Origin of the sequence: Niallia taxi (genome assembly GCF_032818155.1) — a bacterium.
GTDB classification, from domain to species: Bacteria; Bacillota; Bacilli; order Bacillales; family Cytobacillaceae; genus Niallia; species Niallia taxi_A.
In genome coordinates, this window is record NZ_CP102589.1 from 2,551,828 (window position 1) to 2,609,498 (window position 57,671).

Here is a 57,671-nt window from a genome sequence, read left to right on the forward strand (position 1 = left end):
ATGGGGAGAGTTTCTTTCTTTCTGCAATATACTTTGTAAACCAGCCAAGGAAAAAAGAACCTGCAATATTTATTGCTAAGGTATGATAAGGAAAAGCGCCCTGCCCTAAACTGCATAAAAATCTGGCAATACTTCCGATAACCCCGCCGATGCCAATATAAAAATAAATCAATGCGCTTCCCCTTCTTTCCATGTAAAAAGGAGAAAACATTTTCTGCTTTCTCCCAGCCATTCTTATAGATCTTGAAAATAATCCTTATAAAATCCGCCGACTTTTCCAGAATTATCAACAATGAAATAAAATTCTTCTGTTTCATTTTTAACTTCATATGTTTCGCCGACTGTCAGCACTCTATTAACAATATACTTGCTGGCATCTGTATGTATGCACTTCACTTTTTTAACTGTATTCTTGTCATTCCATATTTCATGTATCAATGGTTAAAGCCCCTTTCACTTATATACTACTTTAGTATATAGCCAGGATGCCCTTTAACGCAACCTATCCTTGCCTCATGACACTAAATTTCTTTCGTTATGCATATGCAAAAAAATGCTGCTTCGTTCAAAGGTATACCACTGCCCTGTCGAAGCCTGTTGAAATGTTATATAGCACTGTTTATTAATCCAGTCCATTCTTTTGAATTCCATTGCCGTATATGTTTTTTCTTTGTCATTAATAGTATAAAGTTGATTTTTCGCCTGTATATTCATCATATGACCTTCTTTCTATGATGTCTTCTGATAAATATATACCACTGGCGAATTGTCCTTTAAACATACATAAGCCTATATTTTTTCATTTATTCCGGTTTTTCTTAAAAAACGTTACCCAATCATGGCCTTCAATTTCGTACAGTAGCATCTCTTCCTTATTGCAAACATAGGTAAATGCTTTAGTGGAATTGTCGTTATCATCATACACATCGACCTCCACCCGCACATATAAGCTGTTAGGATCATCAGGTGTATAATCCTCAAACTCATCCAGCAGATAAAGTTCAGCTTGAGGGACTTCAAATACTTCCCCGCGCACCTTCTCACTCCCCCGATTCAATGCTAGGAAGGGATAGCCTGCACCTGCATCGTATATTTTGCCATATACCCACACATCTTCTTGCATACAGGGATAGTTTTTCATCATATAATGATTGATTTGCTGCTTTCTTAAAGTTCCATAAACAAAGACTAGCACATTCAATAGTGGCACAGCTCCTTTTTCGGTTATCCAGTTATCAGCTTTATCGTATAGCTTCTGTGTCTTGGTCCATCAAACTCGCAAAAATAAATGCCCTGCCATGTACCTAAAGATAATTTCCCGTTATTAATTATAACCATCTCAGAGGCACCAACTGTACTTGCTTTCATATGTGCGGCTGTGTTTCCTTCCATATGCCTGTCCTTATCCAAGCTCCATGGGTACACTTCGTCAAAACGGCGAATCATATCTGTGACAACATCGGGATCAGCATTTTCATTTATCGTTATTCCTGCTGTTGTGTGGGGGCAATACACGATTGCAAAACCTTCTGTTATTTTTGTTTCTGTAACAGCAGCCTGAATCTCGTCTGTTATTTCATAAAACATTGTATGTTCACTAGTTTTTAAGCGCTTGTGTATTAGCATAATCACTGTGCTCCTCTCACCATTTTTATGGTCTTTATTATTTATTTAACCGATTTTTATTAACTATAACATGACATCGTTACAATTTTTAAAAATACCAGTTAAAATTATCCAACACTACCTTTTTACTTTTCATAGCATGAGCTTTGCGTTAGTATGGACATTGTAAGAATATTCAATCCATTTATTTAAGGAGGATGCAAAATGAAAATTATGAGCAATGAACAGCTGATTTTTTCTTATCGAGATGCATTGAAAGCCGGAAATGAAGAGGAATGGATAATTATGCTGAAACAGGAAATGGACAAGCGTGGTCTCAATCCGAGTATTGGGACTGAATAGAACAAAAAAAGAGGATGCTAATTGCTTAGCATCCTCTTTCTATTAAGCCTCAAAAAGTAATGATTCAGGATCTTCTAATAATGCTTTAACTCTTGCCAGGAAGGTTACCGCTTCCTTGCCGTCAATGATACGATGATCATAGGAAAGAGCTAAATACATCATTGGCCTGTTTTCCATTTTCTCATTGTCAATGGCAACAGGACGCATTTGGATTTTATGCATACCTAGTATTCCGACTTGAGGACCGTTCAAGATAGGTGTGGACAATAGCGAACCGAACACACCGCCATTAGTAATAGTAAATGTTCCTCCTTGCAAATCTGATAAGGACAATTTATTATTACGCGCTTTATCTGCAAACGTCATAATATCACTTTCTATTTCGGCAAAATTCTTACGATCCGCATCACGAAGAACTGGTACAACCAAACCATCATCTGTAGAAACAGCTATGCCAATATCATAGAATTTTTTAAGGACAATTTCGTCTCCCTGTATTTCAGCGTTTAACAGCGGTGCTTTCTTCAAGCAAGCAACAACTGCTTTAGTAAAGAATGACATGAATCCAAGCTTCACATCATTTTCTTTATGAAATTGATCCTTGCGTTTATTTCTTAGTTTCATAATATTGCTCATATCCACCTCGTTAAAGGTTGTAAGCATTGCAGTGTTTTGCTGCACTTCTACAAGCCTTGAGGCAATTGTTTGTCTTCTGCGCGTCATTCTAACACGCTCTGTCGGCTTGCCTGGATTTGCTTCTGCCGCTTGAGGCTGTTTATTTCCCGTCTCTTTTGGTGCAGAGGGTGCAGGCTGTTCTTTTCTTTTGTCATGCTCTATTACATCATGGGCACGCAATCTTCCTAACGGATCATTCGATAAAACCTGCGATAAATCAATCCCTTTTTCTCTTGCTAGCTTTCTTGCAGATGGGGAAGCGATTGGATATCCTTTTGCTTCCGGCTTAATCGGACTTGGTTCCTCTTTTGCAGGAGGAGCTTCCGTTACTACAGGCGCTTCTTGGACAGGCGCTTTAGGCGGTGTTTCTGCTTGCTTAGTATTGGCACCACCCTCAGAAACGATAGCGATAATTTCTCCAACCTGAACTGTATCACCTTCATTAGCCTTCAGTTCCTGTAAAATACCACTTTCTTCAGAAATGATTTCAACGTTTACCTTGTCTGTTTCCAGTTCTACTATATAGTCACCTTTTTCTACATATTCACCTGTCTTTTTCAGCCATTGTGCTACGGTACCTTCTGTAATTGATTCTGCTAGTTCTGGTATTTTAATCTCACCCATCTTAAAAATCCCCCTCTATTCAATCCATGTCAATGCTTTATTAATGATTCTTGCTTGATTTTTGCGATGAACAATTGGGTCCCCTTCTGCAGGACTTGATCTTCTGCGTCGTCCGATATAATCGAATGTGACAGTTTCAGGTAGCAGCTTCTCCACTCTTGGCTCCATGAAGCTCCATGCACCCATATTTTGAGGCTCCTCTTGCACCCATCTAATTTCTTGTAAATTAGGATATTTTATTAAAATTTCTTTCAATTTATTCGCTGGGAACGGATAAAGTTCCTCGATACGTACACTATGCACCCAATCAGAATCCTCCAGCTGCATAATTCCTTGATGAAGGTCGATTGCTATCTTTCCAGTTGACAGCAAAATTCGTTTCACAGCCTGTGGATTTTTGCCAGTAAGCTCTTCCTCTACTACTGGTTGAAACGTGTCGTTGCTGAATGCACTTACACTTGATGCCACATCTGCATTTCTTAACAAGCTTTTCGGTGTCATGATTACTAGTGGTCTTACTTCCTCTTTATTTAAGATGGCTGCCTGTCTGCGCAAAATATGAAAATATTGTGCAGATGATGTTAAATTGGCAACAGTCCAGTTATTTTCCGCAGCAGAGGTCAAAAATCTTTCCAGTCGTCCGCTCGAATGCTCTGGTCCTTGGCCTTCATAAGCATGTGGAAGCAACATTACTAACCCGGACTTTTGTCCCCATTTTGCTCTTCCAGCTGAAATGAATTGATCAAATATAACTTGTGCAGCATTAGCAAAATCGCCGAATTGTGCTTCCCAAAGAACGAGTGTTTCAGGAGCAAACACATTATAGCCATATTCAAAACCAAGAACGGCACCTTCTGACAGCGGACTGTTATGTACCGCAAAGGACGCTTGTGCAGTTGACAACAAATGAAGCGGTGAGTAAACCTTATCTGATTCATTATCATGAAGCACAATATTTCTATGTGCAAAGGTTCCTCGTTCTGAGTCCTGGCCAGACAAGCGAATTGGCGTGCCGTCCTGCAGGATGCTCGCATAAGCTAAGGTCTCAGCCAACCCCCAATCAATCTTCCCTTCTTCTATCGCTTTTTCACGTCGTTTTAAGATTTTACTTAGTTTGTCAAATACACGGAAGTTATCAGGAAACGAAATTAATTCTGAATTAATTTCCTTCAGTCGCTTTTCTGAAATAGTTGTATCAATCATAGGCAAATCTCTTTCAACCGAATTTGGAGGAAGTGCTTCTTCGTCCATTTCTTCCTTTGTAGGCACTTTATCATACGCTTGCTTTAATTTAGCAATAACGTCCTTTTTTAAGCCTTGGAATTCAGTTTCAGACAATACACCTTGTTCCTGTAAAACGTTAAAGTAGCTCGCCGTAATAGTAGGATGTTCTTTGATTATTTTGTACATCAATGGATTTGTAGTCATCGGCTCATCCATTTCATTATGTCCATATCTTCTATAGCCGATTAAATCAATCAAGAAATCCTTGTTAAAGGCAGCTCTGTACTCACATGCCAGCTTTGCAGCCTTTATTACCGCTTCCGGATCGTCTGCATTTACATGAATGATTGGAATTTCAAAACCTTTGGCAAGGTCACTTGCATATCTTGTCGATCTTGAGTCCCTTGATTCAGTTGTAAATCCGATCGTATTATTTGCTATTATGTGTATCGTCCCACCTGTTCTATATCCTTTAAGTCCAGTCAGGTTTAGTGTTTCTGCCACAATGCCTTGCCCTGGAAATGCCGCGTCTCCATGAATCAGGATAGCTTGTGCAGATTGATGGTTCTCTTCAGGAAAGCCTGGAGCTGTTCTGTCATCTTGTGATGCGCGTGTAAATCCTTCAACAACAGAGCCGACAAACTCCAGATGGCTTGGATTATTTGCCAATGTAAGGCGTACATTCGATGTGCTGCTCTTCTTGATTTGTCTGTTCAGCCCTAAGTGATATTTCACATCACCTGTCCAGCCAAAGCTTATACCGATTGATCCTTCTGAAGGAACAAGCTTTTTATTTGGGGCATGCTGAAATTCAGCAAAAATCATCTCATACGGCTTTTCAAGCACATGTGCTAACACATTTAGCCTTCCTCTGTGAGCCATCCCAATATGAACGTTTTTTGCACCGTTAACAACAGACTGAGATATAATCTCATCAAGCAATGGAACCATCGTATCAAGGCCTTCAATCGAGAATCGCTTTTGGCCGACATATGTTTTATGTAAGAAATTTTCGAATTCCTCAACCTCTACCACTCTTTTTAGGAGTTTTTTCTTCAGTTCTTTATTGCAGGCAGGCTTGAGACTTCCTGATTCCACCTTTTTCTGGAGCCAGTTTTTTTCATTTATATCGTTCACATGATAAAATTCAAAGGCAATTTTATTCATATAAACATCCTTTAAATATTGCACAACTTCAAAGCCATTTCTTACAGTGCTTGGTGCATCCTGACAAAGCAGTGATGCATCAATTTTTTCTAAGTCCTCTTTAGTAAGCTGATAACGAGACAACTCAAAAAGTTCCTCTTGCCTATGTACATCACCCAATGGGTAAATATCTGCAGCTAAATGGCCATACGCCCTGATTTTGTTCACTAATGTAACTGCTGCAATGACCTTTTCAACTTCTAAATTACTTCCAGAAGATAGTGCTGGTTTACGTACAGTGTCTTCCTGTTCAATTGGTGACCCCCAAGTTGCGAAAAAATCTCGCATTTCCTCATCAACTGAATCAGGATTTTCTAAGTATTTGTCGTACAGCTCCATTGCAACCCCGAGATTGGGTCCATAAAACGCTGGCTGATAGGAGCCTTTACCACTAGATGGCTTTCCCATGAAAATTTCCCTCCACCATATTTAGTAACAACTATATTCCCCATATGCTCGCCTTTTACACTTTCAAGGCGTTTATCTGATAAAAATAAAACGTTTACATTTGTATTTTAACACGGTATTGCACCCGTTACAAAAGATTTACCCATTTTAATAGTAAAAATATTGTAAATTTTTTTCACACCTTTTTTTACTGTGGTAAAAAACCTTTTATAATAAATAAATATGCTAGGAATCTAGGATAATGTTTATAAGTTTTTAAATAGTTTTTGCTTCTTTTTTTTTCAGTTTTTTTCTGAACCTAAAAAAAGCTGCCCATTTAATGAGCAGCATAATACATTTGTTTCTTATTTAGTGACAATACCATTTTCAGGCAATGATATGGTTACGGTTGTACCCACTCCGATCCTGCTGTCTAATTGTATACTGCCTTGATAATAATCCACGATTTTTTTGGCTATTGCCAATCCAAGACCAGTTCCGCCTTGGCCTCTGCTGCGGGCTTTATCCACTCTGTAAAAGCGGTCAAATACCTTGTCAATTTCTTCATCTGGAATGCCGATACCTTTATCACTTATTTGCAGAATAAATAGCTTGTCTCTTTTAGATGTTGAAACAGAAATCTCTTTACTTGCTCCAGAGTATTTAATTGCGTTATCTAGAAGGATCGTAAGTACTTGTTGAAAATGCTGCTCTGCAATACCATTAAGCTGGTTTGATTGTAATTGGACATGGAACTTAAAGTCACTGTGAAGCATTTGAAAATCCTTAACAGCTCCTTCAATGATGGTATTAACCATTTCCGGTGATAAATTGTCCTGGTCAATCCTGTTATGGTCTAATCTAGTTAAATCAAGCAATGTGAGCACTAGTTTTTTTAATTTCTCTGTTTCATCAAGGGAAGCCTTCAATGATTCCTCAAGTATTTCAGGATTATGCTTCCCCCATCTATTTAACATGGAAAGATGGCCTTCCAAAATGGAAATTGGCGTTCTTAGCTCATGGGAGGCATCTTCGACAAATTGCTTTTGCGCTTGAAAGGATAATTCAATTCGATCCATCATATGATTAAAAATCGTAGTAAGCTCTGAAATTTCGTCCTTTTGCGGATACACAGGCATCCTTTCTTTAAAGCCAGCACTTTTTATTTTTTTCATTGTGTTTGTCATGATGCTTAATGGCTTTAAAAGCTCTCTTGACATTAAGTAGCCGATTAACGCACTAATCAAAATTGCTGCAATCGCAAACAGCATCATCGCAAACGCTAAATGCTTCATGACTAACTTATACGAATCAAGCAGTCTAATGATTTCAATTTCTCCTGAGAAGTTTTTGCTTTTTATAGGGTAACTGTAAACTAATGACTGCTCTTCTCCAACAGAAACATACTTAAGCTCTTTTTCGTCCTCAACAATATCCGGTTCAAGAATCGGAAAATCTCCGTTCAAATGAGAAATCAGTACATTTCCGTCTTCATCAATAACGCGAATCAGCTGATTTTTTGTGTTTAATTGCTCTAATGTAGCCAAGCTGTTTTTGATTTCCGTTTCACTTATCGTTTTATCGTCAGATTTCAAATAGGCCACAAATTCATTCATCGTTTGCCTGACGTCATTCTCCTCCTGGTTCATCAACCAAGTCGATACAGTATGAAATTCAAAAAAAGTAAAGATGCTGTATGTTAGGAAAATACTTAATGATAGACCTAGTGTCAGTTTCCATTTCCATGGAAGCAAGGATAGTCTTCTTCCGATATTCATCTCATCACATACCCTATTCCTCTGACTGTTTCAATGTATTGTTCCTGTCCTGACGGATCAAGTTTATTCCTTAAGTAACGAACATATACATCAATAACATTTGTCTCCACTTCAGATTCATAGCCCCATATTTTATTTAAAAGCACATCCCTTGTCAGCACGATATTAATATTGCTCATAAACATGCTGAGAAGGTCATACTCTCTTTTCGTCAGTGCAATAACTTCCTTGCCTTTTCTGGCAATATGGGATTCCAATTCCAGTACAATATCTTTATATGTAAGCACTGTCAGCTTTTGCACTGGTTCTGTTTGTTCGCTCGAGATGTTTTCAATTCTTCTGAATAGCGCTCTAAGTCTTGCAAGCAGCTCTTCAATAGCGAATGGCTTCACTAAATAATCGTCTGCCCCGCTGTCCAAGCCTGAAACCCTGTCAAGTACATTGTCTCTTGCAGTTATCATCAATATCGGTGTGTTTTTCACTTGCCGGATTCTTCTGCACACCTCCATCCCGTTTAACTCTGGAAGCATGAGATCAAGGAGGATAACGTCCCATTGTTCAGTAATCGCTTTATTAAGACCGCTTCTGCCGTCTGCACAAACCTCTGTATGATAGCCTTCGTAATTCAATTCCAGCTCAATAAACCGAGCAAGATTTTTTTCATCTTCTATAATAAGGATTCTTTTCATCTATATCACCCGCATTCTAAATAAACATACTTCTAGTTTACCATGGACTGACTCATCTCAAACAGTGTTATCACTTGTATACAAAGAAGGAGCGGGATGTTTTCCACCCCGCTGCTTTAGTCATTATTTATTTATTTCTTCTATACATAAATGTGTCTTTTATTGCGTGTGTTATACCAACAATTTGTACTCCAAACAATGAAGCAGCTGTCAAGGATGAAAAAATAATCATCGCATATCGAAATACCATCACTTTTTTCCTCCCTTTATCATTAATGTTTTTTGAATAACCCTATTTCCAAGTTGCATTTGTTTCTCTTGTTGTTAAATTACACCCCTATTCAAAAAAACGAATGAGAAAAACATTAAAAATACATGAGAACACGTTTTCAGCCGAATATTTTTTTTTGAAATGACGGAAGCTATAAATCGGGACTTGCAGGGTGCATTCCATTCAAAAAATAATGGCCAAACAAGGAGGAATATCAATGAATGTTGGAAGAGCTATTGAAATCATGAATGCTGGCGAAATTGTTCATGTAAGTTATAATGGTGAACAGATTTTCATTCAAAATGTCAATGAGGATACTAAAACGGCAAGAATATATACGAAAAACAATCCAGAACAAGAGCTAGAGGTCGATGTACTACAGCTTATTGAAGAGCAATAACCTACTTTTTATTCTAAAAATATAGAAAAAGCAAAATAATAGTTGCAATTATTGGAAAGGTATAGTAAATTTAATTTCAATTACATAGTATTTTCTTATCAAGAGAGGTAGAGGGAATGGCCCGAAGAAACCTCAGCAACCTTCAGCTTGTTTTCACAAGCCTGAAAAGGTGCTAATTCCATCAAGCGGTATGCTTGAAAGATAAGAAGAATGGCCATAATGAAAATTCATGTCTTCTTCTTACTTTTAGGGAGAGGACTTTTTATTTTTTAAATAACCAAACCTCTCCTCCTATTCTTGGAAGAATAATACTTTTAGATAATATCAAACTATTTTAAATAACTTCTATATTTTGAATAGTCAGGAACAAGAAGGAGTGTACCAATATGTATGATGTAGAGACTAAATTAGCCCAAATAGGCAACAGAAGTGAAAAAGCAACAGGAACTGTCAACCCGCCAGTTTATTTTTCAACGGCTTATAGACATACTGGAATAGGCGAATCCACAGGATATGATTATACTCGCACAGGAAACCCAACAAGAGAGGTTTTAGAAAAAGCGATTGCTGACCTCGAGGAAGGCGACCGCGGATTTGCTTGCAGTTCTGGCATGGCAGCAATTCAAACAATTCTTTCTTTATTTCAAAGCGGTGATGAATGGATTATATCTAAAGACCTTTACGGCGGCACTTACCGTTTGCTTGAACAAGGCTTTAAAAAGTGGGGCCTTCGATGTTGTTATGTAAATACATCTAGCATTGAGGACATTGCTGCTGCAATTACGGAAAATACGAAAGCTATTTTCATAGAAACACCTACTAACCCTCTTATGGAAACAGCAGATATCGAAAAGGCTGCAAAGCTTGCAAAACAGCATGATATTCTGTTGATCGTTGATAACACGTTTTATACTCCTCTTATCCAGCAGCCAATTAGGCTTGGAGCAGACATCGTAATACATAGTGCCACAAAATATCTTGGCGGCCACAATGATGTTCTTGCAGGACTGATTGTCGCAAAAGGCGAAGAAATCTGTCAGGAGCTTGCTCTGCATCATAATGCTGCTGGCGCTGTGTTGAGTCCATTTGATTCTTGGCTGTTAATGCGCGGAATGAAAACATTAGCACTTAGAATGGAGAAGCATGAAGAAAATGCGAAAGCACTTCAATCCTTCCTTAATGGTCACGATGCAGTCCTTGATGTACTGTATCCAGGCAGAGGCGGAATGATCTCCTTTAGAGTACAAGATGAAGCATGGGTAAATCCATTCCTACAAAATCTTACATTAATATCATTTGCAGAAAGCTTGGGCGGTGTTGAAAGCTTCATAACATACCCTGCTACCCAAACACACGCAGATATTCCAGAGAAAATCCGACTTGAAACAGGTGTATGCAATCGTCTGCTTCGTTTTTCAGTCGGTATTGAAAATGTTGATGATTTAATTAAAGACTTGGATAAAGCCTTTACGATTGCCAAGGAGGTAACAAAATGAGCGAACAATATTCCTTTGAAACAAAGCTGCTTCACAACAAACATAAATTCGATCCGGCAACAGGTGCAGTAAGTGTGCCAATCCAGCATGCCTCTACTTTCCATCAGCAAGAGATTGATAGTTTTGGAAAATATGACTATGCAAGAAGTCAAAACCCGACAAGGGAGGCTCTTGAGGAAATCATTGCAGATTTAGAGGATGGTTTTAAAGGTTTTGCATTTGCTTCAGGAATGGCGGCTATCTCCAGCGCCTTCCTTCTCCTTTCTCAAGGAGATCACGTCTTAATATCAGAGGATGTATATGGTGGCACATACCGTATGGTAACGACTGTGCTTAACCGATTTGGTATTGAGCATACATTTGTTGACATGACAGATCTTGCTGCAGTCAAAGCTGCTGTTAAGCCAAATACGAAGGTTTTCTATATTGAAACTCCTTCCAACCCGCTCATGAAGGTAACGGATATTAAAGCAGTCAGCGAATTAGCGAAACAAAATGATGCTTGGACATTTGTCGATAATACATTCTTGACTCCGGCCCTGCAAAGGCCCTTGTCAATCGGTGCCGATATTGTCCTACACAGCGCAACAAAGTTCTTGTCAGGCCACAGTGACGTTATTGCCGGTCTTGCTGTTGTTAAGGATGAAGAACTTGCCAAACAGCTCGGTTATATTCAAAATTCCTTTGGTGCCGTTCTTGGAGTGCAGGACTGCTGGCTGCTAATGAGAGGCTTAAAAACATTGCATGTACGTATGAAGCATTCCAGTGAGGCTGCTGCGGAAATTGCTACATATCTCAATAATCATCCAGCAATTAAAAAAGTGTATTATCCAGGCTTCAGCGACCACCCACAATACGATATTCAGCAGGAGCAAGCAACAAGCCCTGGAGCAGTATTTTCCTTCGAGCTGCATAGTGAGGAAGCGATGCGTACGTTTGTAAAAAATGTAGAGCTGCCTGTATTTGCAGTTAGCTTAGGAGCTGTTGAATCTATTCTTTCTTATCCGGCAAAAATGTCTCATGCAGCGATGGATCCAATTGCCCGTCAAGAAAGAGGCATCAGTGATGCACTTCTTCGTCTGTCTGTCGGCTTGGAAAATCCGCAAGATTTAATTGCAGACTTTGAAGCGGCATTAAAGAAAACGGCTGAGCTTCATTATATTTAACGAAAAAATTCAGGGCTTAAATGTCCTGAATTTTTTTTATTTACAGACTATACAGAAGAAACATCCTTGCTGCAAAACCTCACGGAAAAACAACCAATACGAATTGTGTCTATTCTTCTCCTTATTTTCCAAACGAAATTTCCAATAAACTACTTCAGGCAATTCTGTCATATAATAGTTTTATTTCTAGACGTAACATGAGCAATGATACAAGGTCATTTGCATACAACATTTAAGGAGCCACAGCAGTATCGTAACAAAGAGGAAATTTAATTTACTTAAATTCATTAAAAACGGCTTATAGGTAGCGCCGCTAATTACTTATAAACAAAAACGACCTCCTGACAGATAAGGAGATCGCCGTTTCAATCTATGAATAATGCGTCTATGTCTAAATATTGGGATATAACCTTCGTTATTTTCTTCCACTCTTTTGCCTTCATCTCCGTATAGCTGTGTACATAACTGCTGTTCGTCGTTTTAAGCTGTATGGTATAAAGACTTTCTCTCCCATATACCCCTTCATCACTGTCCCAGTCCCAGATTTTTAATTTATAAAGGTCTTTTTTCATATCTGTGTAGGAGAAATAAGGAAAAATTATCTTCTTAGGCGTAAACCCTTGATTATCTGAGAAAAAGCTCCATGACTGTAAATGATAAATTTCAAAAAGAAAATCGATTTTAAGCCTGTAGGAACGGTTCCCTCTTTTTACATCTAATGTAATTTGGCTGATTTCTTTTTCAGGGTTAATCGAAACTATATTATTATGGACGGAAAACAAGTCCTTTTTACGGCTAATTACTGACTTAACAGAGGAAAGCTGTATTTCCTTATCGGTTACTGCTGAATTTTTAGCTGAAGACACCATCTTTTCATAAATAGTGCTGATTGGTATTGGACCATTTTCCTCCAAAACCTCAATGATTCTTTCATACATATTGCCCATTACTTTTTCCTCGCTAGATTTTTATGACTTCATGCTTTTTTCAAAAGAACTCTCCTTCTAGTATAACAAAAGAAAGCTATATGCCAACTATTTTTGATAACATTTACTTAAAGCACTGCTTAACAAATACTCCTGCTGTCTTAGGCATATGGTGCAATAAGCTTGTTTAATTCCTGAAACACTGCAGTTCCCATTTTTTCATAGCCGGAAGCGTTCAAATGGATACCGTCATCACTTATAAAATCATGAATATTGCCTGCTTGTCTCAGACATGACCTGACGTCAATTGTTAAAACATTCAGCTGATCAGCGATTCTTTGAAGCTGTCTGTTATAAAGACCATGCCAATGTTCAATACCGCCGCACAAGCTAATCCAATGACTAATTGAATTTCCATACTTGTCTGCAAGAAACTGGTAGTACTGAACTGGTTCTAATGGCGGTAATGTTAATATTACTGGTATGATATTTCGTTCTCGTACTTTCTCTACAATTGTTTCGACGTTATCCGTATACTTGGCTATTGGTACAATCGGCGTATGCTCTACTTCAGGAAACTCAGCAACCTCGTCCCATTGAAAGTTACAGTCATTACCTCCCACACTGATCAAAACATAGTCCGGCTCCTCCATTAGCACGTCCTTATCGAGGCGTTTCATTAAAAGGTCGGAGTTATCATTAAAAACACCTTTATTCAGTACCTCTACACCCTCCATAGAGAAAGTAATCCCCGTAAATAATTTACTTAGGATAGTTGGGTAGTTATCCTTTAGAATTCGTGGTCTTCCTTTAACAAAGGATACACCTCTAGTCAGACTGTCGCCAAAACAGATGATTTTCATTGTTCACCCCTGCTTTCTGTCAATCCCTGCTGCCTTTTGCTTGAGGCTTGATTTAACATTATACTGTTATTATATCCATTTCCTGCAAATGGAGCTAAATACATTTGCCTAATTTTTGGAAATTTAGTTTTATTAATCAATTTCAAAAATAAAAAACAAGGGGTCGAAGCTATATGCTTTGACCTCCTTGTTATTTCATTAGAAGTTAAAATTATCTGGATCTGCACCTACACGCTCATTTTTGTTCAGTCCATTGATTTTTTCTAAATCCTCAGCAGTAAGTTCAAAATCGAAAATATCTGCATTTTCGATGATACGATGTTCTTTAATTGACTTCGGAATAGTTACAATGTCATTTTGAAGATCCCATCTTAAGATGACTTGTGCCGTTGATTTATTGTATTTTGCTGCAATTTCAGTAAGAACAGGGTTATCAAGCAGCTTTCCTTGTGCTAAAGGAGACCAAGCCTCTACGACAATGCCTTTTTCCTTGCAGAAATTACGAAGCTCTTCTTGACTAAGCAATGGATGAAGCTCAATTTGGTTAACCGTTGGAACAATCTCCGCTTCTGACAGCAAATCCTCAAGATGATGCTTATGGAAATTACTGACACCAATTGCTTTTACTTTTCCATCTTTGTATAGCTTCTCAAGAGCCTTCCAAGTTTCTTTATATTTTCCGCTGACCGGCCAATGAATCAGATACAGGTCAATATAGTCAAGACCAAGCTTTTGAATGCTTGTCTCAAATGCCGCCAATGTGGAATCATATCCTTGATCTGCATTCCAAACTTTTGTTGTAATGAAAAGCTTCTCTCTGTCGACACCTGACTCTTTTATACCTTGGCCAACACCTTCTTCATTTTTATAAACTGCTGCTGTATCAATGCTTATGTAACCAGCTTTAATGGCTGCTTTAACAGAATCAATTACTTCTTGACCCTCTTGCACTTTAAAAACACCTAAACCGAATTTAGGCATTTCCACACCATTATTTAGTTTGACAGTTGACTGTAGATTCATAAACAAGTCCCTCCTTATATGTATGCTGCTATTCTCTCACATTAACAAATGGGAATAAAGTATTTTGACTTACGAAAAAAAATACTTAGCAAATTATCATACCGCTTATTTATTTCCATAATAAATCCCCTGTATACTTTCCTATACAAGGGATTAAACTGCATTATTTAAACGGATTTTTCCATTCCATCAGCACAGCATTGTTCAAGGAATCTTCATCTTCTAAATAGTTATTAAGAACAGTGACAGGTATTCTGCCGCAGCTCATTAAAAAAGAAATAACAGGATCCTTTTTTTCTCCAGCTACAACTTGACTAACATATTCTTCCGGGGAAAGCTCGTCAGCGTATTTACGGTATCCAGGCATTCTGCTGCCGCCTATGAGGCGATCAAGCTTCTTTTCAATGACAATCTGGTACATGGTTTGCATCATAATTTTTCCTAATCCAAGTGAGCGATATGCTGGGCGAATACTAATATCAACAACATAAAGTGCGTTCCCATCCTTAATATGTGTTGTAATATATCCGTCAGCTGTTATTTCACTCCATGTATGCTCATGTTCCTCTTCGTTGTAGGCTATACAAAGAGAAGTGAGCGAGCCTGCTAATTTCCCTTCAACTTCCACACAAATGGCCCCTTCTGGAAAAATGGTCACATGGTTTTCCAGCTGGTCCTTTGACCACCAAAGCTCTGATGGAAATGGAGGGGGAAAGCATTCAGCTTGAATGTTTATTAACTCTGCAAAGTCCTCTTTTTGGTAATTGCGGACTTTGCATTCTCTAGGCTTTTTACCATCATATATATAAAAATTGCTGCTATAGTACATATCAGCCTTCTATTTTTTCCCAATCTGTATAAATATCTGTTCGTCTGTCTCTCCAAGTTGTGACAGAGCCCTTTGCTCTCACCTCATAAAGAAGAGAAAGATCGAGATCAGAGGTAATTATCATATCATCGTTTAGCTCGCCCTCTGCCATAATTCCTTTTGGTGGAAACGGGATATCGTTCGGAGTAATAATCGCCGCCTGACCGAAATTGGCACGCATAAAATCAACATTTGTTAAGGAGCCGACCGTACCAGTCACAACTACATACACTTGGTTTTCAATCGCTCTTGCATGGCATGTGTATCGAACACGATGGAAGCCATGGCGGTCATCTGTACAGGACGGACAAAATATGACATCTGCCCCTTTTGCTTTTGCCATTCGCACAATTTCAGGGAATTCTATATCATAACAGGTCAAAATCGCAATTTTACCTTTATCTGTTTCAAAAATCCGGAAGCTATCGCCCTTTTCCATATTCCATTCCTCAACTTCAGTCGGTGTAATATGAAGCTTTGCTTGCTCCTCAATTCTTCCATCAGGATAAAATAAATGGGCGACATTAAATAATTTGTCATCCCTGCGGATAACGTGAGTTCCACCGATTATGTGCATTCCAGTTTGAACAGCGAATGTGCGGAACAGATTTTGATACTGTTCTGTAAATCCAGGCAACTCATTAATGGTCAACGGATTTTGCCCATCTCCCATTGACAACAGCTGTGTTGTAAAAAATTCAGGAAATAAAACAAACTCTGCTCCAAATTCCTGTGCCGTTCGGACGTAATGCTCACACTGCTTAGCAAATTCTTCAAATGACTTAATGTTTTGCAGTTTATACTGCACGGCAGAAACTCTTATTTTCATCTTCCATCTCCCTTTAGCAAATAAATTTTTTATCTAAATTAGAAAGTTACAAGAATTGATTATGCGTCATTTTTTGTTGGTTTTCAATAGATTTGTATCAGTTTTTTATATTTTAGTTCATTTTTCATTATTTGTTACAGAAAGAAGGAAAAACCTTAGCTACTGGCAGCAATTTTTCGCTAATCATAAACAGATTCATGATATAATGGATATATATTACAGATAATTTAAAAAATAACAAAAGATAGGTAATAACAAGGAGGGCTTACTATCATTTACTTGTTTTTAGGATTGGTTTTCCTGATTTTATTAGAGGAAACGATCGTTTTTAGTGTGAAGCGCTATTTAAATGGACCAGGTAAATGGGAGTTAATGCTGAAACATCAAATTATGTCCATACGCAGAAAAAAAAGACCAGAGAACCATGCCGCCTGATCTTGTTTCATTTTTTAAGTCCAAAAGCATAGCTTTTGGACTTTTTATTAATTATTCATTTTCCTTCAACGCTTTGTCAGCTAACTGGGATATAGTCATATCATCCATTGGTGGATTATGCAATCCTGCCCTTACATCTCTGTAATAGCGCTGCAACGGACTGCTTGCAGAAAGGCTTCTTGCACCAACAATACGCATAGCCAAATCGACTACCTCAATTGCCGTGTTTGTTACAAAATGTTTGGCAGCACTTAGCTCTGGAACTAATATGTGCTGCTCATCTTCTTTTGCTGCATCCCATTTTTGACTAACAGAATAAAGGAAATGCTTTGCCGTTAACATTTTCAATTCGATTTCACCAATTTTTGTCCTTACGGCCGGAAGTTCACTTATTGTACCTGTAATGCTGTTTGGTGAGTGGCTCTTCGCAAATCTAATTGCTTCCTTTTGGGCCGCTCCGGCGATTCCAAGATAGCAGGCAGGAATGTGAAGCAGCCACGGGTTGACCTTTCTTGGTCCGCCAAGCTTTTCCACCATATATTTGCCTTCGATAACTGCTTCCTCCAAAAACACATCATGGCTTCCAGTTCCGCGCAATGCAATACTGTCCCAAGTTTCTTTAATTTTCAAGCCTGGATTATTTCTTTTAATCAGAAAATTCCCTACCTCATCTGTATCTTTAATGGAGGCACTAACAACAAAATAATCCAGCATCGGTGACATGGAGGTAAAGGATTTTCTACCATTAATCACCCAGGAATCGCCCCTTTTTTCAGCTGTGGTTTGCGGTCTTCCTCCTCTTGTAGGGCTGCCTGTTTGCGGTTCTGTTGCTGCACTGTTTATAAGGGCGCCGTTTTTGATATTCGTATACAACTCCTCAAGCAGTGCAGTATCCCACTTGTTTTCGCACATATTGCGGACAACACCCATATGCCAGCCAATGGACAACGCAGTTGATCCATCGCCTATGGCAATTGCCTCCTGCAGTCTTACCATTTCATAGATGGATATTTCCTTTCCATCATATGCTGCTGGTATAGTTAATGCTGTATAACCGAATTCCTTTAATTCCTTTATGTTTTCAAATGGGAAAGATCCGTTTTCATCTACTTCCCGTGCTCTTTCTGAAAAGCCCTTTGCCAATTTCCCCATTGCCATAAGCCTTTCAGAAAGATTGTTCATTTGTGAAAAATTCGCAGCCATGCCTTTTCAGCTCCCACACTAAGTTTCTGTATTATGTATTAGCCTTTTTGGCTAATTATCTTCCTCCAATTATAAAGGACTGCTACCTACTTGTATATGAAACTGCCCGATTCATGAAACGGGCAATTAATAGGTAGTGAACCATAGGATACGCTGAAGGCGGTATAGTAAATAACGGAATGCAGGGAGTTCATCCTCTGTGCTGTAATCTTTTGTATATTTTCCATCTTTATTTGTCCACAGTTTTTCAAAATAGCTTTTTGTTTCCTTCATTATTTGCGCATCAGAAGAAGCAGCTATTTTGAGATTTGTTTCTAAATTCAAGTCATGAAGATTTCTTCTAGTGTAGTTGGCAGACCCTGCAATAATAATATTTTTCTTCTCGCTTTCAATCAGCATCAGCTTTGAGTGGTACTGCTCCTTACCAGTGTTATACCACCGTATTGCAATCTGCTCATTTCCTTTTTTCATCAACTCTGCCGCAGTCGGTATATTGGGAAGACCAGCCTTCTTATTACCAAATGAATTTTGGTTTGGATCAAGAATTAAGTTTATTTGTACCTTACGAGCTGCGGCATCTATCAATTCATCCATTACAGGACGATCTGCCAAATAAAGCATTCCGATCCAAATGGTATCGCCTTTGTTTGTGCTGTGAATTCCGTTTATCACCTGTTTAGCGATTTTCCCTTCTGTAAGAAGCTGTAATTGAATATCCCCTTTTTCCTCGGAAGGTTTCACTGCAGGGAATGACGTCTTGTCCATCAGTTGATAGACACTTTCCTCTGTTTCGAGTAAATCATTTATTATATTTCCTTTCACAACATAAGCAATATTAGAATGGTATCCACTTGCATCATGCATATTTCCTGTCGAAACGATAGCTGTATTTTCTGTAATTAGCACCTTACGATGGTTCGCTTTTACATTCAGTAAATCCAAATACGACCTAACTGTTACATCTGGTGCACTATCAGCAAGCATATTCGGTATATGACCGTTATCTCCGTGACCAAACCATTTAACTGACAATCGCCAAAGTGTTGAATAAAGTGGGTTGGAGTCACGGAAGCCTTCCATATTTGTTTCCACAACCTTCGCCCCACTATTTTTTAATCTAGTAAGCTCAGGAGTAGGATAGGAATGATAGGTTGTATTGACAGGATCTGTTATAAAAATCAGCTTCATCGCCGGATTTTTTTGTTTCTTCTCAACAAGCTTGTCTGTCACTGCTTTAGCGATTTTCGGATATGTTTGGTCATCATTTGTATCACTGTTAAATAGAAACATGTCTATTACAATAAATTGCTCTGCCTCATCTATTTCTTTAAGCATACGTGCAAGAATTTCCTGATGGAGCTTTTGGTTGCCAGCTTCATCCTTATAGGTTGTATCCTCAAGAAATTCAATGTCTTTATCCCTGACACTGTGTATAGGTCCTTCATATGAAATTCCTTGAGGTAATGGTTTAAGTGTATGATACAAAAGTACGCTTATGTAAATAGAGAAAAACACAATAAATATACTTATAATTAGTTTCTTTCTTTTTTTTCTCATTTCCTATCCCCCAGGCTGTTCAAAATTATAACAAAGGTTTATACCCTGAAAATCATTGCCATAAACAAGGCACACTAAGATTTTTTTGAAAAAAGAGTGAGAATTTACAAATACGTGGTACAATATCCATATACATAGAACGAAGGAGAGTTAGCATTGATTATTGCCATTTTAATTATTTTAGCCTACCTGATAGGATCCATTCCTTCCGGTTTAATCATTGGGAAGGCTTTCTATAAAATCGATATAAGAGAGCATGGAAGTGGAAATCTCGGAGGCACAAACTCATTTAGAGTTTTGGGAAAAAAAGCCGGATTTGTCGTGACATTCTCAGACATTTTAAAAGGAACTTTGGCAACTTGCCTTCCGCTATTGCTTAGCCTTTTTACTGATATTCAAGTTAATGTTAGCCCGCTGATCTTTGGTGTTGTTGCCGTAATTGGCCATATGTATCCAATATTCGCAGGCTTTAAAGGTGGAAAAGCTGTCGCAACGTCTGCAGGTATCCTTTTAGGCCATGAGCCATTAATGTTTTTGATTATTATGGTCGTCTTTTTCTTAAGTTTATATTTATCTAAATACGTTTCTCTATCTTCCATGATTGCCGGATTTGCTGGTTTGGTATACTCTATCATCCTCTGGGACGATAAGCTGTTAATTGCCATTCTCGCCATACTGACTATTTTTGTCGTATACAGACATCGTGCTAATATTAAACGTATATTAAACAAAACAGAACCGAAGATAACTTGGCTGTAAGAAGTGAAAAACCATCAAATATGATGGTTTTTTTTGTTTTTTTGACATATCTAGATTTATTTCGTCATAAAGTTTACTAACAAACAGTAATTCATATAAAGGACGGTTGAAATAAATGATAGAGAATCAAGAAAAACTACAAACCCCGGAAAGAACAGCAGTTGGTTTCGCTCATGAAATTAAAAACCCAATAACTGCAGTGCGCGGCCTTCTGCAGCTTCTTGCAAACCCAGATTTACCTGCACCAAAAAGAATGCTTTATTCTGAGGTAGCCATTGAAGAATTAGACAGGGCAAATCAGCTCCTTAATAACATGGTATATGACACTCCCCTTTCCTATCAAACTTCAGAAACTATCGACATCAAGGCTGCTGTAAACAAAGCAATGCTTTCGTATGAACAAGCCATCCAAGTGAAAGGCATCCAGCTTCAAGCAAACTTTATATCCTACTTCAAGCCTTTATTGCCAAAAATACAGCTTTCACAAGTGCTCGTAAACCTCCTCAAAAACGCTGTTGAAGCATGTTCAGAAAACGGCTCAATATCCATTACTGTGTCCAAGGATGATAACTTCGGGATAATCTCTATTAAGGATAATGGCTGTGGAATTAGTGAAGAAGCATTAGATAAGCTGTTCACTCCTTTTTTCACAACAAAAAAGCTTGGCACTGGAATCGGTTTAAGCATCTGTAAGTCGATTATTGAGGAAGCTCAAGGCTGCATTAAGGTCCATTCCACCCTAGGTGAAGGAACAGAATTTATTGTCAAGCTTCCGCTAGGCTATCAATAATTTTACTTTTCGGAAATTTCATCATTTTTCCATTTTACGAAATTAGTCGAAATCAGTCCTGTTTTTTTGTTATCCTATAGTAGCAAACTATAACTATTAGGATGACTTAGTTAAAGGCAGGAAAAAATAATGAAAAAAAATTTACAGCTCTATATTTTGCTTGCTTTTATTGGTGCTTCCATTGCAGCCTTTGCTTTTTTCAAGCTTAATCCTGACAATGCTGACAATAAAAAAGATAGATATACGAGCAGCGACCTGCCAATGAAGCAAAATGATCTTGGCACTAAATCTATTGGCCGTGAAGCTACACTTGGGGCTGTCGGGGATATCTTGATTCATGATCGGGTATATAATGAAGCAAAAGCAGATGAAGGCTTTGACTTTAAACCAATGCTTGCAGAAGTTAAAGAAGCACTTGAAAAGCCTGACATTCTCTTGGCAAATCAAGAAACGATTGTAGCAGGTGAAAAAATCGGATTATCAAGCTATCCGTCTTTCAACAGCCCACATGAAGTCGCAGATGCGCTAGTTGATGCTGGCGTTGATATCGTGACTACCGCTAATAATCATTCTTTAGATAGAGGTGTCAGCGCTCAAAAGCAGTCACTAGAATACTTAAACAAAATTAACCTTCCCTATGTTGGAACATTTGCAAGTGAAGAAGACCAGCAAAAGCTTCGTGTCCTTAATTCTAACGGCATTAAAATCGCTTATCTTTCCTACACCTATGGATTAAACGGTATTTCAGTTCCTGAAAATGAAGCATATATCGTTAATCTCATCGATAAGGAAAAAATGAAAAAAGAGATAGCAAAAGCGAAAAAGCAAGCTGACTTTATCGTAATGGGGATTCACTGGGGCATTGAATATGAGCGCAATCCAAATCAAGAACAGAAAAATCTTGCCCAATTCCTTGTTGATGAAGGTGTCGACATTATTTTCGGTGGACATCCTCATGTGTTGCAGCCAATGGAATGGTTATATGACAAAAACGGTAAAAAATCCTTAGTTGTATATTCACTCGGCAACTTTTTGTCAGGACAAGCTGATGATTATCGTGATATTGGCGGGATGGTAACAGTTAAAGTAAGTAAAACAGAGCTTGGAGGAAAAACCACCAAAAAAATTGAAGTACCCTCCTTTTATCCAACATATGTGTACAGTAAAAATGACAAGGGCTACAAAATGGTTCCGTTAGAGGATGCTGGCAAGCTTGGGCTGCCTGACAGCAAGCAAAACTATCAGGAAATTATGACACATATGTTAAAAGGTGTACATCCAAAGTAAGAGTTAAGACAGTTTAATTATGTGCATCCTCACGATTTATCCTTTATAATAATAATGAGGATTAATTTAATCTCATAAAAGAGGTGATTGAAATGAAAATAGTAATAAGTGATAAAGCGTCAGAATGGTATAAAAACGAACTGCTTCTTAACGAAGGTGACTATGTCCGATTTTTCGCAAGATACGGGGGCTGCAGTACTGTGCAACAAGGTTTCTCTCTTGGCATTTCTAACGAAAAACCTGTAAATTCAGGTGTTAGTACGGAGAAGGATGGCATTCGTTATTATATCGAGGAGAAGGATCTTTGGTATTTTGATGATAATGATTTGTTAGCTGACTTTAATGATGCAGCACAGGAACCGGAATATCACTACACAGAAAAGCAGGCTTAATAACAGCCTGCTTTTCTTATTGGAGATGAATATCTATCCCTTCCTTCTCGAGTATGGACGTTTGCGTTTGTCCGAGAAGATCAAAGTGAGAATATCCATCCTTCCTGTTATGAATCCATTCTTTTTTCAGACCATATTTGGCGCCCCATTGCTCAAGCTTATGTAAATCAGCACAGCCAACCTTTGTGACAGTTTTACAGCCTGGGAAACGGTCATCTAGCCAATAATGTGTCAAAAAGGCAATTTGTCCATCATCAATTTGTTTTTTCCACTGAGCTAATTCTTTTCGTTTGATGCCAAATGCCATATTTTTTCCATCTCTCCTTATAAATATTTATTTTCTTTTAAGTTCTTCATACTTTTGAAACCATTCTGGAAATGTTTTTTTGAATGATTTAGGCCTGAAATTTTCCTTGCTGACAATAATATGGGTCGTCGAGCCCTCAACACAAAGGTCGCCAGCTCCGTTTTCAATTCGATAGCCATATACTGTCTTGATACCATCATTAGCATCAATCCATGTTTTAACATAGGCTTTATCACCATATCGCAATGGCTTTTTATACGTTGCCTGCACATCATAAACAGGCGCGAAATAGCCCTCTTCCTCCATTGCAACATAGCTGTAGCCAATATCCTCAATTAATGCTGTTCTCCCGCGCTCAAAAAATTTCAAGTAATTAGCATGATAGACTACCGCCATCATATCCGTATCAGCATAATCAATTTTAAGCTCTAGTTTATGTACATATTCCAATGCTTCCTGCACTTCCTTTACTTTAATTCCTTCTCCTTCATTTTATGACTAAGCTAACAACTAATCAAGAAAACCGGCTGTTAGCACGATTTGTTAACACAAATCATTAATCCTATTCATTTATCATTCTATTCATAAGATCCTGCAGCATTTTCGTTAAATCTATCTCTTTTCGCAGCATTTCCTTATACCCTTTTGCCAGTAGTGGAGTATTTTCCATTTTTATAGCTAGTTTTTTTAGCTCCCATTGAAGCATTTCATATTCTATCTCTAAATCAGTCATATTCCCCTCCATATAACTAATCATATATATAAGTATACGTTTATTAAGCATATTATATCGGAAACAGAGCTATCAGTCTGCCCATCTATTAAAGAATAATAATTATGAATTTACTTGCATTAAACTCTGTATTTCTCCAGAGGTTCTATCCATTTTTATGGAAGTCCCAATCTTTTGTCGAGCATTTACCTTTACGAACGCATTAATGTAGTATGTATTCCCCTTACCAGAAGTAATTGATTCTATCTCTTTATCATCGCCATGCAAATATTCTTTTACTATATTCTCGGCTTTTTCTTTCGTTATAAAGGTTTGTTGTTTGTCTTTATCAGTAAATGCAGCAGGTCTCTCATAATGATAGTTATCTATTTTCCAGTTCCCATCTTCTTTTTTAGCTTCTACTGTAATAAACAGGGCTGTGTTAAGATAGGACGCTTGTGCGGTTTCTACCGTCACCTTATCTTGTTTGCTGTTTAATGACAAAATGCTGCTTATAGTTAAAATCTGCAGGAAAATCGCCCCCAATCGGCACTGTAAATAATGATATCTCAAGATTATTTATAAAATCCTTCGTAAAATATGGCTGTAACTCCTGCAAAAACGGCTTTGTATTCAAGCGTTGATTTTGCTCAGCAAATTTATTTGCCAATTGCAGCAGCTGATAGGATCTCTCTGCGATTTCCTTCACTTCGTCATCTGTTAGTATACTGCGCTTTATTTCTGAAACGGTTACATTAGTTGTTTCTTTTTCTTCTTTTACACTTGTGCATGCTCCTAATAAACAGGCACAGATAAGCAGTGCTGTAAATCTTTCTATCAATTCTGAATTCTCCTTCCCTACGTATAAACCACGATAGTATATTCCATATTTTATCATTTATACTAGATATAAGAAAACACAAAAAAGATTTCTGAAGTTATTTTGACTTTAAGAGCTAGTTGTTTTTATTTTCATTTTGTTTATCATCTGCCCCTTCTTGTACCTCCATTTCTTCATCCTCAATTAACACTGTCCAATCTGTTTCAATTATTTTTTTCTGTAGCTTTTCAATTAGTCCCATAATACTTTACTCCTAGTTATTAGATTTGTTATAATTATAATTACCCACTTAATGGAAATAAAAAACCAATTATTATATGTTAATCCCCTTCTTTTTAGTACTAATTGTTCAAAAGGAGTTTTAGAATGATTAATGATGTGAAATGCTCCTGTTTATAAACCATATATATTTATTAATTACAGAATGCAAAAAATGTCAGGATCATGAGATGAAAAGCATGATTGTGGATGAAATTCATTTTTTTGGTGATCTATTGGAGCAAAAATAAACTTTTTCTCTATCAAGTCTGAAGCCGTACACAAATCTCCCTCGATAACTTAGTCCTGTAAGTTTAGTTTTCTACTAAAAATCCATCCATTTAAGAGATGGTTTTAATTACCTTTGTATTTCCCCCAGAATAAAAGTACAATGAAGTCTGCAGTTTTTCACATAAACTACACACCTGAGATAAAAACTGCGAATTTTGACTATCCTTTTTTGGATAGTCCTTTTTTGTATACAAAAAAGCGGCTTAACATAAGCCGCCTTACTAATTTATGATTGCTGGTTAGTGAAAAAGTTCAAAGCTTGCATCATATCTTCTTCTGTAAGCAATGAATAATCAATTTGGTCATCTGTTGCTTCCATGATGCGTAATGCTTGCATTTGCACAGATTCATCTACTAAATTTGTCGCAAACCGTCCATTACCATTCGTTTGGAATGTTGTTAAGCTCGACTGCAAAGCAAGCTTCGCAGCTTTATCAAGGTGATAATCGAATTTAGCTGCATATGCCTCCATTATTTCGATTAATTCTTCCTTATTATAATCCTCAAAATGAATAAATTTCTTAAAACGAGACGTTAGCCCAGGGTTGCTTGCTAGCAATGCTTTTGTTTCATCAGGATAACCCGCTAAAACAACGACTAGATTTTCATTATGTCTTGTCATTTCCATAACAAGAGTATCGATTGCTTCTTTGCCGAAATCCTGGTTAGATCCAGATAATAACGAATATGCCTCATCAATAAACAAAACGCCGCCAAGTGCTTCTCTAATTTTCTTTTTGGTCTTAATCGCAGTTTGTCCGACAAATCCAGCAATAAAATCAGCTCTGCTTGCAACAACAAGATGCCCTCTTTTTAAAATCCCGCAATCCTTTAAAAACTGCGCATATAATTTTGCAACAGTTGTCTTTCCTGTCCCTGGGTTGCCAGTAAAGACTGCATGAAGCTGTATTGGTAAATTCTTTTTTGAATTTGTTCTTCTAAGTTGCTGTACTTTAACAAAGGAAATGATCTTTTTCATCTCGTCTTTTACCTTCGTTAACCCAATCATTGCTTCAAGCTCATCTGCTGGATTTTCTGATGACTCTTCCTCTGCTGCTGCAAAATCATTTCCTTCAAGCAATGTGTATGTCAAGAATTGCTTGTTTGAATGTGCTTGAGAGCCTTTATTAAAAATTGCATCTAGTACAATGTTTTTAACCGCTCTTGCATTACCAAAGCTTTCATCGACCTGCTCTTTTTCAAGACGCAGCTCTAATTGTTGCTTGCCTTCCTCACTAATAACATAATCATTGTCATTGGCAATTTTTTCTCCAATTTCTACTAACTCTTCTGCCGTGTAATTAGGTAAATGAATCAAATTAGACGTTGGAAAACGGCTGCTAAGACCGTGATTGCCATCCAAAAATTGTCTCATTTCCTCTGGATAGCCTGCTAGGATCACTGCGAATTTCCCGCCAAATTCAGAGCTTGTCATTAAAGAAACCAATGTATCAATTGCTGTTTGTCCATAATCACTTCCTTGGCCATCTCGATTTAAGCTATACGCTTCATCAATAAATAACACACCGCCAAGCGATTGCTTCACAACATTACGGACATTTTCCTCCGTTTGACCCATATAGCCTCCCACAAGCTGAGAGCGGTCTGTTTCCACTACCTCCTGACTGGGAAGGACACCTAACTCATAATATATTTTAGCCATTAACCGTGCCAATGTAGTTTTTCCTGTACCCGGGTTTCCGGTGAAAATCATATTTAGACTTAATTCATCCTGGATAGTAAAGCCTAGCTTCTTTCTTGAATTCTGATATTTCAGGAACTGGTAGAAGTCCTTTACGCGATTTTTAACCTTTTCCAGCCCAATCATTTGCTGAAGCTGTTCAAGTGCGGAAATAGTTTCTTCCTTAATTTCACCCGACTCCTCCTCTACAAAAATGGCAAGCCAAGCAGTTTTCAATTCATTCAGCTCTTCAATCAGTTTTTTGACACTGTCATAATAAATGGATGTATGAAATACACCACTGATTGATTCTTCATATTCCTCAGAAGACTGAAGTAGCTGCGAAGTTTTTTGTGTAACTTCGTCAAGTAAGGAGATGATTTCTTTATATTTATCTTCAGCCAGCTTATTATTAAATGCTACTGCAGCAGTGCTGTTTGAGATAATCTCGTCCTTTTCATCATCTACCATGTTTAAAAACATCCGGCAATTATTAATATATTGCTCAGCTATCTTTCTTTTCGCTGTTCTGTTATCCGTTTCTCGTATCGCAGGAAAGTTCAACATCTCTAAAAGATCTTTATAATTTTTCCAATCGTTTTGAGAAAGGTATTTATTTGCTTCCTTATTTTGCGGATCCAATTCCTTCGCTTTTTTAAGCCAAGCACTGGCAATTGTATCTCTTTCATTTGTGTTTAATCTGGAAATCGCCGCAATTGTCAATAATCTCGAAATCATTTCAGGCGTCTCTGTTTCGTCTAATGTTTGAATGACAGATAAAACCGTTTTTTCATTTTTAATGATTCCCGTATTTTTAAATTCCTCTTCCAGAGTAGCGATTGTTTGACTAACAGTATTTTCGACTTTTTTCTCCATTTTACTTCTTCACTTCACTTACATATAAGTTTAATTTACATCTTCTTATAGTACCATAATCTTTATTTATCCGTTAATCATTTTAACTTGTTTTTCACAAGGTTCAGAAACAAAAAAAAGCTTCCGCTACTATGCGGAAGCCCTTTTTTTATTCACCTTTTGTTTGAATTACTTGTGCATGCTGACCTGATGTATCTTGCATTTTTTTGCCTTTATTACCGCCAAATCCTCTCGATTTTGTTCCGATATGGCTAGGTACAAAGTGCTTGCTGTCTTTTTTTGGATTGCTCATCATTATCCCCTCCTTCCTTATAAGTTTGCACATGGAAGGAAGAGGTGATGTGTGGCAAAATTTTCTCTAATGGTTATCTTGCTTTTTTAAGATGCTTTTTTTCAATTCGTTCCTCTATTTTTTCAATTGCTTCCCTGTCCTTTAGCAATTGTAATTTATTTTCAGTTACTAGCTCCTGGAAGGAACGTTTACGAGGTTTTCTCATTTTTTTATCTCCTTTATCCTTTTATATTTCCATAATTCCCAAAATTTCAAGAAGTTATTACTTATTTGCTGAAATTCTTTTAAAAGTTAGAAAAATCTTTGTTTTCTGAAAATATTGGTCGTATATGCTGTTTTGTTACGCCTTCATTATAAGGGATGTCCGCATTATTGTAAAGCGCTTACAATCAATCTTTACTTTTTATTAACTTTTCCATTACATTTAATGACATAACAGTGAAGTATTTGTTCGTAATAATTCCATTTTCGTCAATAAAAAATGTGGTTGGAATTGTCATTACTTTATATGCTTCATTAATCCCATCAGGATTATCCAAAAGGACAGGAAAAGAAACATTCATTTTCTTAGTAAAAAGAGCCACAGCTTCCGAATTGCCGCCATCAATATTTACTGCCAATACCTCAACAGTCCCCTTGTACTCTTGATAGAACTTTTCAATTTCAGGTATTTCCTGCTTGCATGGCGGACACCATGTTGCCCAAAAATTAATGATTACTTTTTTCCCTCTTAAACTGGATAGGCGCACATCCTTTCCTTGCAGATTCTTCAATGTAAAATCTGGTGCTATATTACCCACATTAACGCCAATATTAGCTTCAAGCTTATTAGCAGCTGTTTGTGGTATATCTAAAAAAATAATGCTGAAACTAATTAGGATACTTAAAAATAATGCTGTTTTTTTCATATGAGTTCACCTCAATTTAATCATCATTATTTTTAAGTTTTCCTATTTCACTTTATTTACAATGTTTTTTTCTGGAAGTGTTTTTGAATCCATAGAATTAATAGTGCAGAGAAACACCTTATTTAATACGCATGCTAATAATGAATCAGCTTAAACCTTGTTCCTGCTTCCTTTACTTTAACCGTTTTCTAGACAAAAATATATACACTTGACTTAATGTTGCGAATATTGTCATATTTAAAGTTTTAAAAATTAAAAGAGGCTGGGGCAAAACAAAAGATAACCTTTCTAAACACGAATAATAAAATTACATCTAAATTTGAAAAAGGAAGCACGTGACTAAATAGAATAGGGGTTTAAAATTAGTTCGTTTCATTGCGCTACAGTCACTCGCTTTCCGCGGGGAGGAAGATGAGCCTCCTCGTCTTCGCCTGCGGGGTCTCATCCTTTCCTCTATTTCCCGCAGGAGTCGAGTGCCCTCCGCTCCATTCCACTAGAATTTCTAATCATTGTATTAAAACTAATAAACACGAAAACCGAACTATTTAATCAAAGAATGATTAAATAGTTCGGTTTTTATACATATTCACATACTTTTATCCCAGCCTCATTTAATGTTATAAAAATTAAAAAGCAGCCTTATAAAGGCTGCTCCACTTAAAATCTGTCTTGTTCTTTTGTTAAAATTTTGCCTGTTTCTGCTGATATGGTCATTTCCGTTTCTGTGCCATTTTGTGAGGTTACTTCAAGCTCATATACAAAATGGGCATTCTCTTCATCTAAATCGAATTCAGTTATTACTCCACTTGCTTCTTTTAAAGCTATTTCTTTAGCTTTTTCTTCTGTTATTTTTATTTTTTCAGCCAGCATATCCTTTGTTATTACAGTGCCTTTTTCTGCGTCAACATATACATCCTCTTGATCATCAGCGAATTCTACTTGGTAAACTGAGTCTCCATTTTGAGTGTATTCTTGCTCTACTTCTTCCACCATCGTGTTTCTTTCTTTACCGGCAATATCAGCTGCTTCTTGCTTTGATACAGCTGGTTCTGCTTGTGTAATGCTCTTAACAATACCACCATTTGCATATACATCTCTGTCGTCAACAAAGTCATATGCTGCTGCCCCGCCAAAACCAATGACCGCAGCACCAACACCGTATTTCAACCATTTTGATTGCTTTAATTTATTCCAAGCTTTATTAATAAAATTCATGTGAATTCCTCCTTCTTTTCTATAATTTCATCTTATCCTGAGAAAATGATAAGACATGAGCAGAAATATGAGAAATTGATGAGAAATTCTAATGAGTGTATTAATCTTCCTCCCAGTTAATAGATTCAATAACACCTGTATAGGCATTGATATACATTTTTACCTCTTTATTATGATCTGTATCTATTTCAAGCTCATAGACGAGTCCAAAATCATCATCCTCTTCCAGCTCTATCTCTGCAACTTTGCCCGGTATTTCTATCAATGCAATTTCCTCGGCTTTTTCTTGAGAAATGTATTCTGAACTGTCTCCTACAGCTTCTTTTGTAATATCACCTGTTTGCCGATTTAACAAATAAGCCTGTTCATTAGTGTCTGTTTTAATAATAAAAGAGTAATAAGATATTTTATTTTGCATTTTTTCTTCTATTGTTAATAAGTCACCATTTATTTGTTCCTTAATAAGAGTGATCGCTTCGTTTTCCTGCATAAGACCACTAATGGCAACGTTATTTTTTAATGATTGCAAAGAAAGTGATAAAATTTTGCCTGTTTTCTTTATTAGTTCCATTTGATATGTGCCAGTATTGTTTTCAAACACAATATTAAAAATGTCACCTTCCTCCGCTTTCTTTTCCGAAATACTATTTATTGTTCCACCATAAGTAGTCACAACAAATTCCTTTGCCTTTGTTTCTGTAATCGAATCAGTATTTTTTAAATAGACAGCAATAATCCCGAAAGCTAGTAGGACAAATAGCAATATACAGGCTGCGGTGATTAACAGTTTTTTCTTTACATTCATTTACTCACCGCCTTTATATCTGCAGGGAAAGAGCAAATAAATGTGGAGCCTTCACCAAGAACACTTTGCACTTCAATTTTCCCATTATGTGCATCGACTATTTGCTTTGCAATAGCAAGGCCAAGGCCAGCTCCGCCAGTCTCTCTATTTCTCGCCTTATCAGTCCGAAAAAATCGATCAAATATAAGGGCCTTGTGATCCTCGGCAATGCCAAAGCCATTATCGCTTACCTGCAAAAATACTGTTTTAGCGTTTATAAAAGCAGTTATGGTTACATGATCAGCGCCGTATTTAAATGCATTATCAATAAATATAAGCAGAAGCTGCTTCATTTTTTGTCTGTCTGCGGTAATGATCACTTCTTTACTAGCTGCATCAACTTCAACCTTACGGCCAGTCGCCATTTCCATATCCTTTGCTGTCTGACAGCAGAGCTCCCATAAATTTAGTTCCCCTATCTGCAGCTCAAGGAGATCATCTGCCTTTGCCAATTCAAGCATATCATTTGTCATTTCTTTCATTCGCACTGCTTCTGAAAGGATTGCATCGATTCCTTCATCTAATGCATCCGGTTTATTTTTGCCCCAGCGCTTCAGCATATTTGCATAACTTTCGATAACCGTCAGCGGTGTTCTCAGCTCGTGTGATGCATCATATACAAATTGCTTCTGCTTGTCGTATTGAATTTCTAACCTCGAAATCATGTTATTAAAGGTAGTCCCCAGTTGAAATAGCTCATCCTTGCTTTTATCTTTTAAAGGCAGCTTTTGAAAGCTACCGTTAGACTGGATATCCTCCATCGTTTTTATCAATGATTGAATTGGCGTTAAAATAAAGCTTGAAAGCACTCTTCCTGCTAAAAAGGTTGGCACGATAATAAGTATTGTGCCAATAATTAAAATCAGCTGCAAAATATGTAATATCCCTACAGAACTGTCTATATTTTCCGACATCTCCAGCTTTACAATATTGCCATTATTCCAAACAACTGGCATTGATGCGACAGAGAAGGTAATCCCATCGTGCTTTAAAACTTCTTCAGCCTGTGCCTCTGAATAAAAATGCTCCATTTCTGCATAACTCGAATCCTTTGTACTTGTAAAAAGGACAGTGTTTTTTGCGTCAATAACACGGATCATCCCCTCTGTTGGGACAAATGCGCGCAGAAGGGCATTTTGGTTCGTTTCTGTTGTAGCAGTTTGGATATTTCTTGCTGTCTGTGTTAGCTTAGCTGCAGTTTCATTTGTCTCATTTCGCAGGATTTCTTTTTGAAAAACAAAATATATGGTCGTATTTAAACAAATCATCATTATTACCAGTAATAATGTCGAAAAAACTTGAATTCTGGTTCTTACTTTCATATAGTAGTATCCTTAATAACATACCCGATTCCACGAATCGTCTGAATCAACTGCTTTTCAAACTCATAATCGATTTTTTTACGCAAATATCGAATATAAACATCCACTACATTTGTATCTGCCATAAAGTCATAGCCCCATACATGATTTAAGATCTGTTCTCTTGACAACACAATATTCTTATTTTCCATTAAATAAAGCAGTAGTTCGAATTCTCTTGGTGTGAGCTCAATATCGATATTTGCCCTTTTCACTGAATATGATTTCACAAAAACCTGTAAATCGTCTACTTGCAGGATTTTTTCCTGCTCTTGTTTCATTTGCATTTTGCTGATGCGCAGGCTCGCTCTAATTCGGGCGAGGAGCTCTTCAATTTGAAAGGGTTTTGTCATATAATCATTGGCACCTAAGTCAAGTCCTGTTACCTTGTCTGGAATTGAATCTCTGGCCGTCAACAAAATCACTGGTACATTTACAGATGCATTGCGTATCCTTCTTAAGATTTCGAGCCCGCTTATTTCTGGCAGCATCACATCAAGCAAAACAAGATCCCATTTGCCTGCAAGCACTTTTTCGAGCCCCTGTTCGCCTGCATGCTCTGCATGTACTTCATAGCCTTCATACTCCAGCTCCATTGTAATAATTCTTGCTATTTTCTTTTCATCCTCAATCACAAGAATTTTATCCTTTGTCAAATTCATAAGCCCCCTCGTTTTAGTATCTATGTTAAATAGCATTTATCCTCTACTTTATATTATAGTGTATACGCAAATAAAAAAAGGCTCTCCTGCTAATGTTCATCCATAAGGATGAATATTGTGCAGAAAAGCCGTTAATTCTTATTTAGATAAAACTTCTGTCAATACTGGTACGATTTGTTTCTTACGTGAAACAACACCTTTTAACAATGCAGTATTGTTTTCCAAGCTTACTCCAAATGCTTGTTCAACAGCATCCACTTTAGTACCAAGTGCAAGTGCAACAGAATCATTATTCAAAATATCTGTTACAACAAGTAAAAATAAATCAAGCTCTTTTTCAGCAATCACTTTGTTTAATACTGCTTCTATTTCCGCTTGCTTAGCTAGGACATCATTTGTGTCAACAGCGTTTACTTGCGCAACCTCAACCTTATATGATCCCATTGGGAATTCCTTCGCATCAAGGCTAATTAATTGTTCTACTGTTTTATCGCTTAAATCAGCGCCAGCTTTCAGCATGTCCAACCCGTATTGCTCAAGGTTAATCCCTGCAATTTCAGCAAGCTCTTGAGCTGCTTTAACATCCTGCTCTGTGCAAGTTGGAGATTTGAACAACAAGGAATCGGAAATGATAGCAGAAACCATCAAACCAGCAATTTCTTTTTTAATCTCTACATTGTTCTCTTTGTAAAGCTTGTTAAGAATCGTTGCTGTACAACCAACTGGCTCAGCACGGTAGTATAGAGGATCACTAGTTTCGAAATTTGCAATGCGGTGGTGGTCGATAACTTCAAGGATAGAAACCTCTTTAATGTCTTCCACACTTTGCTGGAATTCATTGTGGTCTACAAGAATAACAGAATCTGTTTCTTCTGAAGCCTTTTGTATGTATCTTGGAGCTTCTGCTTTAAAAGTATCTAGAGCAAATTGTGTTTCGCCATTGATGTCACCTAGACGAACAGCTTCTGCATCAACTCCTAATGCCTTTTTCAATTCTGCATATGCGATAGCAGAACAAATCGTATCCGTATCTGGATTTTTATGACCAAAAACTAAAACTTTTCCCATTCTTTAATTCTCCTTGTAACTGAAATTATTGATATAGATAAACAAGGTTGCGCCGTTTATCAATGTATTTATTGTATCATATCGCAAGCAAAAATAAAGAATCGTTAGACAAAATCTCCCTCTTAATTTATTGGAATTGTAATTTTGTGCTAGAGCTAATAGATTTTGTCTGCTAGTTAGCACTGCGAAAGTGGATGACACAAAACAAAATATAACCTTTCTAAACATGAATAATAAAACTTTAAAACATAGAGCTTGGAATTTAATTAGAATATAGCTTTAGATTAAGCACACCCACTCACTTTCTGCGGGTGTAGAGTGGGTGTGCTCCATTTATGTTTTTAAACAAAAAAACTGAACTATTCATCAAAAATCGATAAACTAGTTCAGCTTTAACTTGGACTTAAATGCTTATGTCCAAACCTTATCTATAAAACTATTAGAATTTAAATTGGTAATTTTCAATTTCCCAAGCATGAATTTGTGTACGGTAGTTATCCCACTCTGCTTTTTTCGCTGCAACATATTCATAGAATACGTGCTCGCCAAGTGTTTTAAGACCGATTTCACCTGCTTCTAGTTCAGCAACAGCTGCTTCTAAACCGCCTGGCAAGCTTTCGATGCCTAGTTCTTCGCGACGTGCATCTGTCATGTGGAAAATATCTTCATTAACAGGTGCTGGAGCTTTCAATCCTTTTTCTACTCCATCCAAACCAGCAGAAGCGATAACTGCAAATGTTAAGTATGGGTTAGATGCTGGATCTGGACAACGTAATTCTACACGAGTAGCCATGCCTTTTTTCGCAGGAATACGAATTAATGCAGAACGGTTAGAAGCAGACCAAGCAAGATATACTGGTGCTTCATAGCCAGGCACTAAACGCTTATAAGAGTTTACTAGCGGATTTGTTACCGCTACGAAGCTCTTAACGTTATCAAGGATACCTGCAATGAAAGAGTAAGCTTCGCTTGAAAGCTGTAATTCATCAGACTCATTATAGAAAATGTTTTCGCCGTCTTTGAAGAATGACATGTTAACATGCATTCCAGAGCCGTTGATGCCAAATACTGGTTTTGGCATGAATGTTGCATGCAAACCGTATTGTGCTGCAATTGTTTTAACAACCCATTTATAAGTTGTTGCAAGGTCAGCCGCACCAAGAGCGTCTGCATATTTAAAGTTAATTTCATGCTGGCCTTCTGCCACTTCATGATGCAATGCTTCAATTGTAAAGCCCATTGCTCTTAATGTTTTGAAGATTTCAACACGAACCTTTTCACCTAAGTCTTTCGGAGATGGCTCAAAGTATCCGCCTCTATCACCTAAAACTGTTGTTGGATATCCTTGTGCATCTGTTTCGAACAAGAAGAATTCCAACTCTGGTCCTACAGAAATTGTATAGCCATGTTCTGCAGCACGTGCAACTGTTTTCTTAAGAACATTACGTGTGTCGCCTTCAAATAATGTGCCATCAGGATTAGTTACAGAGCAAAGGAAACGTGCTTCTGAGTATCCTTCTTCTTCTGTCCAAGGCAACACAACAAATGTGTTTAAATCTGGGGCTAAGTAAGAATCCGATTTATTAATAGGTGAAAATCCTTTAATGGAAGAACCATCAATCATGATTTTCCCTTCTACTGCATCATCTAATTGAGCTGCTGTAATTGTGATATTTTTCAGAATTCCTTCAATATCGACAAATTGCATATGCAATAATTCAACGTTTTTTTCTTTAATGATACTTTGAATCTGTTCTAATGTAATTTCAGCCATGTCAATTTACCTCACAATCAATGTTCTAATATCTAACTTGAATTCATTATAAGAAATTATTTATAGTTATACAATATCTTTTTTTAAAATTTTTAAAATATTTTAAAGATAGCGTTTACATTACCAGAAATTTGTGTATGGGTTAATATTTGTAAAAATCCGAAAATACATTAAAAATAACTACTTTTATTGTTTTCTCTTCATCATTCTCTTGTTTTCGTATCATTTTAATATTTCCATATTCGAAATAAATCACATATAGTTGCACATATATATGAATGTCTTTCAATGGAAAGAGGTAACAGTTTGACAAAAAAATCTCTTTATTTGCTGTACTTTATCACCTTTCTTTCGATGACTGGCTATGGTGTCGTCCTTCCGGCTTTGCCTTACCTTGCCGCAAGCTTAGATTTAAGCTCCTTTCAGATGGGGACACTCATTACTGGATGGGCATTGGCTCAGTTTTTCAGTGTACCGTTTTGGGGGATGCTCGCTGATAGAATTGGGAAAAAGCCTGTCCTGCTTATTGGTCTTGGTGGATTTGGAGTTGCCTTTCTATTATTATTGGCAGCAAACTCCTACCTTTCCCTTTTATTAATCAGAGTAATTGGCGCGATTCTTTCTTCTGGCATGCAGCCTGCTGCAATGGCACTTGTTACTAACCTCTATGACAAGAAAAACAGAAGTGAGGCCATCGCAAAAATGGGAGCAGCAAGCGGCTTGGGCTTTTTATGCGGCCCACTAGCAGGATCACTCCTTTCCCCCTTCGGCATGACCGCACCATTTTTTCTTTCAGGGCTTTTAAGCCTGTTAGCCATTCCCTTTGTATGGATATTCATAAGCGAGGGTCAGCACAAAAGAACGGCAAAACAGCATGAGGTTAATTTCCTTCAGTCTATAAGGTTTTTGTTTGAAAAAGACTACAAGCAATTATTTTTCATCACCTTAGGCATGGCAGTTGCTGCTTCTAGCTTGTTCTCCATGCTAGGTTTCTTGTTAATGGAGCGCTTTTTTGCAACTCCATTTGAAACAGGCGCCGCCTTTAGTGTTCAATCTGGTGCAGCGGTTTTCGTACAGCTTGTCTTGTTTAGCTTTGTGTGCAAGCACCTCACAGAGAAAGCGGCCGCCTCTTTTGGGTTGATTATTCAAGCGCTTGGTTTTGCCTGTATAGCTTTGTCGTTTCATTTGTCTGTTGTGTTTATAGGCTGCATCTTCATAGGAATCGGCAGTGCATTTACTAGACCGACATTAATCAGCATGCTTGCCAGACAAAACACTATTGGTCAAGGAACAGTAATGGGTCTTCAAGCAGCAATGGATAGTCTTGGTCGAGGTGTCGGTCCACTTCTAGCAGGCCTTCTCTATTCAATGGCTCATTTCGGTCCATTTTTAATGGCTTTTGTTCTCTGTATCTGTTTATTTTTCTATTTTTCATTTTCTAAATCTTTTACAGAACAACGCATGCATTCCAGGACTATAACCAAATAAAGATATTTTTTACAGTAAATAGCTAGATTAATTTTTAGAATAGTGTTAATTTTTAAAATATACAAACTATTAAATATTAGGATGGTGCTAACATTATGAATTCTATGAAAAATATTTCCTTCAGCAAAAGATTTCCAGACATGCAGATTATCGGTTCTTCCTTTGCCGGATCACTTGATCATGTTATCCCCCTCTCCTACGGCTTTCCTGCTCCAGAGTCCTTTCCTCTTGATACAATGGTTACAGCAACAGAACGTGCAATGAAAACACAAGGATCAGGCGCAATGTCCTATACAGGTGGAACTGGGATTAGTAATATTGTTAATTGGATTTTGAAGCGTTCTGAGCTGCGAGAAGTATATGCAAAAAAAGATCAAATTATCGTGACGTCTGGAAGCATGCAGGCAATTGACTTAGTTGCCCGAACACTTACAGACCCAGGTGACGACATTTGGATTGAAGCACCTTGTTTCTTTGGTGCTATCCGAACATTTAATTTAGCACAGGTAAATTTACGCTCCTTTCCTATTGATGAAAACGGCATTATTGTCGAGCATGTAGAAAAGGCACTTATCGAGGCAAAGCTGCAACAAAAGCCATTGCCAAAAATTCTGTATATTATGCCTAACTACCATAATCCTGGCGGAGTTAATCTCTCTGTTGATCGCAGAAAAAAACTGGCTGAGCTTGCCTATGAATATAATTTCATCATTCTTGAAGATGATGCATATGTGGAGCTTTCCTTTGATGGCACATACTTACCTTCCATCCATTCCTTCGGTCCAGACAGAGTTATTTATTTAAGTACCTTTTCAAAAGTGATTGCTCCAGGAATCAGGCTTGGATGGGCAATTGGCTTAAGTGAAATTATTAATAAAATGCGTATTCTTAAGACAGATGGACTAACAAGCGTCTATGTGCAGGAAGTAGCCTATAATGTGTTAGAGCAATTGGATATCGAGTCACATATTAACAATTTGAGCACGATGTACAAAACAAGAAAAGAAGCAATGGTGGCAGCAATTAAGGAGCATTTCGGTGACGAAGTTAGCTTTGTTTCACCAGAAGGCGGCTTCTTCCTATGGGTAACATTTCCACAAGGGGTTAATACTAGCACTTTTGTCGATGCTGCGATGACTGCAGGCGTCTCTTATTTAGATGGCCGTCATTTCTTCCTCGAGGAAGAAGGCTATAATACAATGAGACTATGCTTCACCTACTGTAATGAGGAAAAAATTAAAGAAGCAATTAAGCGTCTTGCTGAAATTTATTACCAACACCTTCGCAGTTTACCAATGGAGGAAGCTAACTAATGGCTGGTAAAAAGCCGGTTATTTATGTTAGGTACAATATTCCGGAAAAGTATCTTAACAAAATAAAAGCACTAGGAGCAACCGTTCTGTTTGAACCATGGACATTTGGCAAAGAGGAACCTCAATTAACACATGATTTAAGCGAATGCAATATCGTCTTAACATTGGGACTAATTGATCCATTAACAATACAGCCATATGCACCAAATCTTCAATGGGTACAATCAATGAGTGTCGGACTTGATGCACTTCTTCATAAAGAGACAATCAATAGTGATATAATAATAACAAATACAAAAGGCTGTACTTCTATCCCTATTGCCGAACATACGGTTGCGATGATTTCTGCTTTTTCGCGAGGACTTCCGACAATGCTTCGAAATCAGCACAAAAAGATTTGGAGCAATACGGAGATTAAAGATTTAGAAGGTTCTAATGTAGGAATTGTCGGCTACGGGGAAATTGGCAAGGAAATTGCGAAAAGATGCAAAGCACTTGGCATGAATGTAGTCGGCTGCCGCAAACGACCTGCTAACACCCTTGACAATGACCCTGCAGATCAAGTTGTCGGGCTTGAGAGAATAGACGAGGTAATAAAAAATGCTGATTTTCTTATTTTAGCATTGCCATCTACTAAGGAAACATATCGTTTTATCGATAAACATAAGCTTCGCTTGCTGAAGGAATCTGCCTTTTTAATTAATATCGGAAGAGGCAATACAATTGTAGAAGAGGATTTACTGCAGGCATTATATAGTCAGCAAATAAAAGGCGCTGCCCTTGATGTATTTGATATAGAGCCATTACCTGGCGATCATCCTTTTTGGGAGCTTGATAATGTCATTATTTCTCCGCATAATGCCTATTATTCTCCTAGGAGCATGGAGCGTTATATGGATATATTTATAGAAAACCTTACAAGATTTATAGAAGGCAAGGAGCTTCTCAATGTCGTAAATAAAGAACTAGGCTATTAATAGGAACGCAAAAAAATAGGAAGGCGTAAATTCACGCCTTCCTATTTGCTTGCCTAATTAAACTGTTTCAAAGCCCTCTTGTTTCCAAGCAGTTGTTCCGCCTTCAATGAACGCAACATCAGTGAAGCCCATTTGTTTAAGTAAATAAGCGCCTAATGCAGCTTGTCCACCAAGACCACATGTTACTAATACAGGTCTATTACGGTCAGCTAATTCTGCGTTGCGAAGCTCTTCTGGAAGCTCCAAATCAGCGCGTATTGGCAGCATGCCAAGTGAAATATTAACACTGCTAGGAATTAAACCACAAGCACCTGCATCTGTAGCGTCTTGTACATCAATTACATATGTATTAGGTTTTTCTTCTATTTGTTTTTTTGCTTCAATTGATGAGATACCTTTAACGTTACTGCGTGCTTCTTCTAATAGCTTTCCGAATGTCAATGCCATTTAAATCACTCCTATAGTTTAATTTCCTACATTTCTATAGTAGCAAACTTTTCCTAATTTACCTAATAGAATGATCTTTTTTCACAACAAAAAAGAGGCTTCCTAATGCGATAGGAAGCCTCTTCTGTCTAAATTAATTCTTTAATTTATCTCTAAGCACCATTGGCAGGATACCACCATGACGGTAGTAGTCAATTTCAACTTCAGAATCAAAGCGAACAAGGACTTCAAAAGTCTTTTTGTTGCCATCCTCATCTGTTGCAGTAACTTCAATGAAATCACGTGGCTTAACTGTTTCATCAACATACACATTGAACGTCTCTTTACCAGTCAAACCAAGTGATTCAGCAGTATCTCCAGCCTTGAACTGCAATGGAAGAACTCCCATTAATACAAGGTTAGAACGATGGATACGCTCAAAGCTCTCTGCAAGAACTGTTTTAATTCCAAGCAGGTTCGTACCTTTTGCAGCCCAGTCACGGGAAGATCCCATCCCATAGTCTTTGCCAGCAAGAACCATTAAACCTGTGCCATCTTCTTTATATTGCATACAAGCATCATAAATAGATGTCACTTCACCTGATGGCCAATACGTTGTGAATCCACCCTCTGTTCCAGGAGCAATCTGGTTACGGATACGGATATTTGCAAATGTACCTCTCATCATTACTTCATGGTTACCACGGCGAGAACCATAAGAGTTGAAATCACGAGGCTCTACTCCATTTGCTTTTAAGTATTTCCCTGCAGGAGTGTTAACACCAATAGCTCCAGCTGGAGAAATATGGTCTGTTGTAACAGAATCCCCAAACTTACCAACAATTTTCAACCCTTTAATTGGAAGTACTTTTTCCGGATCCGGTTTAAGTCCTTCAAAGAAAGGCGGGTTTTGAATATATGTGCTTGTTTCATCAAATGTATACAAGGAATCGCTGCTAGTTTGAATTTCATTCCAGCGCTCATTGTCATCAAATACTCGCTCATACTCTTTCTTGAACAATTCAGGAGTTACTGTCTTGTTTACAAGTTCATTAACCTCTTCTGTTGATGGCCAAATATCCTTGAAGAAAACATCGTTTCCATCTTTATCCTTACCGATTGCTTCCTTCTGCAAGTCAATGTCAACTGTTCCAGCAAGTGCATATGCCACAACTAATGGCGGTGATGCCAAGTAGTTTGCTTTTACAAGCGGATGAATACGGCCTTCAAAGTTACGGTTACCAGAAAGTACGCTAGTAACAAGTAAATCAGCATCAGCAACAGCCATTTCGATTTCATCTCTCAACGGACCGGAGTTACCGATACAAGTCGTACAGCCATACCCAACAAGATTAAAGCCAATTTGCTCTAAATACGGCAATAAGCCTGAATCTCTCAAATAACCAGTAACTACCTTTGATCCTGGAGCCAAAGAAGTTTTTACAAACTTCGGTACTTCCATACCAAGCTCAACTGCTTTTTTAGCAACAAGACCTGCTCCAACAAGCACATATGGGTTAGACGTATTTGTACAGCTAGTGATTGCAGCGATAGCAACAGAGCCTGTTTTCATCGTTGTGGAATCACCGTTAGCAAACTTAATATCTACTGATTTATCAAACTCATCTTTTTTCAAGCCAAAGCCTTGATTTCCTTCTGGTGCAGTGACAGACTCAACAAATGCTTTTTGAAGCTGTGATAATGGAATCAAGTCTTGAGGACGTTTTGGTCCAGACAGGTTTGCTTCAATATCTGAAAGGTTAATTTCAATTACTTTTGTATAAACTGGTTCAAAGCTAGGATCAAAGAACAGCCCATTTCGTTTAGAGTATTCTTCTACCACTTTGATTTGCTCTTCTGGTCTGCCAGTCAATCTCATGTAGGACAATGATTCTTCATCAACTGGGAAGAATCCGCAAGTTGCACCGTACTCTGGCGCCATGTTTGCAATTGTCGCACGGTCAGCAAGCGGTAATTGGGAAATACCAGGTCCGAAGAATTCAACGAATTTTCCAACAACCCCTTCGCCTCTTAGCACTTGCGTTACTTTTAAAGCAAGGTCAGTTGCAGTTGAACCGTTTGGCATATCACCAATAAGCTTAACTCCCACTACTTCAGGTACTGGGAAGTAAGATGGTTGTCCAAGCATACCTGCCTCTGCCTCGATACCGCCGACACCCCAACCAAGCACGCCGATTCCGTTAATCATCGTCGTATGAGAGTCAGTTCCGACAAGCGTATCTGGGAATGCTTCTAATTCGCCCTCTTTATTTTCAACTACTTGCACTACATTTGCTAAATATTCTAAATTTACTTGGTGTACGATACCTGTTGCAGGTGGTACTGCACGATAATTGTCAAAAGCTTTTTGAGCCCAGCTCAAAAATTGGTAGCGCTCCGCGTTGCGTTCAAATTCAAGATCCATATTTGCTGTCAACGCATCTGGCGTACCATATTTGTCGACCTGCACGCTATGGTCAATGACAAGGTCAACAGGTTTTTCCGGGTTAATTTTGCTTGGATCTCCACCGAGATCAGCCATTGCTTTTCTTAAAGATGCCAAGTCAACAACAGCAGGAACACCAGTGAAATCCTGAAGGATAACCCTTGAAGGCTTAAATGGCACATCAATCTCTTTCAGTTCATCTGTTCCCCATTTTGCTAGGTTTTCCACATGCTCGTCTTTAATGACGAAACCATCCATTTGTCTTAATACAGATTCCAATAGAACTTTAATAGAGTACGGCAATTTTGTAACATTACCGATTCCCGCTTTTTCCAATGCTTCCAATTGATAGTAATGATAACGCTTCCCATCAACCTCGAATGATTTACGTGCATTGTAAGTATCTTTTGCCATATGTATTACCCCCTCCATGTAATCATATACCAAAAATAGAAAAATAGTCGAATATTTCGTACTTTCTATCTTTTTTGTCATTTACATCCTCATTTATTTTAATACACTAATATTGATAAGTAAATAATAAGAAAGTTATCATTTGTAATAAGTACTACTTATGACCCATTAAATGAAATAAGGAAAATGGCATTTGATATAAAGCTAGAAAGCTAGCATTGAAGGCAAACCACTAATGCACAGCTAGTGTCATTCATTTCCAGAAAAATGAATAGAAAAAAAAACCAAAAGAGGCTGGGACAAAACAAAAGAATAACCTTTCTAAACATAAATAATAAAATTACATCTAAATTTGAAAAATGAAACACGTGACTAAATAGAATATGGGTTTAAAATTAGTTTGTTTCATTGTACGCTCGTCCTCGCGCTTTCCGCGGGGAGGAAGCTGATCCTCCTCGTCTTCGCCTGCGGGGTCTAAAGCGTCCTCTATTTCCCTTAGTAGTCGTGTGACCTCCGCTCCATTCCACTAAGTTTTCTAATCAATGTATTAAAACTAAAAAACACAAAAACCCGAACTATTCAATCGTTGGTCGATAAAATAGTTCGGGTTTCATGCAGATTCACTTACTTATGTCCCAGCCTCCATTTTTTCTTACCGCTTATGAAAGCTCATTAACTTCATTAACAATATTTTTCAAATCATTTTGAAAAGTTTCAAGTTGTTGACGCTGATGCTCTGAAGCAACCTCTAATGCATTCTCGATTTGTTGATATGTCTCATTAATCTCTTGCTTCAAATGCTTTAGCTGATGGCCATAGCTTGCTGAGTCCTTCACGATACTTTCATATAAAGACTGAGTTTCAGTCATATTATTTTGCGCAGCTTGAAAAGCTTCTTGTTTATTACTTTGATAAAACACTGTATTTCCTCCTATCCATTTTCACATCATTATTCGTTGTTGTCAGCAGGAAAGAAACCCTACAATTAAATTGCTCAAGCCGTAAGAAAAATATTCGGTATAAACAACTGATATTTCTCTCATTCTAATCAAGAAGGGCAAATTGCTTTTCAAATGCAAAGGAGATGAGAATAATGAATAAAAACGACAGCAAAGACATGCGCAAAAATTCACCTAAAGGCCATCATGGCGGTCAGCCAGAGCCTCTTAGCGGCAGCAAAAAAGTAAAAAACCGCAACCATACAAGACAAAAGCATAACAGTGGTCATGACTTTTAATTCCAAAGATTTACTATAGAATCCTTCCCCTGCTGATGAAATCAGTTGTTCATCAGCAGGGGCGTTATTTGTGCACATGTTTAAGCATTTAAGAATACATTGGTTCAAAAAAGGCGTGAAATGCTATGAACAATGATTATTCTGAGTGGTTATATGAATTTGGCTTACTTGTTAATTATTTAGACGCAGCGGAGTTTCAAGTTGATGCATATGAAGCAGATACCTATTACTTGGTTGAATGCTTGCTGCCATTTGCAACAAAGGAAACCTTTTCACCACTTGTTAAGGAAAATTATTTAACCATTACAACGACAGACTTAGAAAATAATATTAAAACAAGAACTGTATATTTCCCAACCATAATCGAAGGTAAAAAAATTAACTCTACCTTTTCAAACGGCCTGCTTGAAGTAAAAATTACCAAGGACTAACTTTTTTAGCTTTAATGATCTATTACTTTTTCCAGCGTATAATAAATGATACCATTTGCATCATTTAATCCTTTATTCCAATGATAAAGCTCCTGATGGTAATCACCCTTTTGTTTATCAGCAAGGGCATAAAGCACTTCCTGCATCCACAAGCTATCAATAGAACATAGCTCTTCTTTAACTAGCGGTTCCTTTTTATGTCCTATTCTTAACACTTGCTTGAAAAATTTTTGTTTATTTTTACAAGTAATTTTTTTTATTTCCCCTTCTACTCCGTTTGTGCTATTAAAGTAAAAACAAAAGAGGATTGTCACCTCAGGATATAGCCTTCTATACAGAGGGAGCTTAACAAGTCTACGATAATTGCTGATCACGGCTTTATCATTTTTGCTTGTTAAAGCTAAAATATAGCCGTAATAAGGATTATGCCTTCTTAACCGTAAATACACCTCAATCCATTTACTATTACGTGACTTTCTTTCTGTATAATAAGCAAGTAAATATAGACTTAGTATGAATGCAAGGCATAATATTGCAGTTAAATAAATTCCCTTCATAACACGAAACTGCTCCTTTCCATTAATCCCCCAAACCAATATGTCTAAAGACTATTTATTCTTTCTTCGATTTCATATACTGACAATCCTCCAAAACCTAAAACAATTGGTATTTTATTCGCTGACTGTTGTATATATTAGCTTGCTTTTGAATTGTCACCAATTGCATTGTTCCAAAGCATTTTCAATCAATTGGGCATGACTCCCGTCGTATATATTTATAAATGTTTGACTGCTTCTATCAGACCAGCATATCCCTTTCCCCTTTTTACTACAATACCAGCAGCAGCTTTGCTGTAATTGTTGACAGGGCTATGACAAATCGCTTGCCTCCTTAGCCAGTAAAACAGCCTTTTACAAGCTGTCGGCTTCTACAATAACAGCGAAAGGTTCACAGCAGGCAGGACGATTTCAATGGATTTACAATGAAAATAATAGAAATAAAGCAACTAGTCTAGTTTTCTGTTCATTATTTTAGTATCATGAAGAAATGGATACTGCCATTGATTGGCGATTTGTCTCATACATGTACTTTATAATGAAGTGAGGATATAAACTTATGTTATTGAATGTGGAAAATTTAAGTCATACATTTGGAGATAGAACTCTATTTAAAGATGTCTCCTTCCGTTTGCTTGCAGAGGATCATGTCGGTCTTGTTGGGGCTAACGGTGTTGGTAAATCAACATTAATGAATATTATTACAGGACAACTAATTCATGATGCCGGTAGAGTCGAGTGGATTCCTTCTGTCCATTACGGTTACTTGGATCAGCATACAGTACTTACACCAGGAAAAACAATTCGCGATGCATTAAAGGATGCTTTCCTTCCACTATTTAAAGAAGAAGAAAAGTTAAATGAAGTAACAGCCAAAATGGGTGATGCTACACCGGAAGAGCTGGAAGAATTACTGGATGAAATGGGTGTTATCCAGGATAAGCTGGATGCAGGCGGCTTTTATACACTTGATATAAAAATTGAAGAAGCAGCACGCGGGTTAGGTCTTGATGCAATTGGACTAGAGCGTGATGTTGCAGCATTGAGCGGTGGTCAAAGAACAAAGGTTCTGCTTGCAAAGCTATTACTTGAACAGCCGCAAGTTCTATTGTTGGATGAGCCGACAAACTATCTCGATGTGGAGCATATTAAATGGCTTGCCTCTTATTTAAAGGAATATCCATATGCCTTTATTTTGATTTCTCATGATACAGAATTCATGAACCAAGTATCAAATGTTATTTTCCATCTTGAATTTTCGAAGCTTACGAGATACACAGCAAGCTATGATAAGTTCCTTGAGCTTGCGGAAATCAACAAAAACCAGCATTTGAATGCGTATGAGAAACAAAAGGAATTTATTAAAAAACAAGAGGATTTCATCTCCAAAAACAAAGCGAGATATTCTACAACTGGACGAGCAAAAAGCCGTCAAAAGCAATTAGACCGTCTTGAGCGCATTGACAGACCGGAAACTGCTTTAAAGCCGACATTTGAGTTTAAAGAATCCCGCGGAAGCAGCCGATATGTTTTTGAAGGAACAGACTTTGAAATTGGTTATGCAGACCCGCTGCTACCGAAGATGTCTGTTACCATTGAACGTGGTGAAAAGATTGCTGTGGTCGGCTGTAACGGTGTTGGTAAATCAACATTGCTTAAAACAATGCTTGGCAAAATTAAACCGCTTAGCGGAAAAATAGAGCGTGGAGATTTCTTGTATCCTTCCTATTTCGAACAGGAAGTAAAAGCAGGCAATTTAACTCCAATTGAAGATGTATGGAATTCCTTCCCAAGCATGGATCAGCACCAAGTTCGCGCTGCACTTGCAAGATGCGGGTTAAAAAACGAGCATATTTCACGACCACTTAATCAATTAAGCGGTGGCGAGCAAGCGAAAGTCCGCTTATGCAAGCTGTTAATGGAAGAAAGCAACTGGCTGCTATTCGATGAACCGACAAACCACTTAGATATTTCGGCTAAGGAAGAATTGAAAAGAGCACTGAAAGCTTATAAAGGTACCGTTGTGCTCGTTTGTCATGAACCTGACTTTTATGAAGATTGGGTAACAAAGGTTTGGAATGTAGAAGATTGGTCTAACCAAAATAACTAACTAATTAATAATAAAAAACTATCAATGATGAATTGCTTTATGATGGATAAAATTCCATTCATACGAATATTCATTATTTGATAGTTTTTTTTGATGAAAATATGGCTAGGAGGTGCAATTTGTATTTCTTTGGGCGAATCTGGAAAGTCATTATTAACTTTAGCTTTTCAGCCATTTTACTGATCACCTTTGGAGTGATTTTAAGTGCTGCATGGCTGTTTCGCCTTTTGGAGCCAGCGACCTTTCCAAGCTATTTCGACAGCTTATGGTATACGATGGTCACTTCCACAACAGTTGGTTACGGAGACTATTACCCTACCTCCATCGCCGGTCGTATATTTGCGATGGTCTTTTTCCTGTATGGAATCATGACCCTGACTGTGTTTATTGGAAAAATTCAGCAAATGCTTTCTGACTATAAAAGGCTGAAGGAGGAAGGAAAATTGGACTACAAAAGGGATGGTCATGTAATTTTTATTGGATATGGCAAGAAAACAGCCATAGCCATTAAGGAGGTAAAGAGCTCGAATGCGAAAATGCCGATAGTGCTGATAGACAGCAAGCTTGATAAGAACCCTTACAATGAAGATTATGTGTTTTTTATTAATGGAAATCCAGCAGAAGACGAAACATTGTTAAAAGCAAACTTACCTGTTGCAGACCGTGTTTTCATTTTTTCAGATGAAGCAATTGAGAATGATTTAGCGGCAGACGGAACAACAGCCTTGATTGCATTAGGTGTTGAGGACCTGTCCAATGAGTATTCGGTTAATATGCATACAACAGTTGAAATTCGCAAGGCTTCCCATAAGCCACGCTTTAAGCATGCAAATGTCGAAAGATTCGTTTATTCCTATGAATCGGTTGGACTCTTAATTGCAAGGGAATGCTTGCATTCTGGGAGTGCCACTTTATTAAATGATTTGCTCTCAAATGACAGAGGTTCAGACTGGCATCAAATTAAAGCGAAAAAAGAATGGAAAACATATAAAGATGCTGCAGAGGGTGTATTCTCGTCAGGTGCAACACTTATTGCCGTTAATGATGATTTAGATGTTGCAACAAAAGCAAAAAAGACTCTCCCGATTGATGCGACATTGACAATTGTCTGCAGTGAAACAACGATAATAAATTTTAAATAAGCCATTTATAGAGGGCTACAATATACTACATATACTTTGCCCTCTGCGTTTTAATTTGTTTCTGTGTGCTGTTTCCCTTTTTTGACTGCTTTTAACTCATACTTATCGACTTTTACAGAGATAATATGATCTGGCTTTGGCTTGCCAATATTTTTTCGGTGTCCCTCAATATGGGCAGGACTCTTCTCCCAATTCTTCCAAGCCTCTTCTGATTCCCATCTAAAAATAAGTAAAACCTCTTCATCACCACGGCGTACTTTTTTCACATAAACACTGACATCAACAAAGCCCTCCTGCTCCTCCACGATGCCACCTTGACTGAACTTATTAACAACAAGGTCAGATGTTCCTTCTTTCACAACCATATTTCGAGTGATTACAAACATACATCTCTCTCCAATCCATCATAAAGTATATTTTTTATTCTATTGATAAAGATTATCATTGTCAATTAATAACCATCTGTTTGCTGAACTTACCGTTATTTTTCCTTACGTTCGCTTTTTTTTGGAAATACTGTATGTTTTTTTAACGACAGCAAATAATACCAATAATTAGATTTATTGGAGGTCTTTGCTATGATAAGAGGTATCACTCTTTCCACACTTGCCTGCTTGTTATTACTCTTGAATCCGGTTGGAGCATTCGCTGCGCCAACAAACGAGGAGGTCAGCCAACTTGCCAATTCGCTCGGATGGACAACTGATGATTTGGAAAACTATTTAAGCGATAAAGAGCTTTCTTTAGAACATTTTGATTCAATCGAAAGCTTAAAGGATTATCTGGGCACACCAATCACACCTGATAATTTAAATAAATTGCTGAAAAACTATAATATGACACAGGAAGAATTGGAGATTTTGCTGACTGGTTTCAATGAAAGTGTTCAAGATTACTGGTTCATAGAGGATTTAGATGTCGCAATTGACTTTTATCAAAATCATGAAGAGCAAATGCAAAATTTAGAGGCATTTTTGCTGAATGTTGGGATGACAGAAGACGAAACGGCTAGTTTGTATCAGCATTTTAAAAAGCTCGACAAACAAGCTCTTGCAAATAATATTTCTGGCTGGAAGGAAGAACTACAGGCTTTTGCCGCGATGGATCAGGAAGAGCAGCTTTCTTCTTCTAATAAAGAAACCTTATTGTCGATATGGAAAAATGTCAGCAAACAGCTCGAATTAACTCCTGTTTTTTATTCTGTTGACGATAACGGCAATAGAAATGAAATTGTACTCGATGAATTTCTGCAAGCACCACAATATGACACGGTAGCTTTAGAGATTTACGACAGCAACGATGCTTTGCTTGTAGATACCGTTATCTCTCCGGAAAAACTAACGAGCGGATTTGCTGTAGCTGCGGCTGACAAAGTGGTGAATTTGGCTGAATTAAGCGGAAACTTAACAACACTTTATGATTCACAGCTTCCAAACACTGCATCTTTTATCCCATTATTTTTATTTGCAGGATATTTGTGCGTATTAACTGGCTGCATCATTCTGTTACGGAATAAGAGCAAAAAGCTTTATGAAAAGTAAATCTATCACCCTGTCTGTATGTGCATATACATTAATCGTGGTTGGTATGGCCTTTGTTATTTCCAATTCGGTCCATTTGATGAATGCAAACAAACCGCTGTCCTCAGTTTCTGCCAAAGTTACAAAAGAACTTAGTTCCAGAGCTGTCAAAAGCACCTCACCACAAGAAGGTGATTGGTTCGGCATACTGATTGCACCAAAGCAAAACAAAGAAGTAACAATATTCGAAGGGACAAACCCCTCTACTTTAGCTAAGGGAGCTGGCCACTTTTCAGGCAGTGCAAACCCTGGCGAAAGTAATAATACGGTAATATCAGGGCATCGGGACACGTATTTTCGTTTTCTAAAGGATGTAGCAAAAAATGATCGAATTATCCTTCAAACGAGTAGTGGAACCTTCACCTATAAAATCCGTAAAACAGAGGTGGTATCTGCCTCCGCTGAAAATATAGTAACACCAAAAAGCCGACCTGTTTTAACATTAACAACATGCTATCCATTCTACTTTATTGGTGATGCACCAGAACGCTTTATCGTGACGGCAGATCTCATAAATAAAGACATGTCTGCAGCCAAATAGCCTACGATAACCTGCTATTTTTTTGCAGGTTATTGTTTTTTTGCTTTAATAAGGAGAAAATGTGGGTTATTCATCAAATACTGATAACTCTCCGCTTTTAACTCTTTTAGTTTCGCTGTTGGTTGGAGCTCTTTTATTGCTGTTAGCGTGAATGCCTTTGTTGTTTCATTGATTATATCTTGTAAGGGTCTGCGGTACATCGGGACCTCGAATTCTTTGCCTTGTTTATTCCAGATATCTGTTAGTGCTTCTGTTTCAAAATAGCATTTGTTCTCAGAAATATTGATATCCATGAATGGATGATGGACAGAAAATAAATACTCCTCGCCGCTTTTTAAAACTCTGTTAAATTCTGCAAACACCTTTGTCCAATCTTGTAAATAATGAAGTGTCAATGAGCTGATAATCAAATCAAAGGAAGAATCGGGAAAAGGCAGCGGTTCCTCTAAATCCAAGCACAACGCCTTTCCTCTATCACCAATTCTTCGTTTTGTGGCTGCTATCATTTGTGGACTAACGTCTACAGCAGTTACATCAGCCCCTCTTAAAAGCAGTTCATTTGCATACCACCCTGCTGCACACCCTGCATCAAGGATTTTCTTGCCATGTAATTCTTGCTCTAATTCTGCCAACATTCCTGGCCGTTCGTATTGTGTATTATAAAAGCTAGAGTCATCAACTTGGTTTTCGTAAACAGTAGATAAAGAATCAAATACCTTTTGTATTTTCGCTTTCATTGTTTCCCTCCTATTTAAATACACATATTTGTGTATATTCTTTGTAGATTGTTTACAATCCTTTTTCTACTACAAAAAAACCATGCAAAAGCATGGTTCCTAATGTTTCGTTAATATTAACTCCATTTTGCCAAGACAGCAGCTATTTTTGTTTTCCACTCCTTTATAAACAGAAGGACATTGTTGCCTCCCTTTTGCTTTTGCATTTCATAAAAGCTGGCTGCGCCGATTAAAACGCTGCCGGCAATGAGCAGATATGCCCACCATGGCATATTGCCCCAATATGGTCTAGTTTGCAAAAGGACATTTAAAAGAAGTACGCCTATACCAATAAAGAAATAGGATTTATAGCGGAAATAAAAACCTCCAATAACTGACAGTAATGATAAACTCCCAAGAATTATGGCATCCATAATGTCAGATGTTTTTAACCCATCAATTATTAAACATACCGCTGAAAATAGCAGAAAGATCCACTCTGCTTTTATTATAAACTGCAGATGATCAGGTTTTAATTTTTTACAAATCCATATCAAGATAAACCAAGGCAGTAACAGCAGTTCCATGGTGTAGTAAATAGAAATCGGCAGTTCATGAAGCAATGTATAATATGGCTGCAGAAGAACGAACATTGCGGCTATTTTTGCCACCCAACTGTTATTCTTGGCCACCCTTCTCTTTTGGATATATATAGATATAGCCAAGAGAACACCTGGTGCCGCCTTCATCCATAATAGATCTGTATTTGTAAACAGCAGGAAGACAAATGCAAGGAAGCCACTAATACTATATAGATCTACTGCACTCAATATATCGTTTTTAAATGTGGCTAGTCTTTTGTATAAGCACATTCCTATAATGATAAGAAGCACTCCTAATATAGCATAAAAGAAAAACCGATCAGCTTGCAGAAAATCCTGTGCATACATAAGCCTTTCTGTACTGCAGAATAACAGCAGCATTGCTGGTGCAATCAAAAAGTGTTTTTTATCCATATGCATAAGGAGCAAGTAAATAATCAAATAAAGGAGACTGATGAAAAATTCATAATAAGAGAATTCTGCTAATATGAGCCAAGAAACAATTCCCAGCAAACTAAACGGGATAAAAAATAACAGTAATGATTTACCGCTATTCCGTTTCTGGTACAAGCGTTGACATAATATAAGAATGCTAGTATAAAGAAAACCTTGCGATACTTCTGTACCGCCAACAAAAGCAAGATGCTTTTCGAATGCGAAAAACATAAAAAACGAAAGATATGCTCCATATTGCATGAGTATTTTTACATACTTCTGTTTTATCATAAATGCACTCGCTGAATAGGCAATAAAACTGAACACAAATTGAAGCATTGCGTTACTATAGTTAAATATAACATCAAAGCCTAATGCCATTAATAAATACGTATGACCAAATGCTGCTAAAGGTAGCTTAAAGTCTTTATTTTTCATAACTACTGCAGCTAACAACACCAGAATCCAGCCATAAAGAGAACTTTTCTCATAAATCCAATCTGATGACGAAAACAGCAAATCAATTAAGGAAAAATAGCAGAAGCACGATACTGCAGTAATCAGCCATGGGATTGCTTTTTCTCGTCGTAATTGATAAAACAAGTAAAAAACAAAAATCCCACCAGCATAGACAGCTGTTCTTGCAATATCACTATTAGCTGGCGCTGTAACGGTCAATAGCACTGCCACCATATACATAAATTGACTAATATAAAACCCGTTTTTCCCCATTCCTTCATCTATTCTTTGATACCATTTGCTTAAAGCTAATATGCTGATACTAGCCAAAGCAACAGAAACGAAGGGCCCTAGATCTTGCAGACATTGTATAGCTGAAAACAATGCGACAAACGCAACACTATAAACAATAGGAATAATTAAATTTAATAATGCAAAGCCTGTTATCTCAACGTTTTGCCTCTTTATATATAATAAGGTGAATCCAAGCAGGAAGAGCATAAAGCACACTTCCCAACCGCCAAAGAAAAACATGGCGCTTCCATACGTACATAAAAACATAGTACCAAGCGTAACATCGCTTGAGCTTCTTTTTATCACTTGCAGCATTGGAACATTATTAAATAGGCTTAACAAAAGTAATAAAAGAAAGGCACTGACAAAACTGACCACTAAGAAGCTGTTTAGATCGTTAACAAGATTCCATTTTAACGCAAGCTGCCAAAGGCTCGCCCCCCATAATACGGCAGGCAAATATGGAATAATACGTGTATGAAGGTGTTTCGTTAAGTATACAAATTGGGCTCCTAGCAGCAGTAATGTTATCGTGATAATATATGAACCGCTCCAAACAAGCTCTAGTCGAAAAACAGCACTGTAAATAAGACTTGCCAAACCAACCGCAATACTTGTATGCTCCCATGTTTTTTTCAAATTCATTTCTTTTTTCACCATGCTTAAGAAAAGGAAGACGCCAGCTAAACCAGCAAAGGCCATTGGCATCCAGTTAGACAGAAATTCGTGAGAAAAAAACTGATAAACTCCAGCACTTGCAGTCACTGTTACCAAAAAATGAACGTCTTTCTTGTTTGTTTCAAGGAGGAAAAGGAAGTAGACAGCACTCATCAATAAAAAATTCCAGCCTTGAAATATCGAAGATTCATAGATAAAGCTAATGAATAAAGTTGTCACAATCATGTGTACAAGCATATAAACAGGCAGGAGACGAAGATAACCACTTAACCAGGCTTTTTTGTATTTTGCCATAAACAGAATAATCAAGAAATTAAAGATAACCATTAAAAGTGTGAATACATCAATCGGTAAGGATAATGCTAATACCAAAAAGGCAACAGTTGACGAAACAGCCGTTAATGCTAAGACACGAAAAAAAGCTGATTCCATCCTTTTCGCTAGCTGGTGATAAACAATCACAAGTACTGTTCCTGCTATCGCCCCAAACAGATATCTTCCTTCCCCTTCATATGAAAGATAAAAACCTGCTAAATGAAAGAAACTGACGGAAAGAAATCCAATAGGCAGAAATAATCCGCCGAGAACAGTAAAGGCAAAAGCTGTTTTTTCTATTTTCACAATATTTTTTGCGATAAAGCCAAATCCAAAAAATAAAATAGAGACAAAGAAAATGCTTGCTGCCTTCATCCACCCAGCCATTGTGCTCCAATTGCTTGTTGCTACAAAAAGTCCACCTAGCAAAAGCAAGAAAACGCCAAGATACAAAAGATAAGAAATATTACGCTCACGCAGCTCTTCCTTACTGCGAACTTTTTTTATTTTTTTCTTCTTTTCGCGAATTTGTTTTTGTTCAAGTATGTTGTCTTGTTGTATCAGTTCCTTCTTCGAAAAAGGAGCTGCTGCTTCTTTATCTTGGACATAGCTCTTATAACCGGAAAGAACGTCTTCGTATGTTTGCGAACGTATGTATTCGTGATCCTTAAGCTGTTTAAGCTTTATCAAAAATGAATTCTCAGTCATTCACCATAACCCCTTATGATAATTTTGTACATAATGTGTAATATTACAATATTTATTGAGAAATTTCAATAATATGTACAAAAGTAATAAAAAAAAGCTGCCGGCAATTGTAGCCAAGCAGCAAAAACGCTAATTTGATATTTTTTTCAACCTAAATGCTTCTTTATCAATATTATCTAAGAACGGATTAGGTATATTTTCTTCCCTATAAACGTAAAGCTCATGCATTGCTCTTGTGCATGCCGTGTAGAAAAGCTCCTTCTCCATTTCATTCACATAAACCGAGCTATTATACAAAATAACAGCATCAAACTCAATCCCCTTTGCTAAATAGGCGGGAACGACTGAAATTCCCTTTTCATAAGAGATTGTTCCCTTTTCTAATAAACGGACACCACCAGATCCTTTTAAAGATTCATACACTTCCATGCTTTCCTTTTGTGTTTTGCATATAATGGCGATGGTTTTATTACCTTCTTCTTTTAAGTGCTGCAAATCTCCTTCAATTTGAGCCAAAATCGCTTTTTTATTAGGTACTTCAATAACCAATGGCTTATTTCCATGACGGTTAAACGGCTCTATTTCATCACCATTATGCGCCATGCTTCTAGTAAATTCAATAATTTCACTTGTGGAACGATAGCTTTTTGTTAAGGTTATTTTCTCCACATCTTCATCTGTTCCATCTCTTAAGAACTCATCATTTCCATGTGCAAAGATAGCTTGATTTAAATCACCTAAAAAAGTCATTTTGCTGTATGGGAAAAGCTGCTTTATATAGCTTATTTGGAATGCTGAATAATCCTGTGCCTCATCTATGAATACTTGCCGAATACCTATATTTGCTTTTTTGCCCTCCAGCATATCCTTTAAATAAGCAAAAGCTGTCGCATCCTCATTCCATAAAATCCCCTGCTCGAGATTTACTATAGTCGAATTCACCATGCTGGTCCACTCATCTTCTGACAGCTCATCTGATCTTTTGTTAAAGGCATTTTTGTATATTTGTCCATAATCAATAAATCGCAAATTCTTAATGCCCTTATAAATAGATTTGAATCGCTTATTCACAATAACCTTTCGAAGAACAACTTCTTCCTTATCAAAATAAGAAAATTCATCGTCATCACGGTTATTTTTCTGGGCTGCTTTATAGGCACTTAAATAATCTTCCTTATCAAGCAGCATCATTTCTTCATCGACCCAGGACTGTTTTCTTTCTGATTTAGCATGCTTTCTCATCTCTGATTGCGCCCAATCCTTTAAACTTTGCATACGGTTTGGAATGGTGACATGATCTTCCAACTCATAAAATTTCCTAGCTAATTCCTCTTTCGAAATCAGCACCTTCTTACGGAAGGTGATATTTTTAAAAACAATACCATCTTTAGATAAACCCTGCATGTATTCATCCAGATGCTTCTTGAAAGGAAGGCTGCTTTTATATTGAATACCTGCAAGTCGAAGCTTTCTGCTTTGTTCATTCTCATCTGAAAGCAGTGCTTCTAACTGAGCAAAAGGATCTTCTACATCAAATGATTTTCCGACCCTATTAAGAATGTATTCATGCCATGTTGTCTGCTGCATATTCTCTTCCCCAAGCTCAGGCAACACTGTTGAAACATAGCTGTTGAATAATGGATTTGGGGAGAAGAGCATAATGTTATCAGACTTAAGTGTGTCACGATGTCTGTATAGCAAAAATGCGACCCTTTGCAGTGCAGCAGAGGTTTTTCCACTGCCTGCCACGCCTTGAACAATTAAATATTTACTTGTTTCATTTCGAATGATTCGATTCTGCTCTTTTTGAATTGTTGCTACAATGCTTTTCATCATGGAACTAGCATTTGTGCCAAGCACCTCAAGCAGCAATTCATCACCGATCGTAACACCTGTATCAAAAAGGTTAAGGATTTTCCCATCTCTAATTAAAAATTGCCTTTTTAGCAGAAGTTCACCATCAATTTTCCCTTCAGGCGTCTTATATGAGGCGGCACCTGGTGAATAGTCATAATAAACACTTGAGATAGGTGCTCTCCAATCATAAATAAAGAAATTTTCATCATTTTGATCCAAAAAGGAGGTAATCCCAATATAAATTGCTTCTGCATCCTCCTGATCCTCCTCAAAATCAATTCTTCCAAAATACGGTGAATACTTTAATTTCTCTAACGTTTTTAACTGTTTATGTATTTGACCGATGTTCCGCTCACGTTCGCCTAATAGCTCTGCCTGCTGTCTGAGACTTATATGTGTTTCGAGCACATCATCTGGTTCATCAAAGTTAACTGTTACGTCTTCCCAGAAGGTTTCACGAAGATGTCCTGCATCACCGCCAACATCTTTTTTATTCATTTCTAATTTATCTATTTTTTTGCTGATTTCATGTATTACCATATCTGCTCTTTGCTGTTCTTTTGAAATTTCTTCTATGTCCTTTTTGCTCATGTTTTTTTACCACTCCTTGTACGTTACTATTTGACAAGCAGGAATTTTTATGATAGTATAATATTAGGTTATTATAAATAATTTACGATTATTATTATTTATAACTTTTCAAGTATACCATAAAAACTATTACATATCTATAAAATCATCCCATGCCTTATTAGCATGGGATTTTTTATGTTTTCTTTAAATCGGCAATACGTTATCCGATTTTGGCCACTTTTCTTTTCAACAAAAGTGTATCCTTCCTTTTTAAGTATACGTAGTAAGCAAAGAAAAATACACCACTTAATGCTCGCATAACAGATGAAATATTCATGGCACTGTATATATTCGTCATTTCCAGCAAAACAACACCAAACTGTGGTGCCGCAAAAGCGACGAGTGCCAACAGGATATTGTAATTAGAGATGCTTTGGCTCCTGGATTCCTCTTTTGTACTGTCTAG

59 protein-coding genes and 1 riboswitch (2 of these 60 only partly in view) are annotated in these 57,671 nt (G+C 37.4%); of the genes, 17 read left to right on the plus strand and 42 right to left on the minus strand.

What is annotated here, in order from left to right:
* The 5 genes from NQZ71_RS12630 to NQZ71_RS12650 all read right to left on the minus strand — a co-directional run.
* A protein-coding gene (locus NQZ71_RS12630; protein WP_275005484.1) for a fluoride efflux transporter FluC crosses the window boundary here: on the minus strand, positions 1-172 show its start. 209 nt of this gene lie to the left of the window's left edge; 172 of the gene's 381 nt are visible here — the first part of the coding sequence; it begins with the start codon at positions 170-172; the stop codon falls past the left edge of the window.
* Between the two features lie 62 nt (positions 173-234).
* Positions 235-438 (minus strand): DUF6501 family protein, encoded by a 204-nt coding sequence (locus tag NQZ71_RS12635; RefSeq protein ID WP_127741211.1) that lies wholly within the window; start codon positions 436-438, stop codon positions 235-237.
* 75 nt (positions 439-513) lie between these two features.
* The gene (locus NQZ71_RS12640) at positions 514-717 is read right to left on the minus strand and encodes a hypothetical protein (RefSeq protein WP_144454856.1); all 204 of its coding nucleotides are present in this window, start codon (positions 715-717) and stop codon (positions 514-516) included.
* Positions 718-799: 82 nt separating this feature from the next.
* Positions 800-1,195 (minus strand): gamma-glutamylcyclotransferase family protein, encoded by a 396-nt coding sequence (locus NQZ71_RS12645; RefSeq protein ID WP_317011749.1) that lies wholly within the window; start codon positions 1,193-1,195, stop codon positions 800-802.
* A gap of 29 nt (positions 1,196-1,224) precedes the next feature.
* Positions 1,225-1,626 (minus strand): secondary thiamine-phosphate synthase enzyme YjbQ, encoded by a 402-nt coding sequence (locus tag NQZ71_RS12650; protein WP_260054111.1) that lies wholly within the window; start codon positions 1,624-1,626, stop codon positions 1,225-1,227.
* 204 nt (positions 1,627-1,830) lie between these two features.
* On the opposite strand from NQZ71_RS12650, the gene sda reads away from it, so the two are divergent.
* Positions 1,831-1,968, plus strand: coding sequence for a sporulation histidine kinase inhibitor Sda (gene sda, locus NQZ71_RS12655; protein ID WP_127741219.1), 138 nt, complete (start codon positions 1,831-1,833; stop codon positions 1,966-1,968).
* 42 nt (positions 1,969-2,010) lie between these two features.
* Here the strand turns inward: sda and odhB are convergent, their stop codons facing one another.
* The 5 genes from odhB to NQZ71_RS12680 all read right to left on the minus strand — a co-directional run bounded on the left by odhB (position 2,011) and on the right by NQZ71_RS12680 (position 8,804).
* Positions 2,011-3,267 carry a 2-oxoglutarate dehydrogenase complex dihydrolipoyllysine-residue succinyltransferase gene (odhB, locus tag NQZ71_RS12660; RefSeq protein ID WP_275005479.1) on the minus strand — a complete coding sequence of 419 codons (1,257 nt, stop codon included), beginning with the start codon at positions 3,265-3,267 and terminating at the stop codon, positions 2,011-2,013.
* 15 nt (positions 3,268-3,282) lie between these two features.
* Entirely contained in the window at positions 3,283-6,105 is a 2,823-nt protein-coding gene (locus tag NQZ71_RS12665) for a 2-oxoglutarate dehydrogenase E1 component (protein ID WP_275005477.1), read from the minus strand.
* A gap of 344 nt (positions 6,106-6,449) precedes the next feature.
* Complete coding sequence (locus NQZ71_RS12670; RefSeq protein WP_317010751.1) at positions 6,450-7,862, minus strand: HAMP domain-containing sensor histidine kinase; 1,413 nt, start codon at positions 7,860-7,862, stop codon at positions 6,450-6,452.
* A complete protein-coding gene (locus NQZ71_RS12675) occupies positions 7,859-8,551 on the minus strand; it encodes a response regulator transcription factor (RefSeq protein ID WP_144454850.1) in 693 nt (230 codons plus the stop codon). The genes NQZ71_RS12670 and NQZ71_RS12675 overlap by 4 nt, the downstream gene beginning before the upstream one ends.
* A gap of 127 nt (positions 8,552-8,678) precedes the next feature.
* On the minus strand, positions 8,679-8,804 hold the full coding sequence (locus NQZ71_RS12680) for a hypothetical protein (RefSeq protein ID WP_260054106.1): 126 nt from the start codon (positions 8,802-8,804) through the stop codon (positions 8,679-8,681).
* Between the two features lie 235 nt (positions 8,805-9,039).
* On the opposite strand from NQZ71_RS12680, the gene NQZ71_RS12685 reads away from it, so the two are divergent.
* The 3 genes from NQZ71_RS12685 (at position 9,040) to metC (ending at position 11,884) form a co-directional block, all read left to right on the plus strand.
* The gene (locus NQZ71_RS12685) at positions 9,040-9,222 is read left to right on the plus strand and encodes an H-type small acid-soluble spore protein (protein WP_144454849.1); all 183 of its coding nucleotides are present in this window, start codon (positions 9,040-9,042) and stop codon (positions 9,220-9,222) included.
* Between the two features lie 92 nt (positions 9,223-9,314).
* Positions 9,315-9,430, plus strand: a riboswitch (SAM riboswitch).
* Between the two features lie 178 nt (positions 9,431-9,608).
* Positions 9,609-10,718, plus strand: a complete 1,110-nt coding sequence (locus NQZ71_RS12690; protein WP_144454848.1) for a methionine biosynthesis PLP-dependent protein — start codon at positions 9,609-9,611, stop codon at positions 10,716-10,718.
* Complete coding sequence (gene metC / locus NQZ71_RS12695; RefSeq protein WP_260054105.1) at positions 10,715-11,884, plus strand: cystathionine beta-lyase; 1,170 nt, start codon at positions 10,715-10,717, stop codon at positions 11,882-11,884. The genes NQZ71_RS12690 and metC overlap by 4 nt, the downstream gene beginning before the upstream one ends.
* A gap of 365 nt (positions 11,885-12,249) precedes the next feature.
* On the opposite strand, the gene NQZ71_RS12700 is transcribed toward metC, so the two are convergent.
* From NQZ71_RS12700 to NQZ71_RS12730, 7 genes are all read right to left on the minus strand, one after another.
* Complete coding sequence (locus NQZ71_RS12700; RefSeq protein WP_317010753.1) at positions 12,250-12,831, minus strand: hypothetical protein; 582 nt, start codon at positions 12,829-12,831, stop codon at positions 12,250-12,252.
* A 140-nt stretch (positions 12,832-12,971) separates the two neighbouring features.
* Complete coding sequence (locus tag NQZ71_RS12705) at positions 12,972-13,673, minus strand: SGNH/GDSL hydrolase family protein (RefSeq protein WP_144454845.1); 702 nt, start codon at positions 13,671-13,673, stop codon at positions 12,972-12,974.
* A 198-nt stretch (positions 13,674-13,871) separates the two neighbouring features.
* A complete protein-coding gene (locus NQZ71_RS12710) occupies positions 13,872-14,696 on the minus strand; it encodes an aldo/keto reductase (protein ID WP_375545210.1) in 825 nt (274 codons plus the stop codon).
* 163 nt (positions 14,697-14,859) lie between these two features.
* Positions 14,860-15,525 (minus strand): GNAT family N-acetyltransferase, encoded by a 666-nt coding sequence (locus NQZ71_RS12715; RefSeq protein ID WP_317010754.1) that lies wholly within the window; start codon positions 15,523-15,525, stop codon positions 14,860-14,862.
* 1 nt (position 15,526) lies between these two features.
* On the minus strand, positions 15,527-16,393 hold the full coding sequence (locus NQZ71_RS12720; protein WP_275005462.1) for a carbon-nitrogen hydrolase family protein: 867 nt from the start codon (positions 16,391-16,393) through the stop codon (positions 15,527-15,529).
* A 486-nt stretch (positions 16,394-16,879) separates the two neighbouring features.
* Positions 16,880-18,031: an acyl-CoA dehydrogenase family protein gene (locus tag NQZ71_RS12725; RefSeq protein WP_317010756.1), complete on the minus strand. Its 1,152-nt coding sequence runs from the start codon at positions 18,029-18,031 to the stop codon at positions 16,880-16,882.
* Between the two features lie 126 nt (positions 18,032-18,157).
* Complete coding sequence (locus NQZ71_RS12730) at positions 18,158-19,588, minus strand: phospholipase D-like domain-containing protein (RefSeq protein ID WP_317010757.1); 1,431 nt, start codon at positions 19,586-19,588, stop codon at positions 18,158-18,160.
* Between the two features lie 156 nt (positions 19,589-19,744).
* On the opposite strand from NQZ71_RS12730, the gene plsY reads away from it, so the two are divergent.
* The 4 genes from plsY (at position 19,745) to NQZ71_RS12750 (ending at position 22,816) form a co-directional block, all read left to right on the plus strand.
* Positions 19,745-20,347, plus strand: a complete 603-nt coding sequence (gene plsY, locus NQZ71_RS12735) for a glycerol-3-phosphate 1-O-acyltransferase PlsY (RefSeq protein WP_144454840.1) — start codon at positions 19,745-19,747, stop codon at positions 20,345-20,347.
* A 115-nt stretch (positions 20,348-20,462) separates the two neighbouring features.
* Complete coding sequence (locus NQZ71_RS12740; protein WP_260054101.1) at positions 20,463-21,137, plus strand: two-component system sensor histidine kinase NtrB; 675 nt, start codon at positions 20,463-20,465, stop codon at positions 21,135-21,137.
* Positions 21,138-21,266: 129 nt separating this feature from the next.
* A complete protein-coding gene (locus tag NQZ71_RS12745; RefSeq protein ID WP_144454838.1) occupies positions 21,267-22,424 on the plus strand; it encodes a CapA family protein in 1,158 nt (385 codons plus the stop codon).
* Positions 22,425-22,516: 92 nt separating this feature from the next.
* Entirely contained in the window at positions 22,517-22,816 is a 300-nt protein-coding gene (locus tag NQZ71_RS12750; protein WP_127741253.1) for a HesB/YadR/YfhF family protein, read from the plus strand.
* A gap of 16 nt (positions 22,817-22,832) precedes the next feature.
* Here NQZ71_RS12750 and NQZ71_RS12755 read toward each other — a convergent pair whose 3' ends face one another.
* From NQZ71_RS12755 to NQZ71_RS12830, 16 genes are all read right to left on the minus strand, one after another.
* A complete protein-coding gene (locus NQZ71_RS12755) occupies positions 22,833-23,123 on the minus strand; it encodes a hypothetical protein (protein WP_144454837.1) in 291 nt (96 codons plus the stop codon).
* 27 nt (positions 23,124-23,150) lie between these two features.
* Positions 23,151-23,573, minus strand: coding sequence for an acyl-CoA thioesterase (locus NQZ71_RS12760; protein WP_144454836.1), 423 nt, complete (start codon positions 23,571-23,573; stop codon positions 23,151-23,153).
* A 112-nt stretch (positions 23,574-23,685) separates the two neighbouring features.
* The gene (locus tag NQZ71_RS12765; RefSeq protein WP_186304037.1) at positions 23,686-23,856 is read right to left on the minus strand and encodes a hypothetical protein; all 171 of its coding nucleotides are present in this window, start codon (positions 23,854-23,856) and stop codon (positions 23,686-23,688) included.
* 102 nt (positions 23,857-23,958) lie between these two features.
* Positions 23,959-24,339, minus strand: a complete 381-nt coding sequence (locus NQZ71_RS12770; RefSeq protein ID WP_317010758.1) for a hypothetical protein — start codon at positions 24,337-24,339, stop codon at positions 23,959-23,961.
* Positions 24,314-24,676 (minus strand): hypothetical protein, encoded by a 363-nt coding sequence (locus NQZ71_RS12775; protein WP_317010759.1) that lies wholly within the window; start codon positions 24,674-24,676, stop codon positions 24,314-24,316. The genes NQZ71_RS12770 and NQZ71_RS12775 overlap by 26 nt, the downstream gene beginning before the upstream one ends.
* Before the next feature lie 115 nt (positions 24,677-24,791).
* Positions 24,792-24,917, minus strand: coding sequence for a hypothetical protein (locus NQZ71_RS12780; RefSeq protein ID WP_260054098.1), 126 nt, complete (start codon positions 24,915-24,917; stop codon positions 24,792-24,794).
* A gap of 534 nt (positions 24,918-25,451) precedes the next feature.
* Complete coding sequence (locus NQZ71_RS12785) at positions 25,452-27,782, minus strand: AAA family ATPase (RefSeq protein ID WP_275005444.1); 2,331 nt, start codon at positions 27,780-27,782, stop codon at positions 25,452-25,454.
* Between the two features lie 148 nt (positions 27,783-27,930).
* Complete coding sequence (locus tag NQZ71_RS12790; RefSeq protein WP_127741263.1) at positions 27,931-28,074, minus strand: acid-soluble spore protein N; 144 nt, start codon at positions 28,072-28,074, stop codon at positions 27,931-27,933.
* A gap of 73 nt (positions 28,075-28,147) precedes the next feature.
* Positions 28,148-28,279, minus strand: a complete 132-nt coding sequence (locus NQZ71_RS12795; protein WP_127741265.1) for an FbpB family small basic protein — start codon at positions 28,277-28,279, stop codon at positions 28,148-28,150.
* Positions 28,280-28,463: 184 nt separating this feature from the next.
* Positions 28,464-28,982 carry a TlpA disulfide reductase family protein gene (locus tag NQZ71_RS12800; protein ID WP_317010760.1) on the minus strand — a complete coding sequence of 173 codons (519 nt, stop codon included), beginning with the start codon at positions 28,980-28,982 and terminating at the stop codon, positions 28,464-28,466.
* 657 nt (positions 28,983-29,639) lie between these two features.
* Complete coding sequence (locus NQZ71_RS12805; protein WP_144454832.1) at positions 29,640-30,197, minus strand: PepSY domain-containing protein; 558 nt, start codon at positions 30,195-30,197, stop codon at positions 29,640-29,642.
* A 100-nt stretch (positions 30,198-30,297) separates the two neighbouring features.
* Positions 30,298-31,002 carry a PepSY domain-containing protein gene (locus NQZ71_RS12810; RefSeq protein ID WP_144454831.1) on the minus strand — a complete coding sequence of 235 codons (705 nt, stop codon included), beginning with the start codon at positions 31,000-31,002 and terminating at the stop codon, positions 30,298-30,300.
* Positions 30,999-32,363, minus strand: a complete 1,365-nt coding sequence (locus NQZ71_RS12815) for an ATP-binding protein (protein WP_317010761.1) — start codon at positions 32,361-32,363, stop codon at positions 30,999-31,001. The genes NQZ71_RS12810 and NQZ71_RS12815 overlap by 4 nt, the downstream gene beginning before the upstream one ends.
* The gene (locus NQZ71_RS12820) at positions 32,360-33,058 is read right to left on the minus strand and encodes a response regulator transcription factor (protein WP_275005434.1); all 699 of its coding nucleotides are present in this window, start codon (positions 33,056-33,058) and stop codon (positions 32,360-32,362) included. Before NQZ71_RS12820 ends, NQZ71_RS12815 begins: the two co-directional genes overlap by 4 nt.
* A gap of 144 nt (positions 33,059-33,202) precedes the next feature.
* The gene (locus tag NQZ71_RS12825; protein WP_260053984.1) at positions 33,203-34,132 is read right to left on the minus strand and encodes a manganese-dependent inorganic pyrophosphatase; all 930 of its coding nucleotides are present in this window, start codon (positions 34,130-34,132) and stop codon (positions 33,203-33,205) included.
* Between the two features lie 439 nt (positions 34,133-34,571).
* Positions 34,572-35,906 carry a glutamine synthetase family protein gene (locus tag NQZ71_RS12830; protein WP_144454827.1) on the minus strand — a complete coding sequence of 445 codons (1,335 nt, stop codon included), beginning with the start codon at positions 35,904-35,906 and terminating at the stop codon, positions 34,572-34,574.
* A gap of 306 nt (positions 35,907-36,212) precedes the next feature.
* Between NQZ71_RS12830 and NQZ71_RS12835 the strand changes: the two genes are divergently transcribed.
* From NQZ71_RS12835 to NQZ71_RS12845, 3 genes are all read left to right on the plus strand, one after another.
* Positions 36,213-37,394 carry an MFS transporter gene (locus tag NQZ71_RS12835; protein WP_317010762.1) on the plus strand — a complete coding sequence of 394 codons (1,182 nt, stop codon included), beginning with the start codon at positions 36,213-36,215 and terminating at the stop codon, positions 37,392-37,394.
* Between the two features lie 95 nt (positions 37,395-37,489).
* Positions 37,490-38,707, plus strand: coding sequence for an aminotransferase-like domain-containing protein (locus tag NQZ71_RS12840; RefSeq protein WP_317010763.1), 1,218 nt, complete (start codon positions 37,490-37,492; stop codon positions 38,705-38,707).
* Positions 38,707-39,684 carry a D-2-hydroxyacid dehydrogenase gene (locus NQZ71_RS12845; protein WP_275005426.1) on the plus strand — a complete coding sequence of 326 codons (978 nt, stop codon included), beginning with the start codon at positions 38,707-38,709 and terminating at the stop codon, positions 39,682-39,684. The genes NQZ71_RS12840 and NQZ71_RS12845 overlap by 1 nt, the downstream gene beginning before the upstream one ends.
* A 57-nt stretch (positions 39,685-39,741) precedes the next feature.
* Here NQZ71_RS12845 and NQZ71_RS12850 read toward each other — a convergent pair whose 3' ends face one another.
* The 3 genes from NQZ71_RS12850 to NQZ71_RS12860 all read right to left on the minus strand — a co-directional run bounded on the left by NQZ71_RS12850 (position 39,742) and on the right by NQZ71_RS12860 (position 43,890).
* Entirely contained in the window at positions 39,742-40,131 is a 390-nt protein-coding gene (locus NQZ71_RS12850; RefSeq protein WP_144454823.1) for a rhodanese-like domain-containing protein, read from the minus strand.
* A 133-nt stretch (positions 40,132-40,264) separates the two neighbouring features.
* The gene (gene acnA / locus NQZ71_RS12855) at positions 40,265-42,970 is read right to left on the minus strand and encodes an aconitate hydratase AcnA (RefSeq protein ID WP_144454822.1); all 2,706 of its coding nucleotides are present in this window, start codon (positions 42,968-42,970) and stop codon (positions 40,265-40,267) included.
* A 659-nt stretch (positions 42,971-43,629) separates the two neighbouring features.
* Positions 43,630-43,890, minus strand: coding sequence for a hypothetical protein (locus NQZ71_RS12860; protein WP_127741291.1), 261 nt, complete (start codon positions 43,888-43,890; stop codon positions 43,630-43,632).
* A gap of 170 nt (positions 43,891-44,060) precedes the next feature.
* On the opposite strand from NQZ71_RS12860, the gene NQZ71_RS12865 reads away from it, so the two are divergent.
* Both NQZ71_RS12865 and NQZ71_RS12870 read left to right on the plus strand, forming a co-directional pair.
* Entirely contained in the window at positions 44,061-44,207 is a 147-nt protein-coding gene (locus NQZ71_RS12865; protein ID WP_127741427.1) for a small acid-soluble spore protein P, read from the plus strand.
* Positions 44,208-44,332: 125 nt separating this feature from the next.
* Positions 44,333-44,638 carry an Hsp20/alpha crystallin family protein gene (locus tag NQZ71_RS12870; RefSeq protein WP_317010764.1) on the plus strand — a complete coding sequence of 102 codons (306 nt, stop codon included), beginning with the start codon at positions 44,333-44,335 and terminating at the stop codon, positions 44,636-44,638.
* An 11-nt stretch (positions 44,639-44,649) separates the two neighbouring features.
* On the opposite strand, the gene NQZ71_RS12875 is transcribed toward NQZ71_RS12870, so the two are convergent.
* Positions 44,650-45,195: a hypothetical protein gene (locus NQZ71_RS12875; protein ID WP_317010766.1), complete on the minus strand. Its 546-nt coding sequence runs from the start codon at positions 45,193-45,195 to the stop codon at positions 44,650-44,652.
* A 559-nt stretch (positions 45,196-45,754) separates the two neighbouring features.
* On the opposite strand from NQZ71_RS12875, the gene NQZ71_RS12880 reads away from it, so the two are divergent.
* Both NQZ71_RS12880 and NQZ71_RS12885 read left to right on the plus strand, forming a co-directional pair.
* Entirely contained in the window at positions 45,755-47,305 is a 1,551-nt protein-coding gene (locus NQZ71_RS12880; protein ID WP_144454819.1) for an ABC-F family ATP-binding cassette domain-containing protein, read from the plus strand.
* Between the two features lie 119 nt (positions 47,306-47,424).
* Entirely contained in the window at positions 47,425-48,447 is a 1,023-nt protein-coding gene (locus tag NQZ71_RS12885; protein ID WP_317010767.1) for a potassium channel family protein, read from the plus strand.
* A 50-nt stretch (positions 48,448-48,497) separates the two neighbouring features.
* Here NQZ71_RS12885 and NQZ71_RS12890 read toward each other — a convergent pair whose 3' ends face one another.
* Positions 48,498-48,833, minus strand: coding sequence for an antibiotic biosynthesis monooxygenase family protein (locus NQZ71_RS12890; protein ID WP_127741301.1), 336 nt, complete (start codon positions 48,831-48,833; stop codon positions 48,498-48,500).
* 192 nt (positions 48,834-49,025) lie between these two features.
* On the opposite strand from NQZ71_RS12890, the gene NQZ71_RS12895 reads away from it, so the two are divergent.
* Both NQZ71_RS12895 and NQZ71_RS12900 read left to right on the plus strand, forming a co-directional pair.
* Positions 49,026-49,988 carry a processed acidic surface protein gene (locus NQZ71_RS12895; protein ID WP_144454817.1) on the plus strand — a complete coding sequence of 321 codons (963 nt, stop codon included), beginning with the start codon at positions 49,026-49,028 and terminating at the stop codon, positions 49,986-49,988.
* Complete coding sequence (locus tag NQZ71_RS12900; protein WP_144454816.1) at positions 49,978-50,568, plus strand: sortase; 591 nt, start codon at positions 49,978-49,980, stop codon at positions 50,566-50,568. The genes NQZ71_RS12895 and NQZ71_RS12900 overlap by 11 nt, the downstream gene beginning before the upstream one ends.
* A gap of 29 nt (positions 50,569-50,597) precedes the next feature.
* On the opposite strand, the gene NQZ71_RS12905 is transcribed toward NQZ71_RS12900, so the two are convergent.
* From NQZ71_RS12905 to NQZ71_RS12920, 4 genes are all read right to left on the minus strand, one after another.
* Positions 50,598-51,305 carry a class I SAM-dependent methyltransferase gene (locus NQZ71_RS12905; RefSeq protein ID WP_317010768.1) on the minus strand — a complete coding sequence of 236 codons (708 nt, stop codon included), beginning with the start codon at positions 51,303-51,305 and terminating at the stop codon, positions 50,598-50,600.
* A gap of 116 nt (positions 51,306-51,421) precedes the next feature.
* Complete coding sequence (locus NQZ71_RS12910; protein ID WP_317010769.1) at positions 51,422-54,775, minus strand: hypothetical protein; 3,354 nt, start codon at positions 54,773-54,775, stop codon at positions 51,422-51,424.
* 129 nt (positions 54,776-54,904) lie between these two features.
* Positions 54,905-57,223 (minus strand): RNA polymerase recycling motor HelD, encoded by a 2,319-nt coding sequence (helD, locus tag NQZ71_RS12915; RefSeq protein ID WP_317010770.1) that lies wholly within the window; start codon positions 57,221-57,223, stop codon positions 54,905-54,907.
* A gap of 202 nt (positions 57,224-57,425) precedes the next feature.
* Positions 57,426-57,671 carry the 3' portion of an MFS transporter gene (locus NQZ71_RS12920; RefSeq protein WP_317010771.1) on the minus strand. 1,008 nt of this gene lie beyond the right edge of the window, so 246 of the gene's 1,254 nt are visible here — the last part of the coding sequence; its start codon lies beyond the right edge, outside the window — the gene reads right to left on this strand; it ends in the stop codon at positions 57,426-57,428.

What these genes read in the sequence shown, in the direction of transcription:
- NQZ71_RS12640 (WP_144454856.1), bottom strand. Translation starts at nt 717, where the DNA reads ATGATGAATATACAGGCGAAAAATCAACTTTATACTATTAATGACAAA.
- NQZ71_RS12650 (WP_260054111.1), bottom strand. Translation starts at nt 1,626, where the DNA reads ATGCTAATACACAAGCGCTTAAAAACTAGTGAACATACAATGTTTTAT.
- sda (WP_127741219.1), top strand. Translation starts at nt 1,831, where the DNA reads ATGAAAATTATGAGCAATGAACAGCTGATTTTTTCTTATCGAGATGCA.
- odhB (WP_275005479.1), bottom strand. Translation starts at nt 3,267, where the DNA reads ATGGGTGAGATTAAAATACCAGAACTAGCAGAATCAATTACAGAAGGT.
- NQZ71_RS12665 (WP_275005477.1), bottom strand. Translation starts at nt 6,105, where the DNA reads ATGGGAAAGCCATCTAGTGGTAAAGGCTCCTATCAGCCAGCGTTTTAT.
- NQZ71_RS12670 (WP_317010751.1), bottom strand. Translation starts at nt 7,862, where the DNA reads ATGAATATCGGAAGAAGACTATCCTTGCTTCCATGGAAATGGAAACTG.
- NQZ71_RS12675 (WP_144454850.1), bottom strand. Translation starts at nt 8,551, where the DNA reads ATGAAAAGAATCCTTATTATAGAAGATGAAAAAAATCTTGCTCGGTTT.
- NQZ71_RS12685 (WP_144454849.1), top strand. Translation starts at nt 9,040, where the DNA reads ATGAATGTTGGAAGAGCTATTGAAATCATGAATGCTGGCGAAATTGTT.
- NQZ71_RS12690 (WP_144454848.1), top strand. Translation starts at nt 9,609, where the DNA reads ATGTATGATGTAGAGACTAAATTAGCCCAAATAGGCAACAGAAGTGAA.
- metC (WP_260054105.1), top strand. Translation starts at nt 10,715, where the DNA reads ATGAGCGAACAATATTCCTTTGAAACAAAGCTGCTTCACAACAAACAT.
- NQZ71_RS12700 (WP_317010753.1), bottom strand. Translation starts at nt 12,831, where the DNA reads ATGGGCAATATGTATGAAAGAATCATTGAGGTTTTGGAGGAAAATGGT.
- NQZ71_RS12705 (WP_144454845.1), bottom strand. Translation starts at nt 13,673, where the DNA reads ATGAAAATCATCTGTTTTGGCGACAGTCTGACTAGAGGTGTATCCTTT.
- NQZ71_RS12710 (WP_375545210.1), bottom strand. Translation starts at nt 14,696, where the DNA reads ATGAATCTACAGTCAACTGTCAAACTAAATAATGGTGTGGAAATGCCT.
- NQZ71_RS12715 (WP_317010754.1), bottom strand. Translation starts at nt 15,525, where the DNA reads ATGTACTATAGCAGCAATTTTTATATATATGATGGTAAAAAGCCTAGA.
- NQZ71_RS12720 (WP_275005462.1), bottom strand. Translation starts at nt 16,393, where the DNA reads ATGAAAATAAGAGTTTCTGCCGTGCAGTATAAACTGCAAAACATTAAG.
- NQZ71_RS12725 (WP_317010756.1), bottom strand. Translation starts at nt 18,031, where the DNA reads ATGGCTGCGAATTTTTCACAAATGAACAATCTTTCTGAAAGGCTTATG.
- NQZ71_RS12730 (WP_317010757.1), bottom strand. Translation starts at nt 19,588, where the DNA reads ATGAGAAAAAAAAGAAAGAAACTAATTATAAGTATATTTATTGTGTTT.
- NQZ71_RS12740 (WP_260054101.1), top strand. Translation starts at nt 20,463, where the DNA reads ATGATAGAGAATCAAGAAAAACTACAAACCCCGGAAAGAACAGCAGTT.
- NQZ71_RS12745 (WP_144454838.1), top strand. Translation starts at nt 21,267, where the DNA reads ATGAAAAAAAATTTACAGCTCTATATTTTGCTTGCTTTTATTGGTGCT.
- NQZ71_RS12750 (WP_127741253.1), top strand. Translation starts at nt 22,517, where the DNA reads ATGAAAATAGTAATAAGTGATAAAGCGTCAGAATGGTATAAAAACGAA.
- NQZ71_RS12755 (WP_144454837.1), bottom strand. Translation starts at nt 23,123, where the DNA reads ATGGCATTTGGCATCAAACGAAAAGAATTAGCTCAGTGGAAAAAACAA.
- NQZ71_RS12765 (WP_186304037.1), bottom strand. Translation starts at nt 23,856, where the DNA reads ATGACTGATTTAGAGATAGAATATGAAATGCTTCAATGGGAGCTAAAA.
- NQZ71_RS12780 (WP_260054098.1), bottom strand. Translation starts at nt 24,917, where the DNA reads ATGGGACTAATTGAAAAGCTACAGAAAAAAATAATTGAAACAGATTGG.
- NQZ71_RS12785 (WP_275005444.1), bottom strand. Translation starts at nt 27,782, where the DNA reads ATGGAGAAAAAAGTCGAAAATACTGTTAGTCAAACAATCGCTACTCTG.
- NQZ71_RS12790 (WP_127741263.1), bottom strand. Translation starts at nt 28,074, where the DNA reads ATGAGCAATCCAAAAAAAGACAGCAAGCACTTTGTACCTAGCCATATC.
- NQZ71_RS12795 (WP_127741265.1), bottom strand. Translation starts at nt 28,279, where the DNA reads ATGAGAAAACCTCGTAAACGTTCCTTCCAGGAGCTAGTAACTGAAAAT.
- NQZ71_RS12800 (WP_317010760.1), bottom strand. Translation starts at nt 28,982, where the DNA reads ATGAAAAAAACAGCATTATTTTTAAGTATCCTAATTAGTTTCAGCATT.
- NQZ71_RS12805 (WP_144454832.1), bottom strand. Translation starts at nt 30,197, where the DNA reads ATGAATTTTATTAATAAAGCTTGGAATAAATTAAAGCAATCAAAATGG.
- NQZ71_RS12810 (WP_144454831.1), bottom strand. Translation starts at nt 31,002, where the DNA reads ATGAATGTAAAGAAAAAACTGTTAATCACCGCAGCCTGTATATTGCTA.
- NQZ71_RS12815 (WP_317010761.1), bottom strand. Translation starts at nt 32,363, where the DNA reads ATGAAAGTAAGAACCAGAATTCAAGTTTTTTCGACATTATTACTGGTA.
- NQZ71_RS12825 (WP_260053984.1), bottom strand. Translation starts at nt 34,132, where the DNA reads ATGGGAAAAGTTTTAGTTTTTGGTCATAAAAATCCAGATACGGATACG.
- NQZ71_RS12830 (WP_144454827.1), bottom strand. Translation starts at nt 35,906, where the DNA reads ATGGCTGAAATTACATTAGAACAGATTCAAAGTATCATTAAAGAAAAA.
- NQZ71_RS12840 (WP_317010763.1), top strand. Translation starts at nt 37,490, where the DNA reads ATGAATTCTATGAAAAATATTTCCTTCAGCAAAAGATTTCCAGACATG.
- NQZ71_RS12845 (WP_275005426.1), top strand. Translation starts at nt 38,707, where the DNA reads ATGGCTGGTAAAAAGCCGGTTATTTATGTTAGGTACAATATTCCGGAA.
- NQZ71_RS12850 (WP_144454823.1), bottom strand. Translation starts at nt 40,131, where the DNA reads ATGGCATTGACATTCGGAAAGCTATTAGAAGAAGCACGCAGTAACGTT.
- acnA (WP_144454822.1), bottom strand. Translation starts at nt 42,970, where the DNA reads ATGGCAAAAGATACTTACAATGCACGTAAATCATTCGAGGTTGATGGG.
- NQZ71_RS12870 (WP_317010764.1), top strand. Translation starts at nt 44,333, where the DNA reads ATGAACAATGATTATTCTGAGTGGTTATATGAATTTGGCTTACTTGTT.
- NQZ71_RS12875 (WP_317010766.1), bottom strand. Translation starts at nt 45,195, where the DNA reads ATGAAGGGAATTTATTTAACTGCAATATTATGCCTTGCATTCATACTA.
- NQZ71_RS12880 (WP_144454819.1), top strand. Translation starts at nt 45,755, where the DNA reads ATGTTATTGAATGTGGAAAATTTAAGTCATACATTTGGAGATAGAACT.
- NQZ71_RS12890 (WP_127741301.1), bottom strand. Translation starts at nt 48,833, where the DNA reads ATGTTTGTAATCACTCGAAATATGGTTGTGAAAGAAGGAACATCTGAC.
- NQZ71_RS12895 (WP_144454817.1), top strand. Translation starts at nt 49,026, where the DNA reads ATGATAAGAGGTATCACTCTTTCCACACTTGCCTGCTTGTTATTACTC.
- NQZ71_RS12900 (WP_144454816.1), top strand. Translation starts at nt 49,978, where the DNA reads ATGAAAAGTAAATCTATCACCCTGTCTGTATGTGCATATACATTAATC.
- NQZ71_RS12905 (WP_317010768.1), bottom strand. Translation starts at nt 51,305, where the DNA reads ATGAAAGCGAAAATACAAAAGGTATTTGATTCTTTATCTACTGTTTAC.
- NQZ71_RS12910 (WP_317010769.1), bottom strand. Translation starts at nt 54,775, where the DNA reads ATGACTGAGAATTCATTTTTGATAAAGCTTAAACAGCTTAAGGATCAC.
- helD (WP_317010770.1), bottom strand. Translation starts at nt 57,223, where the DNA reads ATGAGCAAAAAGGACATAGAAGAAATTTCAAAAGAACAGCAAAGAGCA.